The sequence below is a fragment of the Streptomyces sp. NBC_01571 genome (assembly GCF_026339875.1).
Taxonomy (GTDB): Bacteria; Actinomycetota; Actinomycetes; order Streptomycetales; family Streptomycetaceae; genus Streptomyces.
Genome location: NZ_JAPEPZ010000001.1, coordinates 912,050 through 967,862 on the forward strand (window position 1 = coordinate 912,050; position 55,813 = coordinate 967,862).

Here is a 55,813-nt window from a genome sequence, read left to right on the forward strand (position 1 = left end):
CGTCCCGGCCACCGGGCGCGCCGCCCGATGTCGTGGAGGGGCGCGGGTACCAGCAGCGAGCGAACCACCAGCGTGTCGAGCAGGACGCCGAAGGCGATGGTGAAGGAGAACGGGACTCGTCATCCGGCCGGACCGCTCGAACCCGGCGGCCGCCGGCCCGGTCTCAGCGGCCGGGTGGCCGCACGGTGGAGAGTTCTTCGTTCAGCTCGGTGAGGAAGCGGAGCACCACGGACAGCTCGTCCCCGCCGCAACGGTCGCGCACCCGTGCGGTGACCTCGGCGAGCGGCCGGACATGGACGCCCGCCGCCGTCCTGGCCTCGGCGACGTCGTGGAGGTGGACCACCCCGCGGCCGGGGCCCCCTGGCTCGTCGGATGCGGCCCGCGCGTCCGAGTCGGTCGAGACGGGCCGTGACCGCGCCCGAGGTGAGTCCGAGACGGTCGCGCAGACCGCCGGCGGTAAGGGTTGCGGCGCGTCGAGGATCGCGGCCAGGCGCCTGCACGTCGGTCGCGTGCAGACCGTGTTCGCCGGCGAAGGCGTGGACCAGACGGTTGATCTCCCCGTTCACGCGGCGCGGCCGCACCGCGAAGGCCTGAAGATCCGTCGCCCCGTCGCGCTCCCGCCCCGGACCGCCCCCTCGGGGACAGGGTCACCCGCTCGGTCGTCACCGCCGTCTCGTCCGGCCACGCGATCAGCCTAGAGAAGTCCGCCGTCCGCCCCCTCGGGGATCCCCGGTCGCCGGAAAGACCCCTTCCACGCATCCGACGTCACCGCCCGCGTGGAAGGCATGACAAGGGGAGTACGGAATGGGGGCGACGCGGCGAACGACGGAGGGACCCATGAGCGAGGACGACGCCGGCCTGAGATGTCTGGTGACCGGTGCCACGGGCTACATCGGTGGACGGCTGGTACCCGAGCTGCTGGCGGAGGGACACCGGGTGCGCTGTCTCGCCCGCTCCCCCGCCAAGCTGCGCGACTACCCGTGGGCCGGCGAGGCGGACGTCGTACGGGGCGATGTCCTGGACGCCGACTCGGTGGCCGAGGCGATGCGTGACACGGATGTCGCCTACTACCTCGTCCACGCCCTCGGCGCGGGCCACGACTTCGAGGCGACCGACCGCGAGGCGGCACGGATCTTCGGTGAACAGGCCCGCGCGGCCGGCGTCCGGCGGATCGTCTACCTGGGCGGGCTCACACCGCCGGGCGTACCGGAGACGGAACTGTCGCCGCACCTCAGGTCCCGCACCGAGGTCGGCCGCATCCTGCTGCACTCCGGCGTGCCGACCACCGTGCTGCGGGCCGCGGTGATCATCGGCTCCGGCTCGGCGTCCTTCGAGATGCTGCGCTATCTCACGGAGCGGCTGCCGGTGATGGTGACGCCGAGCTGGGTGCACACCCGCATCCAGCCGATGGGGGTACGGGACGTGCTGCGCACCCTCGTCGGCAGCGCCCGGATGCCCGCGGACGTCAACCGGACCTTCGACATCGGCGGTCCCGAGATCCTGACGTATCTGGAGATGATGCGGCGGTACGCGACCATCGCCGGCCTGCCCCGCAGGCTCATCTTCCCCGTGCCGGTGCTCACCCCACGACTGTCCAGTCACTGGGTCGGTCTGGTCACTCCGGTGCCCGCGTCCATCGCGCGCCCGCTCACCGAGTCGCTGCGGCACGAGGTCGTGTGCCACGAGCACGACATCGTCCGGTACGTGCCCGATCCGCCGGGGCGTCCGATCGGCTTCGACGAGGCGGTGTCGCTGGCCCTGCAACGGGTGCGGGACGCGCAGGTCACCACGAGGTGGTCGTCGGCCTCGGTGCCCGGCGCGCCCAGCGATCCGCTCCCCACCGACCCCGACTGGGCGGGCGGCAGCCTCTACACCGACTGTCGTGAGCTGGTCGTGGACGCGCCGCGCGAGGCGTTGTGGCGGGTGGTCGAGGGCATCGGCGGCGACAACGGCTGGTACTCCTTCCCGCTCGCCTGGGCCGTCCGCGGCTGGCTGGACCGCCTGGTGGGCGGTGTCGGTCTGCGGCGCGGGCGGCGCGACGCGACCCGGCTGCGGGCGGGCGACTCGCTCGACTTCTGGCGGGTCGAGGAGATCGAGCCCGGTCACCTGCTGCGGCTGCGCGCGGAGATGCGGCTGCCGGGGCTCGCCTGGCTGGAGATGTACGCCGAGACGGGCGACAACGGCGGGTCCCGCTACCGGCAGCGGGCCATGTTCCATCCGCACGGGCTGCTGGGGCACGCCTACTGGTGGAGCGTGTCGCCGTTCCACGCCGCCGTGTTCGGCGGCATGGCCCGCAACATCGCGAAGGCCGCCGTCAAGCGGGCGGCCGAGAGCACCCCGACGACGAAACCGGAGTCCGCCTCCACTCCCTGACCGCCGACCCCGCTTCCGCTCCCCGCCCCCTGATCCCTCGTCCGCCCCCCGACCCCCGACCCCCGACCCCCGATCCCGCCGCGTCCGGTTCCCGTCGCTCCGCGCTCCGCGCATCCGTAGGGGCCCCTCGCGCCGAAGCGGGAATCGCCGTAGCCCTCGCGGCGGTGGTCCTCGTGCCCGCACCGCCGGTCCAGCCGAATCCCGGAGCCCCGCCATGAACGTCTCGGTCGTCCTGTTCACCTCGGACCTGCGTCTGCACGATCACCCGGCGCTGCGGGCGGCCCACGACGGTTCGGCCGCGCTGGTCCCCCTCTTCGTGCGCGACGACGCCGTCGCCGCGGCAGGGTTCACGGCGCCCAACCGGATGGCGTTCCTCGCGGACTGCCTGGCCGACCTCGACGCCGGACTGCGCGAGCGGGGCGGACGGCTGGTGGTGCGTTCCGGCGACGTGACCGCCGAGGTGTGCAAGGTGGTCGCCGAGGCGGAGGCCGACGAGGTGCACATGGCCGCGGGCGTCAGTGCCTTCGCGCGCCGCCGCGAGGACCGGCTGCGCACCGCACTCGAGGCCGAGGGGTGCCGGCTGCACGTCCACGACACGGTGATCACCGCACTCGCGCCGGGTGCCGTCACCCCGGCCTCCTCGGACCACTTCGCCGTCTTCACCCCGTACTTCCGGCACTGGTCGCGGCAGTCGCTGCGCGGCGCGGTCTCCGCGCCGCGGGCGATCCGGGTGCCGGACGGTGTCGTCTCGGAGCCGGTGCCCTCCCGCACCGGCCTGTCCGGGGTGTCCGAGGGACTGGCGCGGGGCGGCGAGACGGAGGCCCGGAGGAGACTCGTCTCCTGGCTGCGGAGCGGGATCGCGTCGTACGAGGACCGGCACGACGACCTGGCCGGCGACGCCACCTCCCGGTTCTCGCCGTACCTGCACTTCGGCTCGCTCTCCCCGGTCGAGCTGGTGCACCGGGCCCGTGGCGCGGGCGGGGCGGGCGCCGAGGCCTTCGTACGGCAGCTCGCCTGGCGGGACTTCCACCACCAGGTGCTCGCCGCGCGGCCGGACGCGGCCGTGGCCGACTACCGGACCCGCCACGACCGCTGGCGCCCGGAGACCGAGGCGCGGGAGGACATCGTCGCGTGGAAGGACGGGCGCACCGGCTATCCGGTGATCGACGCGGCGATGCGCCAACTGCGCCACGAGGGCTGGATGCACAACCGGGGACGCCTGCTGACGGCGAGCTTCCTCACCAAGACGCTGTACGTGGACTGGCGGGTCGGGGCCCGGCACTTCCTGGACCTGCTGGTGGACGGCGATGTCGCCAACAACCAGCTCAACTGGCAGTGGATGGCAGGGACGGGCACGGACACCCGGCCCAACCGGGTCCTCAACCCGGTGCTCCAGGCCAGGCGTTACGACCCGGACGGGGTGTACGTCCGGCGGTGGGTGCCCGAACTGGAGGGGATCGCGGGCGCCGCCGTGCACGAGCCGTGGAGGCTGCGGGGCCTGGACCGCGCCGCCTACGATTACCCTGACCCCCTGGTCGAACTTCCGGACGCGCTGGCCCGCTTCAGGAACGCCCGGGGCCGTGGCTGAAGGAAGTCACCAGGGATTTTACTGTTCGTAGAGATTTTTTCGTCGAACGCGTGCGTACTGGTGGGCGTCAGAATCACTCGTCACCGGATCCACTCGCACCGGATTCACATGCGGCACGACGGGGCTCCGGCTCCGCGCTGCCGCCCCGCCAGGAGGCTCGATGCGCATTGCACGGAACGCAGGAACGCTCTTCGTGGCAGGTGCGTTGACCATGACACTCGCCGCGCTCGCGTACCCTGCCGTGATCGGTGTGCAGACCACGTCCAGCGCCCCGAACCGCGTGATCGCCAACACTCCGACGGGCCCGTTGACCGAGGCCGACCGTGACTTCGTCGTCAAGGTGCGAGCGGCGGGACTCTGGGAGTACCCGGTCGGACAGCTGGCGCTGCAGAAGGGCACCATCCCGGCGGTCAGAACCGCCGGCGACCACCTGATCAAGGGCCACGCCGCGCTGGACGACACCGACCGCAAGGTCGCCGCCACGCTCGGCATCACCATCCCCAACAAGCCGTCCCCGCAGCAGCAGGGTTTCGTCTCGACCCTGAGCGCGGACAGCGGCAAGCAGTTCGACACGGACTTCGCCAACATCCTGCGGCTGACCCACGGAACGATCTTCCTCACCGTCGCGAAGATCAGGTCCACCACCGAGAACTCGTTGGTGCGCCAGCTGGCCGACCAGGCCAACGACACGGTGCTGGACCACATCACGGTGATGGAGAAGACCGGACTGGTCAACTTCGACCAGGTGTTGTTCCAGGAGACCACCCCGCCGAAGCTGCCCGCCGGAAACGTCACGCCGCCCGCACCCGCGCCGGGCGAGCCGACCGTCGTCCTCACCCCGCCCGCGGGAAGTTCCGCGTCCCCCTCACCGACGGTGCGGTGAACCGGGAACGTCGCCCCGGCCCGGGACCTCAGCTTCCCGGGGCCGGGGCGACGTTGTCGTAGAGGCCCATGAGGGACCCGAGGGCGTCCCGCAGTCCCGGCGGGCGGAGCATCCCGCGCAGCGGACGCCCGGCCCAGCCGGGGCCGCCCAGCACGACGGCGGGATGGTTGCGGGCTCCCTTGACACCCCATTGGGTGCCGGCCACGTGCCGGGCGAGTGGGACGTCGGCCGTCGAACGGGTCTGGGCCCACAGCACGACGGCCGTCGGGCCGAGCCGCCGTACCGCCGCGGTCAGCGCCTCGGTGGGCACGGCCGCACCGAACATCCTTGTGGGCAGGCCGAGTTCGGCGAGTCCGGCGTGCAGCGCCTGCAACGGCAGGCTGTGCTCCTCGCCGGGGACGCACGCCAGCACCACGGGCCCCGGGCCGGTGGCCGGAGCGTCGGGCCGGGCCGGCTCGGTGGCCCGGTGGAGCGTCCGGGAGATATGCCAGGACAGCAGGTGCTCCACCTCCACGTAACGGTCACCGGAGGACTCCCACTTGCGTCCCACCGCGTGCAGGGTGGGCACCATCACCTCGTCCCAGGCGACGACCAGGCCGTGCCGTGCCACGAGCGAGGCCAGCTGGTCGTCCATCGCGGGCGCGTCGAGGCGCACGGCGGCGCGCGCGAGGCCCCTGCACTCCTGGCGGACGTCACCGAGCGGCAGCGCGCCGGCCGCCTGTGAACGCCGCCGGCCGGCCTCCGCGGACGGGTCGGGGCCGGAAGGGATCCGCTCGACGCCCTTCCGCGCGGTCCTGGCCGCCTCGGCGGGCGGCACCCCCGCGGAGGTCAGACGGCACATCTCCTCGAGCATCGCCACGTCCTGCGGCGTCCAGCGGCGGTGCCGCCCGTCGGAGCGGACCGCGGGACCCACTCCGTACCGGCGGTCCCAGGAACGCAGGGTGGTGGGCGACACTCCCAGCCGGCGGGCCAGCGCACCCGTGGTGACGCCCGTCTCGGCGGGCCGTGCGGCCACTTCTGACGGCCCTGTCGGTCGGTCCTCGCCCATGCGGCGACTATACGACGCAGAAACGATGCAAGTTGTCCCGGATGTCCCGCGGTTCACACGATGGAGCCTCGCGGCGCGCCGTACGGAAGGCGCCCCGTGACCCCCGTCCGAACCGAGGAGCCGTGGTCATGACCGCAGATCCGATCACCACGGGGCGTGCGCCGGCCGTACACACCCGCCGCACCGAGCCGGTCGCGGCCCCCGGATCCCCGCCGGGTCCCACCGGCGACACGCGCGGCCGTCCCGAGGCCGCCGCGCCCGATCGCGTCTCCGTCCGGCACGAGCTCACCGGACCACCCGCACCGCAGCGTCGGGTGCCGCGTCTCGCGTCGTACGAGGACTCCACCCGGACACAGCTCGCGCGGCGCACCGGCCGGCCGCCGGGGACCGCCGGCGGCCACTGCCGACGCTGCCTGCCCCGACGGCGACGCCGGCTGCCCACGCGGGCCGACGGGTGAGGACCGGCGGAGCCCGCCCGGCACCGGGCCCGGCCGGCCCGCGTCCCGCGCACGCGCCCGGCCACCGCACCCGGGATTCTCCCGCCGTGGGCCAATCCGCGGCCGGACCTGCTCCGGATCAGTCCCGTACCGTTCGCCCTGCTTGGAGGACCACCCTGTGAAGGAAGCCGTGGAAATCGGGAGAGACCCGGCGGCGGGACCCGGTCTGCCGGACCTGATGGCCGACGTCGCCCGGGGCGACCAGGAGGCTTTCGCCGCGGTCTACGACGTCGTGGCGGGGCCGGTGCTCGGCATCGTCCGCAGGGTGCTGCGCGACCTGGCCCAGTCGGAGGAGGTGGCGCAGGAGGTACTGGTCGAGGTGTGGCGGACCGCCGCCCGCTACCGGCCCGAGCGGGGGTCGGTGATGAACTGGGTGCTCACCCTCGCCCACCAGCGGGCCGTCGACCGGGTGCGCTCGGCCGAGGCCTCGGCGGCGCGCGAGCACAAGGCGGCCCTCCTCGACCGGACGCCCGAGTTCGACGAGGTGACCGAGCAGGTCGAGGCGCGGCTGGAACGGGAGCAGGTGCGGCGCTGTCTGCGGACGCTGACGGAACTCCAGCGCCAGTCCGTGACCCTCGCCTACTACCGGGGCCTGACCTACCGGGAGGTGGCGGAGCTGCTGACGCTTCCGCTCGGCACGGTCAAGACCCGGCTGCGCGACGGTCTCATCCGTCTCCGCGACTGCCTGGGGGTCACCGCATGACCACGTCCGACCTGCACACCCTGACGGGCGCGTACGCGCTGTACGCCCTCGACGCGGACGAGCGCGGCCGGTTCGAGCGGCACGCCGCCGACTGCGAGGCCTGCGTCCAGGAGGTTCGTGAGCTGACCGCCACGGCCGCGCGGCTGGGCCTCGCCGAGAGCGCCGTCGCGGCCCCCGAGCTCAAGAACCGGGTCATGCGGCAGATCACCACGGTCCGGCAGGAAGCGCCCCTGCCGACGCCTTCCCCGCCCCCAGCACCAGATCTCCGCCGCGTACGCCGTACCCGCGGCCTGTCGCGCTGGGCCCTGGCCGCCTGTGTGGCCGCCGCGGCGGCGTTCGGCGGCACGGCGGTGTGGCAGCACGAACGGGCGCGGGACGCACAGCATCAGGCGCGGGACGCCGAGCGCCGGACCGCCGACCTGACCGCGGTGCTGGCCGCCCCGGACGCGAAGAGCCGTACCGCGAGACTGGCGGGCGGGGCCGGCGGCACGGTGGTCGTCTCCGCGAGCCGTGACAAGGCCGTCTTCATCTCCTCGGAGATGGCGAAGCCGCCGAGCGGCAAGGTCTACCAGCTGTGGTTCGACGACGCGGGCACCATGCGCTCCGCCGGTCTGATGGACCCGCATCGGACCAGCGAGGCGGTGCTGCTGGACGGGAACGTGGCCAAGGCCTCGGGCATGGGCATCACCGTGGAACCGGCCGGCGGCTCGGCCCGGCCGACCTCGGCGCCTCTCGCGCTGCTGGACCTCCCCGCCTGACCGCGGCCGGCCGGCCGCGCCGTGCCCCCTCGTCGGGACCGGGCCGGCCGGTCCTCTTCCGCGCCAGGCCGGGCGGGAGCGGCCGATCCTCTCCTTCCGGACCGGAGCGGACCGGCCCGTCCCTCTCCCGGGACGAGCCGGTCCTCCCGGCGTCGTCACCGGTCCTCCCCCGGCGGGCGACGCCCGCACGCGGCCCCGTCAGCCGCGCGACTTCGGCGGCAACGGAAAGAAGCCGCTGGTCCTCGCGGAGTACTCGGCGAACCCCGCTCGCCCCGCCAAGTGCTTCTCCAGCAGCGCCTTCCCGCTGCCGTTGATCAGCAGCCAGCTCATCAGCAGCGGTGAGAGCACCGACACCGCGGCCGCCGCGCCCGAGTCGCAGGCGAGCAGGAACAGGCCCCACCACACGCAGAAGTCGCCGAAGTAGTTGGGGTGCCGGGTCCAGCTCCACAGGCCCCGGTCCATGACCCGGCCGCGGTTGGCGGGATCGGCCTTGAACCGGGCCAGTTGGGCGTCGCCCACCGCCTCGAAGAACAGTCCGACCGCCCACAGCGCGGCGCCGGCGAGGGTGAGTCCCGTCAGGCCCGCGGAGACGTACTGCGCGGCCTGGACGGGCAGCGACACCAGCCAGACCAGGGCTCCCTGCAGGAGGTAGATCATGCGCAGGGCGTACAGGTGGCGACGGCCGGGCGCCTTGGCGAGCATCGCCTCGTATCTCGGATCCTCGCCGTGGCCACGGCCCCGCCGGGCGATGTGCAGGGCCAGCCGCAGCCCCCACACCGAGGTCAGTACGGTCACCAGGATCCGTCGCCCCTCGTCGCCCTCGCCGGCGGAGGCCAGGAAGGACACCACGGCCACGGCGGTGAACCCGATCCCCCAGGCGACGTCCACGATCCGGTGGACGCCCTTGCGTACGGCGACAGCGAAGGTGACGAGCATGACGGCGAACGCCGCGGCCGCCGCGAGACCGAGGTTCTGGGCGAAGCCTGCCCAGGGGAAGCCGCTCATCGCTCGTCCGCCCCCGCGTACCAGTCCCCCGGCACGGCGGGCATGCCGCTGCTGCCTCCGGGAGCGGGCCGCACGCTCAGGATCTGGTCGACGCCCATGCGCCGTTCCTGGAAGGCGAGCGCCCCGCCGACCAGGTACAGCCGCCACACCCTGGCCGTCTCCGCCCCCACGAGCCGGACGAAGTCGTCCCAGCGCTCCTCCAGCGTGCGGTGCCAGGCCGCGACCGTACGGACGTAGTGCTCCCGCAGCGACTCCACGGACCGCACCTCCAGCCCCGCGGCCTCCAGCAGGCCGACGGTGTCACCCAGCGGTCTCATGTGCATGTCCGGTGCGATGTACGCCTCGATGAACGCGCCGCCGCCCGGTGCCACCGAGCCCCGCGACATCTGCTGGACGAGGACGCGCCCCCGTGGGCGGACGAAGCGGTGGAGGGCGGCGGCGAACGCCGGGTACTCGGTGTCCCCCACGTGTTCGCCCATCTCGATCGCGGTGACGGCCTCGTACGCGCCGCCGGCGATGTCCCGGTAGTCCTGGCAGACCACGTCGACCTGGTGTTCGAGGCCGCGCTCGCGCACCTGATCCCGTACGTACGCGGCCTGTTCCCGGGCCAGGGTGACCGCGGTGACCTGGGCCTTGTACCGCTCCGCCGCGTACAGCGTGAGGGAGCCCCAGCCGCAGCCGATGTCCAGCAGCCGGGCACCCGGGACGAGGCCGAGCTTGCGGCAGATCAGCTCCAGCTTGGCACGCTGGGCGTCGGCGGGACCGAAGTCCGGTTCCTCGCCGGTCCAGTAGCCGCACGAGTAGGCCATGGTCTCGTCGAGGAGCAGGCGGTAGAACGCGTTCGACAGGTCGTAGTGGTGGCTGATGGCGGCGCGGTCCCTGGATCTGCTGTGCAGGCCGCCGCGGAGTCGTGCCTGCGAGGCGGGGGTCGGGGGCCGCGGACCCACGGCCCCGAGGCGCAACGCGGTGGCGGCGGCGCGGGCCCGGTCGGCGGGGGTGAGCCGGGGTGCGTGCAGACTGCGCTCCCGAACCGCACTCCACATGGCGCTCAGGCCCGCCGCCAAGTCGCCCTCGACATCGATCTCCCCGGTGACGTAGGCCTGGGCCAGGCCCAGTTCGCCGGGCTGCCAGAGCAGCCGTCGCAGGGCGCGGCGCGTGCGGACGACGACCACGGGGGCGTCCCGGGGGCCGGTCTCGCTGCCGTCCCACGCGCGCAACCGCAGCGGCAGGGGGCCGCCGAGGGCGTCCTCGGCCAGTGCGGCGAGCCGGTGGGCGGCACCGGGGCGGGCGGTGGTCACGGTGATCACGGGGTGGGGTCCTCCTTCGTGAACAGGTACTGCTGGACGTCGAGGTACCCGGCGCGGAATCCCGCTTCGGAGTAGGCCAGGTAGAAGGTCCACATCCGGCGGAAGGTCGCGTCGAAACCGAGCCCTTCGACCTCGTCGGCGCGCTCGGTGAAGCGCTCGCGCCACAGCCGCAGGGTCTCCGCGTAGTGCGCGCCGAAGGGGTCCCTGCGGGTGGTCCGCAACCGGGTGTGCTCACGGGTCACCTGTTCCACGGCCTCCACCGAGGGCAGCAGGCCGCCGGGGAAGACGTACTTCTGGATCCAGGTGAAGGTGTCGCGGCTCGCCAGCATCCGGTCGTGCGGCATGGTGATCGCCTGCAGCGCGGCGCGACCGCCGGGGGCGAGCCGCGCGTCGAGCGTCGCGAAGTAGACCGGCCAGAACTCCGCCCCCACCGCCTCCACCATCTCGACGCTCACCACGGCGTCGTACGTGCCCTCGGCCTCCCGGTAGTCGCACAGCCGGACGGAGACCCGGTCGGCCACCCCCGCCTCGCGCACCCGCCGGCGGGCCAGGTCCCGCTGCTCGCGGGAGAGGGTGAGCGAGGTGACTCGGGCACCGCGGGCAGCGGCGCGTATCGCCAACTCGCCCCATCCGGTACCGATTTCGAGCAGCCGGGTGCCGGGCCCGACCTCGGCGAGGTCCAGCAGCCGGTCGATCTTGCGGTGTTGGGCGGCGGCCAGCAGGGGCCACGAGGCGGGAAAGCCGCGGAAGAGGGCCGCCGAGTAGCTGAGGGTCTCGTCGAGGAAGAGGGCGAACAGGTCGTTGGAGAGGTCGTAGTGCCGGCTGATGTTGTCGCGGGCGCCGGTGAGTGTGTTGCGCTGCGCTTCCGGGCGGCGGGGCGCCCACAGGCCGCGCAGCCGCTGGAGCGGTTCCGGGATCAGCCGCGCCGCGTTGTCGGCGAGCACGGTGAGCGCGGCGACCAGGTCCGGCGCGTCCCATTCGCCCGCCATGTAGGACTCGCCGAAGCCGACCAGTCCGTGGGTGCCGATACGGCGGTGGAAGGCCTCCGGGTCGTGGATCTCGATCACCGGGCCGCCGGTACCGAGACGGCTTCCGTCGGCGAACCGTGCCTGCAGGGGCAGCCGTCGCAGTGCCCTGCTCAGCACGGCGCGGGTGACGGCGGTCCGGGTGCGCGAGGCCTCCGGCGGCGTCACCACGTCCGGCCAGCGGGCGGGATCCCCGTCCCGGCGCTGCGCGGTGGCGGAGCGGGGCTCGGCTGTCCTCATGTGTCACTCTCCTGGCTTCGGTGGTGTGAACGGGGCTGGACGGGCAGTCCCCGCAGGTAGAGGCGGATGCCGTGGACGCGGATGGCCACCGAGACGGCGGCGGTGGACCACGGGTGGCGCAGCGCGGCACGCAGCAGCGTCGCGACGGTCGCCGCACGGCGGGTCCCGCGCACGGTCGCGGTGAAGGGCCGGGTGCCCGCGCGCTCCAGGCGCACCATGAGGTCGAGACGGTCGTCCGGGAGGGGAAGCCGCATGCGGTACTCGCCGTCCACGGGGAAGAAGGGCGAGACGTAGAACCGCTTCTCCGTGCGGTAGAGCCGCCTCCCGAACCGGTGGGTCTCCCGCTCGGGCCGTCGGTCCTCCCGCTCGGGCGACTCCGCCCGGCGGCTCGCCGGCTCCGACGACCGGGCGGGCTCCGAAGGCTCGTCGGCCGCGACGGCGCGGTGGTCGTCCCGCTGCTCCCGCGTCGTCCCGGCGCCGTCCGGGAGCAGCAGATAGCAGTGCCGTTCGCCGTACGTGTTGTGCACCTCCGCGACCACGCAGCGCGGTGCGCCGCCGGGGTCGTGGCACCAGTAGAGGGTGAGCGGGTTGAAGACGTGACCGAGGACCCGCGCGTGGGTGAGCATCGTGACCGGGCCGCCGCGCAGATCGATGCCGTGCCCGGCGAGGAAGCGGTCGAGCCCGGCGCGGATGGTCGGCTGGTCCCCGTCGAAGTGGTCACGGGGGTCGAAGCCGGCCAACGGGCGCAGCGGAAGGGGCAGTCGGGGCGGGTGGTCGGGGTCCGTCAGCCACATGTACGTGCGGTGGCGCAGCACGTACCGGGTCGGCGCGGTCCGTACGTGCGAGACCGTGCAGGGGTAGAGCGCGGGGGTACCGGTCACCACGTCACCCCGAGGGCCGCGGCGGCCGCCGCGCCGGAGCGGCAGCCGTCCTCGTGGAATCCCCAGCCGTGGTAGGCGCCGGCGTACGCGGTCACGGGGCTGTTCAGTTCCGGGAGCCGGGTCTGCGCGGCGACGGACTCCCGCGTGTAGACGGGGTGTTCGTACACCATGCGGGCCAGGACACGGTCCGGGTCGACGCGGTCCTCGCCGCCGAGGGTGACCACGTAGTGATCGGGTGCGTCGAGGCGCTGGAGCCGGTTCATGTCGTAGCTGACGCGGACCCGGTCCGCGCCGGCGTCGCACGACGGCATCAGGTAGTTCCAGGAGGCCCTCGCCGCCCGGGCGCGCGGCAACAGCGCGGTGTCGGTGTGCAGGAGGGTGGTGTTGCGGGAGTAGCGGAAAGCGCCGAGCACCTCTCGCTCCCGCTCGGTGGGGTCGGCCAGCAGCCTCAGGGCCTGGTCGGGATGGACCGCGATCACCACCGAGTCGTACGACGCGGTGGTGCCGTCCGCCGTGGTGACGTCCACGGCGTCTGGATGCCGTCGCACGGCGCGGACGGGGGCGGAGGTGTGCACGGCGTCGAGGCGTTTGGCGACACGGTCGACGTAGGAGCGGGAGCCGCCGCTCACCGTGCGCCAGACCGGGGAGTCGCTCACCGAGAGCATGCCGTGGTGCTCCAGGAAGCGGAACAGGTGGGCGGCCGGGTAGCGGCCGGCCGTGACGGCGTCGCAGGACCAGACCGCCGATACCAGCGGGGTCGCGAAGTGCTGCACGAAGTACGGCGAGAAGCGTTCCCGGGTCAGGAACTCGCCCAGCGTCAGGCTCTCTTCGCCGTCCGCGGCCAGCAGTCGCCGGGCCGCGCGGTGGAAGGCCGGCACTTCGGTGAGCATCCGGAGGTAGGAGCCGCGCAGGGCGCTTCGCGGGCGGGCGAACAGGCCTGCCGGACCGCGCGCGCCCGCGTACTCGAGGCCGCAGCCCTCGCAGCGCACCGACATGCTCATCTCCGACTCCTGGGTGGCGACGCCGAGTTCGTCGAACAGCCTCAGGAGGTTCGGGTAGGTACGGCGGTTGTGCACGATGAAGCCGGAGTCGACGCGGTGCAGTCTGCCGTCGGAGGCGGCGAGGTCATGGGTGTGCGCGTGGCCGCCGAGCCGGTCGTCCGCCTCGTACAGGGCCACCGGTCGTGCGCGGCCCAGCACGTGGGCGGCGGTGAGTCCCGCCACGCCCCCGCCGATGACGGCCGTCCGCCGCGCCGGCCCGTGCCGTCCGCGCTGTCCGGGCTGTCCGCGCTGTCCGGGCTGTCCGCGCTGTCCGCGCTGTCCGCGGTCGGCGATCTCCTGCTGGTCCGCACGCGAGGCGTCCTCTGACGCTTGCCGCACCATGTCTCCTCCCACCCGGCTCGCCGGTTTCGGCTTCAGAGCTCTCGGCCCTATTCCGAAGCTGCGGCCGTGATGGATTGGCCGGAAGGCGCCCTTCCTCCGATCGGGTGAGAGGCCGGTGCCGACACGGGCGATATGCCTGGTCGGTGAGAAGGGGGCGAGCACGGAACGGCCGTACGGAGCGCGCCCGTGCGGCTACCGTGGGCCATGGCCGTGCGGACTCGTCGTCGGGACTCTCCCGGCGCGGCACGGAGATCTTGCGGGGCGGCGAGGCGGAACCGGCCCGTGGATCAGCGAGGCGGGCCCGGACCGCGGACCGGCGGAGCGGAACCGGACCGCGGCAGCGGCAGCGGCGGAGCGGAACCGGATGGCGGGAGCGGCGGGGCGGGACCGGGACGCGGGAGCCGCGGGACGGAACCGGGACGCGGGGGTCCGGGTTCGGTCCGTCATCCGGCCCCGGGACGCGGCCGCTTGAAGCCGAGCAGCGTGCGGTAGCGCTCGCGCGTCGCGAACTCCCGCAGAGGCCAGATCACCGGCCGTCCCACCTCGGCGCAGAGATGAAGGACCCGGCCCTCGCCCACGACGACCCCGACATGGGCACCCCACGCCTCGTCGCCGTGGTTGAAGAGGGCGAGGTCCTGCGGCCGGGACTCCCGTACCCGTTCGGTGAGTACGGTGTCGGCCCACAGCTCGCTCGAACGCCAGGGGGGCAGACGCGGGCCGAGGTGGCGCAGCACTTCGTAGGCGAAGAACTGACAGTTGGCGCCGTCGGCGAGGCCCGGCCTCTCGGCGACGGACCGCGAGCCGGGAAAGCGCCGGCCCACGTACGGAGTGGACCAGATCAGCTCGGGCAGCCGCGCTGTCAGCTCACTCTCACTCGGTTCCCGCACCCGCGACTCCGTCCGTGTACCGGGCAATTCCCTCGGCCTCGCGTGGTTGCCGAGCCGCTGCGGCCTGTCCCCTCAGCGAAAGCCACCTCTACACATAAAGAAGAAATAAGCGCACAATAGGTGCAAGCGGCGCTTACCGCACACCGCACCAGAAGCGGTCAGGCCTGCCGAGATCGAAGGAGTCGACTCATGGCCAACGTCTCGCACCCCAGAAACGACATCACGAACCACCCGGACGTGTCCGAAATGCGGGACCGGTATGCCCGCGTGACGGGTGGCCGCGACGTGGCGCTCGTCGACGGACCCGTGTTCCTGCTCGGTCTGTACTGCGCCGTGTCCCCGTGGATACTCCACTACACGACGAGTCAGCCCGACCTGATGACCCACAACCTCGTCCTGGGCATCGCGATTGCCGTGCTGGCCCTCGGATTCACCGTGACACCGGAGAGGATGTACGGCCTGAGCTGGGCCCTCTGCGCGATGGGTGTGTGGATGATCATCTCGCCGTGGGTGGTCGGCACCAGCCCGGACACCGGCGTGGTGCTCAACAACATCATCATCGGCGCGCTGGCCGTGGTCCTGGGGGCGGTGTGCGCGTTCACGGCGACGAAGAGCACTTCCCGGGCGTAGGCCCGATCGTCGCTCCGGGGTGCCGACCCGTTCGCGGGAAAGGAAGTGGACGACAGCCACAGGCCGGCCCGCCCGTGCGGGCCGGCCTCGACGCGCCACCGCAACCACCCGCGACCACACCCCGGGTCGAGGTCAGATCGCCGTGCCGAGCGACCACCTCGGGGCGCTTCCCGCGAGACGGCAGGTGAGGAAGTACAGCGGAATCGGTGGTGTGTACGGCGACTCGCCCTCGGGGCGGTGGATCAGACGCGGCCGGTCGGAGCGCGGGCGCCGCAGGGCCCGCGTCCAGGACGGGTCGGCGAGCCTGGCGCCGATCGCGTAGCGCGTGGACGACGGCCAGGTGACACCTATGTGCGATCCGGACGGGACGATCCACCACCACCGCTCGTCGTCGGCGAAGACGCAGCCGACGCGGGGCAGACAGTCCATGATCCGTTCACCGTGTTCCCGGGAGGTGCCCACGGCGTCGTACCCCAGACTCGGGGATAGTTCGGCGGGTATCACGAGGGTGGCGCCGGACTCGCGTGGGTCGAGGGCTGTGCCGTGGTCGCGGGGGTCGCGGGCCGAGGTGTGTTCACACAGGTCGGGAGTGTGCTGTCGTTCCATCAGACGGAGATCCTTCGGCCGAGTGGGGGATGGGCCGGGCGGTTTTCATGGTGGGCGGACGGCTGATCGAGGCAGGGCTGCCGCTCCGCGCCGGCAGGACGGCCCAGACGATGCGGCCGGACCCGTCTGCGGTGTCCCCGACGCCCCAGTCGCTGCTCAGCGCGCCGACCAGCAGGAGCCCGCGGCCGCACTGGTCCTCGGGTCCCGGCTGACGCTGTGCCGGGAGGGTCCAGCCACGATGCTGGTCCTCGACCTCGATGTGGAGCGGGCCCCGGGCGATGTGGAGTCTGCACACGATCCACTCGCTCGCCGTGTGCGTCAGAGCGTTGGTGACGAGTTCGGAGATGAGCAGGACAGCGTTGTCACGCGTCTCACGGTCCGTGCCCCACTCACTCAGGAGGTCGCGCACATGTCTTCGGGCCACACCTACTGAAGCGGGGGCCGCGCGCAGGGCGAACACTCCGGCCCGGTGGGGATATTCGTCCCCCGGCAGTCGGTCCAAAGGCTGGGGGAGGGAGGGCGGGGTCATCGCCGTTCGCCTTTCGTCTGCCTGCACCACAGGCGGTGCCAGTGCCGTCCCGGCGGTCCGGTATCGCCACGAGATGCGTCCATCTCGTCGCGCAAGCCGTCGCGCCACAGCTTCGTCTCCCCCAACTGGGCTGTGCGGCCTGCCTCTTAACCGTTCCAGGGACGATAGGACCACTGTGGCAGCTGCCAACAGCACCTCGCAACCGACAAGTTGAAATTTGCAGAGTGCCAGGTGCATGCTTCCCTGGTCGGCGGATGATCGTGACAGACTGCGACCTCGAAACCCGCTCCGAGGGGGTACGGCGTGTCCACGGATTCCGACTGGGGTGGGGCGCCTTCGGTCCTGCGCATGATCCTCGGCAGACAGCTGGAGGAGCTCCGTACCGCCGCCGGTCTGACGTACGAGCAGGCCGGGGAGGCGATCGGTGTCAGCCACTCCACCATCCGCCGGATGGAAGCGGCCAAGGTGGCCCGGCTGCGGCTCGCGGACGCCGAAAAGCTCCTCCAGATCTACGGTGTGACCGACCAGCAGGAGATCGACACCTTCCTGAAGTCGGTCCGCGAGGCCAACAAGCGTGGCTGGTGGCACACGTACCGCGACGTGCTGCCGGACTGGTTCGCCGCGTATCTGAGCCTGGAGCAGGCCGCGCTCCAGATCCGCGCGTACGAGGCGGAGTTCGTGCACGGACTCCTGCAGACGGAGGCCTACGCGCGCGCTCTGCTCGGCGCGGGCAATCCGCACGCCCCGGCCGACGCGACCGAGCGGCGGGTCGCGCTGCGCATGCGGCGCCAGGAACTGCTGACCCGGCCGGGGCCGCCACGCGTCTGGGTCGTGATGGACGAGACCGTGCTGCGGTGGCCGGTCGGCGGCCCCGAGGTGATGCGCGCCCAGATCGACCATCTCATCGCGGTGAACACGCTCCCCCATGTCACCCTGCAGATCATGCCGTTCAGGAACGGCCCGCATCCGGCCATGCGCGCCGGTGCGTTCCACCTCTTCCGGTTCAGGGCAAGCGAGTTGCCGGACATCGTGTATTCGAGTGGTCTGGTGGGCGCCGTCTATCTCGACAAGGTGGACGACGTCCTGGTCTACCGCGAGGCACTGGACCGGCTGGGCGCCCAGTCCACGCCCGCCACCAAGACCGAGGCCCTTCTCGGCTCGATTCGCAAGGAGCTATGAGTGCACCACCACAGGAACAAGCCCCCGATGAGGCAGCACCACCGGGGAGACCCCTCCATACGCAATGGCATGCCCTCTCGGGAACTCGGCGCGCAGGGCTGGTCCAAGCCGTGGAGCGACGACGCGGGCGGTGCCTGCGTCGAGGCGAAGAGGCTGGCCGACGGGCGGATCGCGCTGCGTCAGTCCACCGATCCCGACGGGCCCGCGCTGGTCTTCACCCCCCATGAGATGACGAGCTTCCTGGCGGGCGTCAAGGCGGGGGCGGCCGACTTCCTTCTCTGACAACCTTGTCCTCTTGCTATGCCCTGTGTGTCCTGCTCACTCACCGCACTCAACACCCGCTGTGAACCGACGACTTGATGGGAGGGGCGGCGTTGCCCGACAACGGATGGCCGGCCGACCGTATCGACACCGAGAGCGCACACTCCGCGCGCATCTACGACTACATCCTGGGCGGTAAGGACTTCTACCCCGCCGACCAGGAGGCGGGCGACGCCATGGCGCGGGAGTGGCCCGCGCTGCCGATCCACATGAAGGCCAACCGCGACTGGATGAACCGCGCGGTGGCCTATCTCGCCAAGGAGGCGGGGGTACGCCAGTTCCTGGACGTCGGCACCGGCATCCCCACCTCGCCCAACCTCCACGAGATCGCCCAGTCGGTGGCCCCCGACTCCCGGGTCGTCTACGTGGACAACGATCCCATCGTCCTGACCCTCTCGCAGGGCCTACTGTCCAGCACCCCCGAGGGCAGGACGGCGTACGTCGAGGCCGACATGCTGGATCCGGCGACGATCCTGAACGCACCGGAACTGCGTGACACCCTCGACCTCGGCGAACCCGTCGCGCTCACCGTGATCGCGATCGTCCACTTCGTGCTCGACGAGGCCGACGCGGTCGGCATCGTCCGGCGTCTGCTGGAGCCGCTTCCCTCGGGCAGCTATCTGGCGATGTCCATAGGCACCGCCGAGTTCGCCCCGCAGGAGGTGGCCCGCGTCGCCCGCGAGTACGCGGCGCGCAACATGCCGATGCGCCTGCGGACCCACGCGGAGGCGAAGGAGTTCTTCGAGGGCCTCGAACTCGTCGAACCCGGCATCGTCCAGGTCCACAAGTGGCACCCGGACGGCACGGAGACCGAGCCGATCCGCGACGAGGACATCGCCATGTACGGGGCGGTGGCCCGCAAGCCGTAGGACGACGGCACAGGTTCACGGTCCCCGCCCGCCGGTCCCACGTCCGTGGCTCCCGCCGGGCGGGGACCGCGGCGGCGGACCTCACGCGTCGGCGGTGGAGTCCAGCAGGGTCGCGCACTCGGCCGCGAGGGCCACCATCCCGTAGGCCTGTGCCACGCGCAGCGCTTCCCGCAGGAGCCGGGAGGCGTGGGCGGCGGTGCCGGGGCGGCCCGTCCTGCGCAGCGCGCGGGCGCGGGCCAGTCGCAGGCGGGCCAGTTGGGGCTGGGAGGAGCGGACCGGCTCGGCCGCCAGGTGGAAGTCGGCGAGCGCGGTGTCCGGCTCCCCCGCGGCCAGCGCGAGCAGGCCACGGGCTCGAGCGGTCGGGCCGACCAGCACGGAGGGCCAGCCCGCGAGGGCGATCTCGTCTCCGTCGTGGGCGGCCAGGCGGTCGCGCAGTCCCGGCACGACCTCGCGCAGTTCGCTCTCGAATCCGCCCCGCGCGTCGAGTGCGGCGCTCACCTCGGCGAGCAGGACCAGCGTGGGCACCGCCCACCCGGAGGGCGGGAACCGGGTGAAGTCGGCCGTGTCGTGTGCGAAGCCCACGAGCCGGTCCGCCCCTTCTGCGTACTGGCCGGTCTCGCACAGGGCGAGCGCCAGACCGGCCCGCCAGACCGGGAAGTAGCCGTGCCGCTCGACGGTGTCGGCCAGACCGGAGGTGAACAGGTCGGCCATCCGGCCCTGTTCCCGCAGCAGCCAGTAGGCCTGCCCGAGGCGGGTCTGCTGGAGGTTGTCGGCGGGAGCGGCCAGATCGGCGGATAATCGCTCGACGAACGTCAGCGACTCGCCGAAGATCCAGCCCGCCGCCTGGTCGAACCGGCCGTGCCACAGGTCGAGCAGGGCGTCCAGGGTCCGCTGCTGCCAGACGGCGAGGGTGCTGCGGGTGTCGGCGGCGTGCTTGCGGTACTGGTTCGCCGTGGCCAGCGCGCTGTAGACCTTGCCGACGCGTAACTGGTCGATGGCGAGGGCCATCAGCGCCTCACCGCGGAAGTACGCGGAGTCGTGCCCCGCCGCCGCGTCGCGCAGCCGTTCGGACAGCGCCAGGGATTCGGCGGTGGAGACGAAGTCGTACAGGCCCCACCGGCATTCGGTGAGCACCTCGCAGCGCACCTCGTCGTCCTTGCCGTCCACGGCGAGCCGGCGCAGCGTGCCGCGAGCGAGCCGCGCTCCCTGTTCAGGACCCGCCCGGCTCACCGCGGTGTCCTCACTGACGGCCATGGACAGCTTCTTCGCCAGGTGCGCGTTGAGCCGCAGGCGCAGTCCGGCGGCCTCCACTCCCCCGTCCTGCGCCAGCGCGGCCAGGCTCTCCCTGATCCGTTGCAGCACTTCGTGGTCGACCTGTCCGGGGTCCGACCAGCGCCGGGCCATCCTGATCACGGCCTCCGCCTGGGCCGACGGATCGCCCTCGGCGCTCGCGTACGCCGCCCGATAGAGACGCTCCGCCTCCCGCATGTCCCCGGTGGCATGGCTGAGGTCGCCGCGCCTGAGCAGCCGGTCGAACTCGTCCCGCCGCCGCGCCACGACCCAGTCCCCGTGCCGTGGCGGTGACTTCACCAGCTTTCCGGTCCGCTCCCGCGGACCGGCGCCGACAGTCTTGGAGATGCGCTCGAAGGAGGGATCGGGAACCAGGGCGAGCAACGCGCCCTTGGCGTCAAGACGTTCGTCGCAGAGCTGTGCGAGTTCGCGTGTCACGCGGCGCTGGCCCGTCTCGATCCGGCTCAGGAAACTGCGGCTGCAGTGCACCTCTTCGGCCAGCTCGCTCAACGACTTCCCGGCCGCCGTGCGCCGTCGGCGCAGTTCCGCGCCGAACGCGTTCTCTTCGATCGTGATCCCTCCAACGGCTCGCGCCCTGGCTCCTGTTGCCAGAAATCGTTGGCAACAGCCGACCGCTCCGCGTTGGCGCGGAAACCCACCAGTCTGTGTGTGAGCGAGCTTACAGGGAGCGAGCGCGCGGACACCGGCAGACAGGAGCCTCGGTCATGGGTGGGGACGGTCCCAAGGTGGTGGCGGCGGTCGACTTCGGCACCCATGGCACCGGCTTCGCCTGGGCGGTGAGGACTCCGCCGAACGACGATCCGCGTACCAGGAGGGTGCAGTTCTTCACACGGTTCCCGGGCCGCCAGCTGGACTACCCGAAGAACCTGACCGCGATCCTGCTGGCCACCGGGGGCGAGACGGTCGCCTGGGGCCACCGGGCCCACGGTCTGTGGGCCGACGCCCTCGCCAAGGGGGAGTCCGACGGGCTCGGCTACGCCTACGCCTTCAAGACGGCGTGGAAGAGCGGCGGCACGATGTCGGACATGCCGACGGTGGGCGGCTTCGTCGACCTCGACGACCGGGACCGGGTACGGGAACTGACCACCGCCTACCTCAAGGAGATCCGCGAGCTGGCGTTGGCGGAGATCAGGGGGATGACGTACACGGAACGGGAGGTCCGTTGGTGCATCACGGTCCCCGCGATCTGGGACGACGAGGGCAAGGCGGTGATGCGGCGGGCGGCGGTCGACGCCGGGTTCCCCGACGATCCGGAGCGCCTGCTGCTGGCGATCGAACCCGAGGCCGCCGCGCTGTACTGCTACTTGAGGATGACGGACGCGGAGGCGGCTCCGTCCGAACCTGCCCGGCTGCCCCTGCATCGCGACGGGTTCCGGTTCGTGGTGATCGACTGCGGCGGCGGCACCGTCGACATCACGGCCTACGAGTCGGACAGCGGAGCCGGACCGTCGATCGCGCTGCGCGAGATCGGTCTCGCCACCGGTGGGCACCTCGGCTCCGAGTATGTCAACCAGGCGTTCCGGGACACGGCACTCGGCGAGCGGTTCGGGCCGGCGGTCCTGAAGCGCATCGAACGCGACCACCCGGGTGAGTTGTTGCGGATGTCCCGGCAGTGGGAGCACGCCAAGCGCACGGTGGAGGTCGAGCGGGACGCCTCCTCGGTCGCGCACGTGCTGGATCCGGTGCGCATCGAGGTTCCGGCCGTCGTGTGGACCCTCCTCGACGAGCCGGTGCGGGCGCGGCTGACCCGGGACGCCGGCGGGCTGCCCCGGCAGATCGTCCTCCCGCCCGACGAGGTGGAGGGACTGCTCGACGAGACGGTGGATGGCATCCTGGACAAGGTCGCGGAGCAGCTGGCCACCATCGCGCGGACCGGCGGCACGGGCCCCGAGCCCGAGACCCTGCTCCTGGTGGGCGGATTCGCCCGGTCCGAGTGGCTGCGCGAACGGATGCGCGCCCGCTTCGGCGGCCGGCACCGCATTCTGGTCCCGCCCGATCCGGCCCTCGCGGTCCTGGAGGGCGCCGTCCACTTCGCCTACCGGCCCGACGTGTTCGTCTCCCGGCAGGCCAAGTACACCTACGGGTTCGAGACGGCCAAGCCCTTCGAGGAGGGTGTGGACTCAACGATGCGCATGTACCGCGACGACGAGGGCGATGTGCTGTGCGTCGGCCGCTTCGGCATCGCCGTGCGCCGTACGGACGGCGTGCGGGTGAAGGACGCGTATCCCTTCCGCATCGTGCCGGTCCGCGAGGAGCAGCTCGAGTTGGACGTACACCTGTACCGCACGGCCGAGCCCGATCCCCGGTACGTCGACGAGGACGGGTGCGAGGAGATCGGCCGGCTGACCGTCGATCTGAGCAGCACCGTAGGCAGACCGCTGCGGGAGCGTGCCGTGATGCTGCTGTTCTACTTCGGCGCCAGTGAACTCCGGGTCGAGGTGTTCGACCCGGCCACCGAGGAGACCAGCCGGGTCTCCGTCGACTTCGACCGGATGTAGCCATGCCCGGACACCCCGAGGGAGGAACCGTGTTCTTCAACCGCCACAAGGCCGAAGCCCCGCAGGACGGCCGGGACGGGTCCGGCGACCGTCCCGCCGTCGGTGAGCCGCGCCGCGTGGAGGAGGAGACGGCCTTCCTGATCCCGCAGTCCGACTGGAAGCAACTGGCCGTCAGGCTGGACGGCCTGGAGGCGCTGGAGGCCCGGGTCCGGAAGCTGGAGGCGGATGCGGTCGCGGAGCGGGCCGCGCTGCGTTCGCAGACACGGTCCGAGATGGGCGAGTGGGCCGAGCGGGTGGAGCGCCGGATGCGGGGCTTCGACACCCGGCTGCGGGACACACTCGTCGGCTTCGGCCGGCTCAGCGACCGGCTGACGGAACTGACCATGCGTCATGAGGAGGTGGACGAACGGGCTCTGGCGCTGGAGAGCACCGTCGCCGACAGCCGTCGTCTCCTCGACGAGCTGGGCGAGGTGCTGGACCTGGTGCGCGTCGCCCAGGTGGAGGAGCGCACCGACCTCACCCGGGAGGACTTCCTCATCCACTACGAACTCGCGGGACGGCTCAAGGCGTTGTACACGCAGCGCATGCCCGATCTGATCCAGCCCCGGCTGGCGGCGGAGCGGCCCCGTGACGTCGTACGCCGCCAGGCCGAGTTGATCCGCCGGTTGTGCCTGGCGCTCTTCGGCCCGGAGGAACACGACGGGGTCGGCGATCCGGATCTCGACGAGCTGGCCCGCATCACCACCGACAACGGGCGGGTCGGGCTCGACCATCAGCACCAGAGGCTGTTGGAACGGGTCGGCGCGGAGGCCGCGAACCTGTCCCGGGCCATGAACGAGAGCGGCTATGCCAGCCGCTTCGACTTCACGGTCGAGCCAGGCACCGTGGCGGACCCTCGGGAGCACGCCCTCTGGCTCTCCTGCGAGGCGGGCCGCCCGGTCGCCTTCGTGGTGTGTCCGGGCTACCGGGCGGCGGACCGGCGGCTGCTGGAGCCGTTCGTCTTCACCGAGTCCGGCGGGGAGGGCTGAGGACAGTGCGGGAACTGCTGGGCCGACGGAAAAACGCCCAGAGACCCGTGAGTTGGGGGTCCGGCGGCCACTACCCCGCGGGGATCGGCACACCGGTGACGTCCTGTGCGACCTGGGTTCGGAGGCGGCACAGGAAGGTTTCGGTCCGGGGCGCGCGGGGGGCGCTCCGGCCCGGAAGTCCGTACGCGCGCGGGTGGGCCGGCCCGTCGGCTACGCGCCGGCCCTCGGCCGGGACCCGCTCGCGCGGCGGCGGGTGACGAACGGCCTCCGGGCGCCTGCGGCCGTGGACAGAATCCACGGCGAGCCGCGCCCCAGGGCGGCAGAGACCACCGGGCCCGAGGGGGGACGGGGGAAGGAGGGGGAGCGGAGTGCCCGATGTACGTCCGACGGGGGAAGGTCGGACCCGCGGTGACGGGCCGCGGCCATCGGCTCCGCTCCCCCTCCGGCGTGCGTGGGCCCGGCCCGATATTCGCTCGCCGGAGCCGCCGGGCTCGCCCACACTGTCGCCGTGACGCGAACGGTGAGTGCGTGGGTGAGTGCGGGTGACGAGGTGCTCGGGGTCGTCGGGCCGTTCCCGGTGGACATCCCCTGGTGGTCCGAGGCGGCACCGGTCGTCGACCGGTTGGAGAAGCTGCTCGGCGTGCCCGTGCTGGTGCTGCGTCTGCTGGACGTGGACGGCGGTGAAGGTGGTCGGGACGGTCATGTGACGTATCACGTCGAGGCGTTGGGGCCCCCGGTGCCCGGCACCCTGGAACAACGGGCCGTCGCCCCGGACCTGTTGGTCGGTGACGAGGTCTTCCGGTCGCCGTGGGCGCGGGCGGACGGACTGCGCGAGCTGCTCGGCTGGGCCGAGGAGACGCTGGCCTCGGCGGGGCGGCCGGTGACCGGTCCGGTGGAGCAGCGTCGGACGTGGAACCTGGCCGGTCTCTTCCGGCTGCCCACCGCGCGGGGGCCGGTCTGGCTCAAGGCGACACCGCGCTTCGCCGCCGACGAGGCGGCCGCCATCGCCGCGTTCGCGCGGGTCGACACCGGTCTGGTCCCGGTGCTGATCGGTTCCGGCGAGCGGCGCGTCCTGATGGAACACGTCCCCGGTGTGGACTGCTGGCAGCCCTCCGCGGAGACGGTCGGCGCGGCCATGGAGCGCATCGTGGCCGCGCAGGCGGCGCTCGCGGAACAGGGGCCCACGTGTCCCGGGGACGGCTCTTCACCGTCGAACCGCGCGGAGGGCTCGGCCCTGCCCGGTTCGAGGGGCGGGCCGTCCCCCGCAGGCGCCGGGGACGATCCGGCGTCTCCGTCCGGCGTCCCGGACCGGCGCATACCGGGGCTGGTCAGCGCGGTCCACGCCCTGCTCGACGGACCGGCCGTCGGGGAGCTGACCACACAGGAGCTGCTCGCGGCACGGGAGTTGACACGGCGCTGGGAGCTGCTCACCGAGTGCGGTCTGCCTGACACACTGGTGCACGGTGACTTCCACCCGGGCAACTGGCGCAGCGACGGCGGTCCGCCGGTCGTCGTGGACTTCGCCGACGCGCACTGGGGTCATCCCGTCCTGGACGGTCTGCGCGTCCACGACTTCCTCCCCGGGTCCGGCCGCGCGGTGGCCGCCCGCGCCTGGACCGACGCCTGGAAGGCCCGGGTGCCCGCGAGTGATCCGGCGCGCGCCCTCGCCCTCGCCGAACCGCTCGCCCTGCTCACGTACGCCGTCCGGTACCAGGAGTTCCTCGACGGCATCGAACCGTCCGAACGGGCCTACCACGAGGGGGATCCGGCCGGCGCGATCCGCGCGGCGCTGCGGTCCGCACGGAACCCGAGCCCGTACCTGGCGTCTTCCACGACGGGCTCCGTCTCCAGTTCACGCTCACCCAGCCGGGCAAGCTGAGGCCCTGAATGATTCCCGGGCTACCGACGCTCACGGCCGGCCCCGTACTCCGGGAGCGGCGTCCTGCAGATCGGGGGGCTCGCGGGCGTCACGGCATCCTCGGCGCGCCACCCGGCCGGACGCGGCCGAGGTGACCGCCTCACCAGGTGTGGGCGACATCGACCACCAGACGGCCGGGGAGCTGGGACACCCGGAACGGCAACCGGGCCCGCACACCGAGGCCCACTTGCGTGACCCCTTCGAAGCTGGCCCCGAACTTCGCGTCGCGGAAGGTGCGGTAGCCGGTCAGGTCGACGCCCGGAAGCGCTTGGCCGCCCCGGCCCGGGTAGGTCGCCTCGTGGGTCTCCTGGTCGTAGGCGGGAGCGGACAGCCTGATCTCGATGATCGCCCCGCCGGAGATCGGAATGCGCATGCCGGACGGGTCCTGGTAGAAGGCGTCGACGTACCGCACGGTGTACCCGATCGGCCCGGTGCCCGCCGTGGGTACGTCGAAGACCATGCGGTCGTAGCAGTCGTGATCGCCGGTCCTGATGTCGGTCAGCGATCCGACATCGGTGTCCGCGGCGGTCTTCGCGAGGCTGCCCCAGCCGGTCGGGCACACGACAGCCGTCGTGGCCGCGCCCGCCGTCGCGGGCGCGGCCACTCCCACGCCCACACCGGCCACCGTCAGGACGGCCAGCATCGCCGCATATCGTCCTGTGCGCATCGTTCCCCCTCGTGCTCCGGCTCTTGGTTTCCTGCCATGTACGACATGCCGGTCACGGGATTGGTTGTACGGGCCGCCCCGAAAGGGGTGATCCAGCGGCGCGCCGTCCGGGCCTGGCGGCAACTTCCGCGGCAGGCCTACTCGTAGCAGTTGCCGCTGCACAGCGTGGAGACGGTACCGCTCTCACCGGAAACCGCCGCACCGGCCGGGATCCTGTGCGAGTCCCACGGCACCGGCGCGGCCATGGCCGGCGTCCCAAGAGCGGCGAACGCCGCGATGGCCATGAGAGCGGTGACAAGGGCACGCTTGGGCATACGCATTCGGAACTCCTCGAACGATCTCGGCGGGTCGGCCTCCCGCGTCCGGCTGGACGCGAGACGAGTCTCACCGTGCCGACTCCGCCCTGCGCGGCTCTTCCACGAGGTTCGAAACGTTCCGAGGCTCCCGCGCCACGGCCGCGGACCGTCCCACCGTTCGGCTCTCCACGACACACCCCGCAGCAGTCACGGCCGTTGCTGCCCGGCCATCGCCCAACTCCAGTTACCTCGGGCCCCTGCCGAGAATGAGGCAGGGGCCCGAGGTGCAGAGGGCTGCGGAAGGCCGGGACCTGTCCTCGATGAGCGGCGTGCCGGCCGATATCAGCTACCGTCTGCTGCCGGCCCGACCGTCCCGCCTCACTTCAGGTGTCGGGTGAAGAACTGGGCCGCGGCGTCCCCCGCGAACTGCGGAACGCCGGTGTGCCCGCCCATGTTGGCGTGCAGGGACTTCTCCTTGGAGCCGAAGGCGTCGAAGAGGTCCAGGGCCGCCTGCCGGTCGTTCCCTTCGTCGTCCCACTGCAGCAGGACGTGCAGAGGAACGGTGACCTTCCGGGCCTCCTCGAACATGACGCGAGGCACGAGACTCCCGGCGAACAGAACGGCGGCCGAGATGCGCGGCTCGACCACCGCCAGCCGGATGCCGATGGAGATCACTCCCCCCGAGTACCCGACCGGGCCGCCGATCTCGGACAGCGCAAGGAGGGCGTCGAGCGCGGCCTGCCATTCCGGGACCGCCTTGTCGACCAGTGGGAGGACGAGGGCGTCGACGATCTCGTCGCTGACCCGATCGCCGGCCTCCATCGCCCGGCGCAGGTCGGCGCGGGCCTGCTCGACGGCGGGCCAACGGGGCCGGTCGCCGCTTCCGGGGAGCTCGATGGTGGCCGTGGCGAAACCATCCGCCGCGGAGTGCCGGGCCCGGGCCACCAGTCGGGGGTACATCCTGCGCAGCCCGAGGGGAGGGTGGCCGAGCAGGATCAGCGGCGCCGGTACGGATACGGACGCCGATGCGGGCGTCCACAGGATGCCGGGGATCTCGCCCAGGGTGAATTCGCGTTCGACGACGCCGTCGTCGAGGCGCTGTTCGGAAGTGACATGCATGGTCGTGCCTTTCGGGAGTGCACTGGAACGGCGCTCCCGGGCGACCTGCCTATCGCCCGACCGTGACCCCGGAGGGGAGCACCCATGTCGATTTTGCGTTCACGGGTACCACCTCCTCGATCTCTCGCACGGCCTCCGGAAACGTAGCAGTGGTCGCCCTCGTCCGCCCAACGGTTTTCGTCGGTTCTCGTGGACAAGGCAGGCGGTGTCGGCTTCGTGACCGTGGTGCCTCGACACCTGGGCGGCCGGCCTTTCGCCGGCCAGACCCGTGCGGCGGCGTCCGGCGTCCGGCGGCCCGGCCGTCTCGGCGGTCCCGTCGGGCCGGAGAACCCCGCCGGTCGCCCTCCCAGGGCGGCCGAAACCCGCTCGCCTGGCGGGTCTCAGAAGAGTGGCCAGTTGCGCAGGGCGGCGTCGGCCATCTCCTGGAGTTCTTCGCGGCCGACACCGGTCGCGGCCTGTACGGCGATGCCGTAGGCGAAGGTGGTGAGGTAGCGGGCCAGCAGCCCCGGATCGGTCTGCGGAGGCAGGTCGCCGTCGTCGACGGCGCGCTGGAACCGCTCCCGGACGCGGGAGTAGCCGTTGTTCCGCCAGGCGACGAGCAGGTCACGGACTTCCTGTCCGGAGTCGCTGGTGGTCAGGGCGCCCTGGACGCCCAGGCACCCATGGGGATGGGCCGGGCGGGTGGTGGTTCGAACGGTGCCGGCCAGGATCGCGGTGGCGACGCCGAGGGCGGTCGGCTCCTCCATGGCTCGCGCCAGGTATGCGCTCGGGCCCTCGGTGTAGCGCTCCAGAGCCTTGCGGAACAGCTTCTCCTTGTTGCCGAAGGCCGCGTACATGCTGGTGGTGGAGATGCCCATCGCGTTCGTCAGGCCGGCCGTGCTGGCCCCCTCGTAACCGTGCTTCCAGAAGACCAGCATGGCGCGCTCGAGAGCGTCGTCGGCGTCGAATCCTCGCGGTCGGCCGATGGGGCCGCTCTGTTTCGTCTCCACCCCCACAGCCTACCTCTTCTGCATCGATCGCTACGGAAGTGCTAACGTCGACTTCCGTAGCGATCGCTGCACAACTCGAAGGGGCTACTCCCGTGGGACTGCTTGAGGGAAAGACCGCTCTCGTCACCGGGGGCAGCGCCGGAATCGGCCTGGCCACTGCCGTCCGGCTGGCGGCCGAGGGCGCACACGTGTTCATCACCGGCCGACGCAGGGCAGAACTCGACGCGGCTGTCGAAGTGATCGGTCCAGCGGCCACCGCGGTCACCGGTGACATCGCGGACCTGGCCGACCTGGACCGGCTCTACGAGGCGATCCGCAGCCGGGGACGGGGCCTGGACGTCCTGTTCGCGAACGCCTCCGTCGCCTCGCTCGTGCCGCTGGAACAGGTCACCGAGGAGCACTTCGACACCCTCTTCGGCATCAACGTCCGCGGCATGCTGTTCACCGTCCAGAAAGCGCTGCCCCTGCTCAACGACGGCGCTTCGATCATCCTGAACGGCTCCACCAACGTGGACGTCGGCGATGAGGCGCTCGGCGTGTACGCGGCGACCAAGGCCGCCACCCGATCGTTCTCCCGGACCTGGGCCAACGAGCTCAAGACACGGGGCATCCGGGTCAACACCATCACGCCCGGCCCGACCGACACCCCCGCGCTGTCGGGACTCACCGCCGCCCCTGAGCAGTTCAAGGAGCAACTGGCGACGCGTGTGCCGTTGGGCCGGCTCGGGCGCCCGGAGGAGATCGCCGCCGCCGTGGCCTTCCTCGCTTCCGAGCAGAGCAGCTTCATCACCGGTTCGAGCCTGTACGTCGACGGCGGCCTGAACCAGATCTGAGAGGCGTAACCACCCATGACGACAATGGGGATCATCGGCGCGGGCGAGGTCGGCGGCCAGATCGCACGCGCGGCACCGGCAAACGGCTACGAGGTCGTCATCGCCAACTCACGGGGACCCGAGACCCTGGAGGACTTTGTCGCCGAACTCGGCCCGTCAGCGCGTGCCGCACCCGCCGCGGACGCCGCGGAAGCCGGCGACTTCGCGGTCGTGGCCGTACCTCTGAAACTGGTCGACGACCTGCCGGTCGAAGCACTCGCGGAGCATCGAGTGATCACCCAGAAGCCGTTGAACTCGTGACGCGGCTGTACGACCAGTTCGTTTTCGACACCGTGGACAACAGTCCGCTGAGCGAATCCTGGCGCACCGCTCCCGGTCAACCCGCCTGGACCGAGCTTGCGCATCGGACCCGCGACGAGCTGACGGTCAACCTGACGAGAGCCCGGCGCATCGGTCAGAGGTGACTTCGATCGGCGGAAGTCCTCCTCGGCGACGCCCGGCACGGCGAGGCCGTGGAGAGCGTCGCGTCCCCTCCGTATCCGGTCGCGGCCCCGATCCGGAGCCGCTCCACAGAAGGGTCGTCTTCATGTCCGACAGTGATCTGCGCGCGTTCTACCTGCGCTACCTCGAGGCGCTCAACGCCCACAAGTTCGACGGAATGGACGAGTTCATCGACGACCGGACCACCCTGAACGGTGAGCCGGCCACCCGGGACGACCTCGTCGCCGTTCAGAAACATGACGTGGACGCGGTTCCGGACCTCCACTGGGAACTCCAGGAACTGCTCTTCGACGGCGACCGTCTGGCCGCGCGTCTGGTCAACACCGGTACTCCGGTGAAGGAATGGCTCGGCGTGGCTCCCACCGGCGCTTCGTTCGAGATCACCGAGTACGCCATCTATCAGGTCCGCGACGGACGGTTCGTGCACATGACCGCCCTGCACGACGCCGGTGAACTTCTCCGGCAGCTCACCGGTTGACCTCCCGGATCAGTGCCGTCAATCCGAAGAACGGTCCGGACATCACCAACGGCCCACTCGGGCCCCATGACTCGTGAGGACACGCATGACCATCACCCTGATCACCGGTGCCAACAAGGGCATCGGCTTCGAGACGGCCAGACGGCTTCTGGCGTTGGGCCACGTCGTCTACATCGGCGCTCGTGACGTCGAGCGAGGCGAGAAGGCCGCCGCGGCGCTCGGCGCGCGATTCGTGCAACTCGACGTGACCGACGACGCGTCGGTGAACCGCGCGCTGGCGACGATCGACTCGGCCGAGGGCAGGCTCGACGTCCTGGTGAACAACGCGGGCATCCTGGGGGACGGAGTCACCGACGGTCCCACGGCGCTCCGGGCCTTCGACACCAACGCGGTGGGAGTCGTGCGGGTCACGGAGGCGGCGCTCCCCCTGTTGCGCAAGTCCTCGAACCCGACCGTGGTCACCGTTTCCAGCAGCGCCGGTTCCTTCTGGGCGGTGACCAATCCGGACCGGCCGGAGTTCAACCTGCCGTTGGCGCTCTACTCCGCGTCCAAGTCCGCGGCCACCATGCTCACGGTCCAGTACGCCAAGTCCCAGCCGGGCATCAAGTTCAACGCGGTCGAGCCGGGCACCACCGCGACCGACCTGACCGCGGCGTTCGGAATCGGAAGGACGCCGGAGGAGAGTGCCGCGGTCGTCGTGCGGCTCGCGACGCTCGACGCGGACGGTCCGACCGGAACGTTCCAGGACGAGAACGGGGACGTGCCCTGGTAGCCGTGGGGGAACCGGTCGGGGGGCAGCACGCCTGGGCCGCACCCCGACCGCTCGCACAGCCGCTGTAGCACCCTATCAACGCTATGTAAAAATATCATAACAGTGATAAATTGGACAGATGCAAGAAAGGGCCGTACGTACCCGGCAGCGGGTTCTGCGCGCCGCCGCGGAGCTCCTGAGCTCTCAGGGACGTGCGGGCATTTCGACGCGCGCCGTGAGCGCGGCGGCCGGCGTGCAGCCGCCGACCCTGTACCGGCTGTTCGGAGACAAGGACGGACTGCTCGACGCACTCGCGGCGTACGGATTCCAGCAGTATCTGCGCGAGAAGCAGGCCCTCGAAGAGACCGACGACCCCGTGGCCGATCTGCGCCGGTCCTGGGACCTGCACGTCGAGTTCGGTCTCTCCCAGCCGGGTTTCTACGTACTGATGTACGGCGAGGGCCGTTATCGCGGCGGCATACCGGGCGGACTCGAGACCATCGCGATCCTCCGCCGGATTCTTGCCCGGGTGGCCGCGGCCGGCCGGCTCCGCATGAGTGTGGAGCGGGCCACGCAGCTCGTCCATGCGATGGGCCTGGGTGTCGTGCTGTCACTCATCGCGACACCCCCCTCCGAGCGGGACCAGTACCTGCCGGCGACGGCCCGTGAACACGCACTGCGAATGATCACGACCGCGAGCACCGTCGAGGAGCAGAGCGTGGACCTGGCGAGCCGAGCCGCGACCCTGCGTGAGGCGTTGTCCCGGGCCGACACCACCACGATGACACCGTCCGAGCGCGCACTCCTGGCGGATTGGCTCGACCGCCTCGCCGACGGGAGTCCCGCCGCCCGATCGACACCCTGAAGGAGGGACGGCGCCGATGGCCAGAGCTGGGGACACGATGCCTGACGCCGGGCAAGGAGCCGGGCACATGGTCGGCACGGCCATGGCGGCGGTGGACGCACACGGAGTGGTGGTCGCGTGGGGCCGGGAGGCCGAGCGGCTCAGCGGCCTTTCGGCCGCTGACGCGATCGGACGATGGGTCGGGCGGCTTCTGGTGAACCCGGGGGTGATCCTGAGGGCGCCCGCCTTCACGGATCGGAGCCGCCGGGGCGACGGTTGGTCAGGGATCGCCGGGCTCCGCCGCCGCGACGGCAACCCGCTGGATGTGTACCTGCGGGTCTGCCCCCTCACGGAGCGGGACGGAGAAGTGCGATGGCTGGTCACCGCTACCGAGATGACGGCTGTTCCCTCGTGGCCGATGAACGGGGCCGGGGTGCATGCGCTTCTCACCGGGGCGCCGATCGGCATCGCCGTGCGCGACACCGACCTGCGCTGCACCTGGGTCAACGACGCGCTGGCACTCCAGGACGGCATCCCCCGCGAGAAAAGGCTCGGGCGCCGGCTGACGGAGGTGCTGCCGGGATCCGAGGCCGAGTCGGTCGAGACGGTGATGCGGCTGGTCCTGCGGAGCGGGGAGCCGCAGGTCGATCACGAATACCGCGCGTGGATGCCGACGAAACCACAGCAGGAACACTCGTTCTCGACCTCGTTCTTCCGTCTCGACGACGCCGACGGGCGCACCCTGGGGGTGTGCGCCATGAGCGTCGATGTGACGGACCGGCAGCGGGCCCGCGAGCGCCTGGCCGTGCTCAGCGAGGCCAGCACCCGGGTCGGCACCACGTTGGAGGTGATGAGGACCGGGCAGGAACTCGCCGACCTGGCCGTGGCCCGTATCGCGGACTACGCCAGCGTGGACCTGGCGGAGTCCGTCGCGCTGGGCGAGGACTCCCTGGCCCGGCTCGGTTCGACGAACGGTCACGTGCCCGCCTTCCGCCGAGCGGGGGTGGCATCGATTCACGAGGTCGTCCCGGAGTCGCTCTGGTCGCGCGGCGAGACCGTGTCCGTACCGGCCCCTTCCCCCTTCACGGAGGTCCTGGCCTCGGGCGAATCACATCTCGAACCGGAGCTGAACGCCTCCCGGGGCACCTGGCTCGACCGGGACCGGAGACGGTCGGACAATATTCGCAGGTACGCGATGCACTCGCTGATCATCGTGCCGATCCACGCGCGCGGTGCGGTGCTGGGCGTGGCGGTCTTCGTCCGCATGGGCGACTCCTTGCCCTTCGAGGCGGACGACCTGCGGTTGGCCGAGGAACTCGTCGCTCGTGCCGCCTTGTCCCTGGACAACGCCCGCCGCTATCTGCGCGAGCGTGCCGCGGCCCTCGCCCTCCAGCGCAACCTGCTGCCAGGACGGCTCGTCGGCGGGGTGGCCGTGGAAGTGGCATCCCGCTACGTGCCCGCCGACACACAGCATGGCGTGGGCGGCGACTGGTTCGACGTCATCCCGCTGTCCGGCGCCCGGGTGGCCCTGGTCGTGGGCGACGTGGTCGGCCACGGCATCAACGCCGCGGCGACCATGGGCCGGCTCCGGGCCGCGGTGCACACGCTCGCCAACATGGACCTGTGCCCGGACGAGTTGCTGGCACACCTCGACGACACCATCTCGCGCCTCGACGTGGAGGACGGCCGCAGCCCGGGACGCGACAGCGCGGAAGCCGGCGCGACCTGCCTGTACGCCGTTTACGACCCGGCCACCCGGCACTGCACGATGGCCCGGGCGGGCCACCCGCCGCCCGTGGTGATCTCGCCGGAGGGCCGGGTCTCGATCCCCGACCTTCCGGCCGGTCTGCCGCTCGGTGTGGGGCCGGCCTCCTTCGAGGCAGTGGACCTGGAACTGCCCGAGGGCTGTGTGATCGCCTTCTACACCGACGGACTCGTAGAGACCCGGGACCAGGACATCGACGCCGGGATACGTCGGCTGGGCAACGCCCTGGCACGACCGGACCGCCCTCTGGACGAGCTCTGCACGGCCGCGTTCGACACCCTGCCGGCCAGAGCGCTGGAGGACGACGCCACTCTGCTCCTGGCGCGGACGCGTTCGCTCATGCCGTCGCAGATCGCCACCTGGGACCTGCCGAACGATCCGATCGTCGTCGCGCACGCCCGCACCCTGGCCACGGCCCAGTTGACCGGATGGGGACTGGAGGGCCTGGCCGCCACCACCGAACTCATCGTCAGTGAGCTGGTCACGAACGCCGTACGACACGGTGCCGGCTCCATCACCCTTCGCCTCATCCGCCACGAGATGCTGGTCTGCGAGGTGACCGACACCAGTGACTCCGTCCCACGTCTGCGCCATGCCCGTCCGACGGACGAGGGCGGGCGCGGCCTCTTCCTCGTCGCACAACTGTCCAGTCGACGAGGCACCCGCCACTCCTCCGTCGGCAAGACCGTCTGGGCCGAGCAGGAAATCAACATCCCCGGGCCTTTGCGGACGCCGAGGACGTAGCCGCAGGTGTCCGCGTCGAGCAGCACCCCGTCCCCGCCCTCGGTCCGCGGGAGCGGGGGCTGGGGCGGGGGCCGGCGCGTCATGCGTAGGTGCGCAGTTCGGGCCACGTCTCGCCCCAGGGGCGGCGGGGACCGGAACAGACGTAGACGTGCCCGCCCCATTCGATGTTGTGCACCCCGTCGGGGTTGGAGAGCGTGGCGGCCACGCGGACGTGCCGGAAGTACCGGCTCAGATGGGCGGCGTACTCGGGGGCGTGCTCGGGGCCGGGGACGACGGCCACCACGGTCGTGGCGTGCGGGTTGCCGGGGCCCCACCACCAGTCGGTGTTGTGGGCGCTCACGGCGGTGGGCAGCCCGGTACCGCGGCCGAGTTCGTCGATGGCGCCGGCTTCACCGTAGTCCGCGGCGAAGATCACCGCGTTCGCGCGCTGCCCGGGCGGGAGCCCGGTCCACACCTGCCGTACGGTGCCGACCAGTTGGGGCCAGCCCAGGGATTCCCCCGAATTCGTGCTGACGTCGTACGTCCAGGCCGCGTCGGCGGGCGGCAGCACCGGCAGCACGATCACGGCGAGCAGCGCGGTCGAGGCGGCGGTTCCGATCAGCAGGCCGCGCGGCCGGTCCGGCCGGGAGTGCAGCCACCCGTCGAGTCCCACCGCCCCGGCCGCCAGCAGGCAGACGTACAGGCCGCCCAGGTAGTACACCTGCGCTCCGGTCGTCACGGCGAACAGCACGAACAGCACGGCGTACACGGTCACCAGGCACCGCCACAGCGGCCGTCCGGACCGCCACAGGAACCGCAAGCCCGCCAGCCACAGCACCGTCATCGCCAGACAGGACATGCCGAGCTGCCCCACGACCCAGGTGGGGATGTTCCCCGGGCCTCCGTTCTCCCCGTTCAGTGCCCGTGTCATCGCGAACATGACCCAGCCGTGCCGCGCCTGCCACCACAGGTCGGGCAGCACGAGCAGCACGGCTGTCGCGGTGCCCACGAGCAGTCGGCGGTCGGCCGCGGTCCGGCGGGCCGGGCCGAGCACCACGGCAGCCAGCAGGACGGTCCCAAAGATCGCCGCGAGGTGGTTGAACTCCGCGCCGATGCCGACCAGTACTCCCGCGACGAGCCACCACCGCGTGTCGCCGGTGCGGCCGATCCGTACGACCACGAGCGCGATCGCCGCCCACGCCAGCACTTCGTACGACGTGGTGTTGGCGATGTGCGCGCCGCCCAGCAGCACGGGCATGGTGCCGGTCGCCACCGCCGCGAGCAACTGGGCCCGCCGCGCGCCACCGAACTCCCGCGCGGTCATCCCGCCCACGACCACCGTGCCCGCGGCGGCCAGCGCGGGCCACAGCCGCAGGCCCACCTCCGAGACCCCGAACAGCGACAGCGACACGCGTGCCAGCAGCGGCGCCAGCGCCGGCTGGTCGACGTAGCTCGCCTGGAGGTGCCGGGCGCAGTCGAGGAAGTACAGCTCGTCGATGTGAAAGCCGTAGCGCGGGGACAGCCCCACCAGCACGGCCAGGACCACCCCCGCGACGGCGAACACCCGCCGGTCCAGCGGTGCGATCCGCCCGCCGGCCTCCCGGGCCTCGTCCGCCCGCCGCCCCACATCCGCCGTGTCCGCCGCGTCCGGCGCGTTCGCCATTCCCGCCACCCCGCTTCCCAGCCCCTCGGTCGCGTCTTCCCCGCGGCCGGGGCGGCCCCGCGCACAGGCTCCCGGGCCGCTCGTACCTTACGCAGCCGGTCCGTTCGCGGCGAGGGGACACCTACGGGCTCTGCCGCTCCGTCGGTGCCGCACGACTGCGAACCGGGACGGCGGCCTCATGGACGGGGGCGGCGGTCAGCGGGGCGTCGTCGGGTGCCGCTGCGACGAAGACGGCCGAACCGGTCCTGGCGTCGAGGCGGTTCTGCCGGGTGCGGGCTCCGCGCCGGAACGAGCCGGCCGACCGGAACGGCGGGCAGGCGAAGGGACAGGAAGAGGGCGACCCGGGCGGCCACCAGCGCGGGCGACGGACACAGCACAAATGGTTGCGTTACGTTAGCAGATAAGCACTCAACGTGACTTTCCGCTGAAACGGGGCCCTTGTGAACGAGCTGATCAAGTACCTGCAGGACAACATGCTCATCGACTTCCGGGGCGAGATCACCCTGGACACCGTGTGCGGTTTCCTCCGCGGGGACGACGGGAGGGAAGCCCAGGACCTCCTCAGAAAGGTGGACGAACAGGAAGGAGTCCACGAAATGCTGGTCACCCTGGCCGACAACCTGAAGGAGCACCTCGAGGGAGGTGTCAACGCGGGAGTGCTCAGGGAGCAGCTGGCGCACTACTCGGAGACGTAACCCCGGTGTCACTCCTGGTCTCACCGGGCAGGACGTCCGGCGAGACCAGGGGGACGCCCGGCCGGTTCACGCCCAGGGCCCGTCCGCCGCGCACGGATGGCGGGGGGGGCACCCGGCTCCGCTCCGGCCCGACGGCCCCGAGTGGCGCCGGCCGGGGAAGGGGCCGGCCGATCGAGGGTCCGGCGCCCGGTGCGGCCGAAGGCCTCTTCCTGGCGCGCGCTCAGACACTCCCCCTTCCACCCCGCTCCCCCGCCCCGCCCACGCCGCCGGCCTGGAGCTGGTGGCGCAGGGCCGCCCACCCCGCGGACGGACTGCCCGCGCAGAGCGACCAGTACGGGTGATGCAGCAGCCGGGCGTGGAGCCGGACCAGGTCGCGCCGCAGCCGCGCACCCTGCCCAGGAGACGCGCCGGCCAGCGCCCGGTAGGTACGGACATAGGCCAGGTGGAGGTCGATCAGGTCGGGAGGGAACGAGTCACGCGTCATGTTTACCATTAGAGCACTTGTTCGATTTTCGGCGCACGTGACACCCCTGTGACCCAGCCCCGCACCACGCCCGGCCTGTGGCGCGGGGACGCAGGCATGCTCCAAGCCCACGTGCCGAAAAAACTCCTGTCTTCCGGCTCGCACACCTCTGCGATCATCCCTGAATGGCGCACCGTCTCGAATCGCTGGTCATCCGGCGCATCCGCCGCCTTCCGTCCCCCAGGGGCTCCGCCGGGGAAGGAGCCACCGCCGCACGGCAGTACCCGGCGCCACCTCGGCGACAGCGGGCGGCCGACCGAACGGTGGTGCGGCCGGCCGTGGTCCCGTCAGCCGGCCGGGGGACGGCCACGGGACGGCGGCGGGCAGGCACCGGTGCTCAGGTGGTGGCCGGCTCCACGTCCGGCGCCGGTCCGGTCAGGTACTCCTCCGAGATCTCCTTCGGCCCGAAGGGCCAGACCTTCTCCAGCCGTGCCCAGACCACGAAGGCGACGCAGCCGAGGACGAGCCAGGCCAGGGACCATTCGATGGGGTGGCGGCCCGGGGAGTTCTTGTCCGCGTAGCCGTAGATGGTGAGCCAGCCGATCAGCGCGATGAGACTCGGGAGCGGGTAGAGCCACATCCTGTACGGGCGCCGCAGCGCCGGTTGGCGTCGGCGCAGCACCGAGAGGGCGACGATCTGGGCCAGCGCCTGGACGATCACCATGACCGTGGTGAGGAGCTGGATCAGGGTCGCCAGGTCGGTGTGGCGGCCGATGAGGAAGCCGATGGCGGTGATGACGCCCATGGTGGCCAGGCCCAGCGTCGGGAAGCGGTGCCTGGGGTGCAGTTTCGCGTACGGGCGGAAGAAGACGCGCTCGCGGGCGGCGTCGTACGGGACGCGTGAGCCGCCCAGCAGTCCGGTGAAGACCGAGGCGAAGGCGGTGATGAGGATGAGGACGGTGACCGTGTCGGCGGCGCCCTTGCCCCAGGTCTCCTCCAGGACGGCCGAGGCCACGGAGGTGGAGGCGATGTCGCCGGGATCGGTCATCCGGTGCCAGTCGACGACACCGAGTGTGCCGATCTGGAGCAGGAGGTAGATCGCCATGATGCCGAGGATGGAGAAGATGATCGAACGGGGCAGGGTGCGGCCCGGGTCCTTGATCTCGGCGCCCATGTACGCGGTGGTGTTGTAGCCGAGGTAGTCGTAGATGCCGATGGTCAGACCCGCGGCGAAACCGACCCAGAAGTGACTGCTGGTCAGCTCGAAGGCGTGCGCCGGATAGGTGAAGGCCAGATGAGCGCTGAAGTCGGTGGCCGCGGCGACGATCACCAGGAGCACCGAAGCGATCATGACGGCCCACATGACGGCCGTGATGCGCGCGATGTGCTCGACACCGCGCCACAGGAGCACGACGACCAGGACGATCACACCGAGGCCGATCAGGTCGCCGGTGGTCCTACCCATGTCGGGTGCCAGATATCCCAGGTACTGGACGAAACCGACCACGCCGGTGGACATGATCAGCGGGATGAAGAGCATGGCCGTCCAGACGAACAGGAACGGCATCAGACGTCCGGAGCGGTACTGGAAGGCCTGGCGGAGATACACGTAACTGCCGCCGGAACCGGGCATGGAAGCGCCGAGTTCGGCCCAGATCAGGCCGTCCGCGAGGGCCAGTACCGCACCCGCGACGAAGCCCATGATCGCCTGTGGGCCGCCGAACGCGGCGACCATCAGCGGGATCGTCACGAACGGACCGATCCCGCACATCTGGCTCATGTTGATGGCGGTGGCCTGGAACAGGCCGACGCGGCGGACGAAACCGCCGGTGGGTGGCGGACTGCCGGACATGGGGCCTCCTGTGATCGGGACGAGGGGAGAGAGGGACGGCGTACGGGAACGGCCCGGATGGCGGCCGACGGATCAGGGGCGGCGGGTGACCGGCCGGCGCTGGGCTCCCCTCGTGGCTCGCCCGGCGAGGCTGACTGGGCGATAAAGTTAAGGAGCCTTACTAGATGCGTCAAGGGGATGTCATGAATGCGTGAGAATGGAGCGATGCCCGCCCGCGACGCCAACGAGCAGCCCGAACAGCCCTGGAACCGCCGCCGGCTGCGCAGCACCAACGAGCGGCTGCTCCTCGACCGGTTGCGCGCGGACGGTCCCGCGTCACGAGCCCAACTCGCCCGCGAGACAGGGCTGTCGAAGCCGACGGTCTCCAGCGCGCTCGCCGCGCTGGAGGACGCCGGGCTCGTCCACGAGGTCGGCACGCACGCTCCGGAACGCGGCCGGGTGGCGGTCCTTTACGCTCCGGACCCCGCGGCCGGCCACGCGCTCGGCATCGACATCGGCCGCGGCTGGCTGCGGGTGGCGGTCGCGGATCTGGACGGTGCGGTGGTCGCCCGCGCCGATGTACGCAACCGGGCGCGCAGTTCGGGGGCGATGGCCGACCTGGTGGTCGCCACCGCCCGCCAGGTCGTCGCCAACTCCGGCCTCGGCACCGACGAGGTGGCCCACGCGGTGGTGGGCACACCGGGCGTGTACGACGAGCAGCAGCGCCGGGTGCGGTACGCGATGCATCTTCCGGGCTGGGGCCGGGCGGGTCTGTTCGACCGGATGCGCGAGATGCTGGGCATCCCGCTGGAGGTGCACAACGACGCCAATCTCGCGGCGCTCGGTGAGTACACGTACGGCGTCGGCGCGGGCAGCCGGCTCTTCGCGTACATCATGATCGGCACCGGCCTCGGCATGGGTGTGGTCAGCGAGGGGCGGCTGTTCACCGGGGCGCACGGCGGGGCCGGGGAGATCGGCTTCCTGCCGTGGCCGGGGCAGCAGAAGCCGGAGACGCTGGAGGACGCGGTGTCGGGCGTGGCCGTCGTCGAGGCGGCGCGGCACTTCGGCATGACCGGACAACTCACCGCGAAGGCCGTCTTCGACGCGGCGCGCGAGGGCCACCCCGCCGCCGTGCGGGCCGTCCGGCTGGAGGGCGAGCGGATCGCGCACACGGTCGCGGCAGCGGCGGCGGTGCTCGATCCCGATCTCGTGGTGCTGGGCGGTGGGGTGGGCCACAGCATCGACCTGCTGCTGCGGCCCGTGCGCGAGACCCTGCGCACGCTCACACCGCTGCGCCCGAAGATCGTGCCCAGTCGGCTGGGCGAGGACGCGGTGCTGCTCGGCGCGGTGGCCACCGCGCTGGGGACCGCCCGGGACGTGGTGTTCGACCGGCGGTCGGCCTCCTGAGAGCGTGCCCGCGGCCACCGGTGATTGACACCCACCGACTCCGCGACCTAGCTTGTGGACCCAGTTAGTAAAGTTTCCTAACTTGCAGTGCCGTAGCGCGGATGATCCCCAACCCCCAAAGGAGACCACCGTGTTGGACCGCTCTGCCGCACGTCGGCGCCTGGCCGGCGCCGCCGTCGCCCTGAGCCTTCTCGGCTCCCTCTCGACGAGCGCGTGGGCCGGTCCCCGGGACGCCGGACCGGCCGCCACCGCGCCCGCCCGTGCCACGCCGGTGCCGTCCGTGGCGGGCAGCGCCACCGCGCTCTCCGGCTACGCGATCCAGTCGACGGCCGAGGTCAGGGACTCGGCGGCCGACGTCTCCAGCCCTGGCTATGCGGCCGCCGGCTGGTATCCGGCGGGCTCTCGGTCCACGGTCCTCGCGGCCCTGCTCGCGGACGGCGTGTACGCGGATCCGTTCTACTCGACCAACCAACAGCGGATCCCCGAGGCCGACTTCACCGTGCCCTGGTGGTACCGCTCGGACTTCACGGTCGGTGACACCGCCGAGCGCAGTTATCTGGACTTCAGCGGGGTGGTCTCGGCCGCCGACGTCTACGTGAACGGCAAGCGCGTCGCGGCCGCCACGGAGGTGGCGGGCGCCTACACCCACCACGAACTCGACATCACCTCGCTGGTACGGGCGGGCACGAACACGGTCGCGTTCCGCGTCCGGCCCAACCAGCCCGACCAGAACCTCACGATGGGCTGGATCGACTGGATCCAGCCACCGCCCGACGAGAACATGGGCATCGTGTGCGACGTCCTCGTACGTCGCGGGGGCCCGGTCGCGCTCCGCGACGCGCACGTCGTGAGCAGGCTCGCCGTCCCCTCGCTCGCCTCCGCGGACCTGACCGTGAAGGCGCGGGTGCGCAACGACTCGGACACCGCGGTCACCACGACTGTCTCCGGCGCCATCGGCTCCACGGCGACCTTCAGCAGAGCCGTCCCGCTGCGTGCGCACGAGACGAAATCCGTGACGTTCACCCCCGCGGACATCCCCGGGCTGCACCTGGACGCACCGAAGGTGTGGTGGCCCGCGGGCATGGGCGGACAGCCGCTGTACGGCCTCGAGTTGACCGCAACCGTCGCCGGTACCGTCTCCGACACCGCGCACGAGGACTTCGGCATCCGCGACGTGAAGGCCCCGCTCGACGCCGACGGCGCACGGCGGTACAGCGTCAACGGACGCGAGCTGCTGATCAAGGGCGGCGGCTGGTCCCCCGACGAGTTCCTGCGCTGGGACCGGACGTACGTGGCGGACCGGCTGAGGTACGCCCTCGACCTGGGCCTCAACACCATCCGCCTCGAAGGACACCTCGAACCGGACGAGTTCTTCGACCTCGCCGACCGGTACGGCATCCTCACGCTGCCCGGCTGGGAGTGCTGCGACAAGTGGGAGGGGAACGTCAACGGCAGTGAGTCCGGCGACCCGTGGACCGCCGCCGACCACCCGGTCGCCAAGGCCTCGATGGCCGCGGAGGCCGCCCGGCTGCGCGACCACCCGAGCGTCGTCTCGTTCCTCATCGGCAGCGACTTCGCACCGGACGCCACGATCGAGAAGGACTACCTCGACGCCTTGAGGGCCGCCGACTGGGCGACCCCCGTGGTCGCGGCCGCCTCCGACAACTCCTCGCCCGTCAGCGGCCGTTCGGGCATGAAGATGACCGGCCCCTACGACTGGGTCCCGCCGGACTACTGGTACGCCAAGCGCGAGGGCGGCGCCACCGGCTTCAACTCCGAGACCAGCGCGGGCCCCGACATCCCCACCCTCGACACTCTGCGCCGCATGATGTCCCCCGCCGAGCTCGACACCCTCTGGAAGAACCCCGGGGCCCCGCAGTACCACCGCTCGCCGTCGGCGACCTTCGGCACCCTCAAGATCTACGACGCCGCCCTGGCCGGCCGCTACGGCCCGCCGACGGGCCTCGCGGACTACGTGCGCAAGGCGCAGCTCGCCCAGTACGAGAACGTGCGTGCCCAGTTCGAGGCCTACGGACGCAACGCCGCCGACTCCTCGAAGCCCTCGACCGGAGTCGTCTACTGGATGTTCAACAGCGGATGGACCTCGCTGCACTGGCAGTTGCTGGACCGCTACCTCGACCAGGGCGGTGCCTACTTCGGCGCGAAGAAGGCGAACGAACCGCTGCACGTCCAGTACTCCTACGACGACCGCTCGGTCGTCGTCGTGAACAACCGGCACACGGCCGCCTCCGGACTCACCGCACGGGTCACGCTCTTCAACACCGACGGCACCCGGAAGTACGACCGGACGGCGACCGGAGTGAAGGTGGACGGGGACGGCGCGCACAGCACCGCGCTCACCGTGCCGGCCTCGGTCGGCGGACTGTCGACGACGTATCTCGCACGGCTGGACCTCACCGACTCCCGGGGCAGGACGGTCAGCCGCAACGTGTACTGGCTCTCGACCCGGGCCGACACCCTCGACTGGGCCGGCACGGACTGGTACCACACGCCGACGACGAGCTACGCCGACCTCAAGGGGCTCGGCTCCATGGCGCGGGTGCCGGTCTCGGCGACGGCTTCGACCACCGCCGGACCCGGCGGCACCTCCACGACGAGGGTCACGGTCCGCGGCCCCGGGACCGGGAAGACGCCGTCGCTGCTCACCGACGCGCATCTGGTGGACTCGAAGGGCCGGCCGGTGCTGCCGGTCCAGTGGTCCGACAACGAGGTCAGCCTGTGGCCCGGCGAGTCGGCGACACTGACCGCGACCTACCGGACCGCGGACCTGCACGGCTCCGCCCCCAGGATCCGGATCTCGGGGTGGAACACACCGGAGACGACCGTTCCGGCGGCTTAGTGATCGTCTCCGGAAACCCTTCGGGGGCTGACGTGAGGTCGGTCCGTGCGCGGGGGCGGATCGCAGGTTCGGTCCGGTGAGGTGGCGGCACCGGACCGGACCGCCGCACGCCCCCAGCGCCGTCACCCCTCCGCGGGCGGGACGCCGACCAGTTTCGTCAGGAAGCGGTCCACCTGTTCCTCCAGCGGAGGCCAGGGCATCCCGGGCTGGTTGACGCGCAGCGAGACCGCGCCGTGGACGGCCGTGCGCAGATCGAGGGAGACGGTCTCCGCGTCGCCGCGCGGCGCCAGCCCGGCGTCCATGCAGCGGCGGATCGCCGCGGTCGTGCGCTCGGCCATCTCCTCCTTGAAGGACATGTCGGTGCGCCGGTTGAGCGTGCTCTCGTGCAGCACCTTGTACAGCCCCGGGTGCTCACGGGACCACGCGCCGAGCAGCGCCGTGCGGGCGCGCAACGCGGCCACCGGGTCGGCGGCGTCCGACTCCGCGTCGTCCACCGCGCTCAGCAGGCCCGCATGACAGTGCTCCAGCGCGGCCAGCACCAGCGCGTCGCGGTCGGCGAAGTGGATATAGACGGAGGTCGCGGCGATGCCCACCTCGCGGGCGACCGCGCGCAGCGACAGCGCCTGGTCGTCGCCGAGTTCGTCCAGCAGTCGCAGCCCCGCGTCGACGATCTCGGCGCGCAGCCGCTCGCCCTGGCCGCGCGGGTTGCGGCCACGCCGCGCGGGGCGGGCGGTCTCTCGGGCCGGCGTGGTGGCGTCCATGATCCGGCATTGTAAGGGGCGGGCTGTAGAGCTACAGTCGTAGCCCTACAGCCGTTCACTCAAGGGGAGTCACATGACGCTGCCGACCCGGACCACGGTCGAGGAACTGGACCCGGTGTTCGCCGCAATGGCTTCGGCCACCTTCCGACTCGCCGGGGCGGGAGCGGAGCTGACACCACGTGAGCGGGCCCTGCTCAGCGTCGTCGCCGACGTCTGCGAACAGGTCCTCGGGATGCCGTACGAATTGCACGTGCGGGCCGCCCTGGACAACGGTCTCGACGCCGACGACCTGCGCGAGCTGCTCCGCTTCATCTCGTACGACAGCGGCTACCCCGCGGCACTGGCCGCTCTGGAGCGGCTGGCCGAGATCGAGCGCGACCACGGCCTGCCCGGCCCGACCGGCCAGAGCCACCAGGTGAACGCGGACGGCACCGGCAGCCCCCTCCCCGCGGCGATGCGCGCCGAGGTGCGCGCCCTCGATCCGGGCTTCGCCGACTACATGGACCTGCAGTCGCGGATGCGTGCCGGCATGTCCCGGATCAGCGTCCGCGAGCGGGCGTTCGCCACGATGACGGTGGACGTCCTCTACCAGACCCTCCGGGAGAGCTTCCGCGCCCACGTCGGCCGCGCGCTGGGCGCGGGGGCGACGCCCGACGACATCCGCGCCGCCGTCCGTGCCACCGCGCCGTTCGGGATGACCCGGACCTGGCGCGCCCTGAACGTCCTCGACGCGCTGCTGACCGAGCGGAAGGAACGGGAGGGGAAGCAGACGGCCGAGGCCGCCTGACCGATCTCCGGCTGCACCCCGCCCACGACGCGGGCCGCGGGGCCGAGCCGGCGGGGTGCGGGCCGCGGGCGCGGTCCGGGGCGACGTGGGCGGGCCGGCGGGGCCACCGCAGCGCGGCAGACCGTGCAACCGTCGGCGACGGGTCGCGCATGCGACTGGAGCACCCGCCGGGCAGGCATGTCCCGCCAACCGGCCGCCCGACCTGGCGGACACACCCTGGAACCGGCGAAGGGGCGGGACCGTACCCGGGCCCGCCCCTTCGCTCACCCGGCTCGTGGTCAGCTGACGTTGAGCGCCGTGTCGTCGAGGACGAACGACGTCTGCAGCATGGAGCCCTCGGTGCCGGTGAACTTGACCGTGATCGTCTGCCCCGCGTAGGCGGACAGGTTGAAACTGCGCAGCGTGTACCCGGACGCGGCGTTCAGGTTCGAGTACGTGGCGAGCGTCGACAGGACCGTGCCACCACTGTTCAGTACCTGGGCCTTGAGGGTGTCGTACGCGGTGGTGGTGGTCGTCTCGGCCGTGTCCACGTGGAGATAGAAGTTCAGCGTGGCCGCGCAGCCGGACGGAACGGTGACCGTCTGGGCGAGCGTGTCGGTGCGGGCCGTGCCGTACCCGTCCATCCAGGCCTTGTACGAGCCGGTGCGGGCGGCCTCGCTGCTGCTGTTGGTGATCACACCGCTGGTGGCGGTCCAGGAGCTGCTGCCGGACTCGAAGCCCGGGTTGGCGAGCAGTTGGGCGGCGGTGCAGGTGCCACCGCCTCCGCCACCACCGCCGCCGCCGGCGCCCGCGAGCCACTCGGTGGCGTTCAGGGCGAGGGCGGCGTTCGTGGCACCGGTGTCGTTCCATCCGTCGTACAGCGTGTTGCCGGACTGGCCGGTGCCGTCGTCGATCGGCGAACTGTCGCCCCAGAAGGCGACCTTGCCGCTGCCGAAGGTGCTGGTGGCGAAGAACGCGCCGGTGTTGCCGGAGTAACCGCTGCGGTAGACCAGTCCCTTGACGGCGGAGTTGTCGGACGGCTTGAGGGTGGCCGTGGTGCCGTCGGCGATCAGGCTCTTCGTGACGGTGCCGAACGAACCGTGCAGGACCGGGTTGGTGCTGTCGCTGATGGCCGCCGGGTATCCGGAGCTGACGTCGAGCGTGTCGATCGAGAAGCCGAACGGGTCCGTGGAGTCGACGCTGTTGTTGGTCATCAGGTCGTTGAAGATCTCGACCGCGTCGTAGCCGTCGTTGTTCCGGTCGGCGCCGGTGTGGTCGGAGACCATGAAGAGCCCGCCGCCGTTCTTCACGAACGTCATGATCGCGGTCTTCTCGGCGGTGGTGAAGAGCGTGTTGGGCTCCGGAAGCACCAGTTCGTCGAAGTTCGACAGGTCGTTCGCGGCCGAACCGCCGTAGGTGAGGCTGGAGCCCGAGGGCAGGGTCCTGAGGCTGTAGTCGCCGGTCTTCTGCAGGGCGACGCCCCAGGAGGAGAGGGCCCCGGTCCAGTCGGTCTCGGACGACGGAGACGAGTCCTGGCCCAACGGGTCGGGCTGACTGGTGGAGATGACCCAGTCGGCGTTGCCCGCCGTCTCGGCATGACCGTTGTCGAACAGGACGCGGTGCTGGGTGGCCGCGGCGGCCGGCGCGGACGCCTGGACGGCCGCACCCGTGACGACGAGTCCGAACACGGCCAGCGCCGAGGCGAGTCTGTGGCGGGACTTTCTGAATCCAAGCATCCGGCGAACCTCCATGGGGGTGGGGAGAGGCGGAGCGGGCGCCCAAGTCTCCGCGCGTAGAACGGTGATCAGCCGTCTTCCGCGCGACAGATTATTGAACGGTACATGGCAATGTCGCGACTGGACAGGAGTCCGCCGGACCCGATCGAGGACGCCCGGCAAGCCGAACGGACTGTCTCCGCCCCCAGCGGGAACACCCCTAGATGCACGGGTCCAGAATTGAAGGGGCGGACATGGAGATCTCAGGCATCATCAGTGCCATCGTCATCGGCATCATCATCGGCATACTGGGTCGGCTCGTCGTCCCGGGACGCCAGCACATCGGCATCCTGTGGACGATCGTCGTCGGCATCGTCGCCGCGTTCATCGGCGCCGGGATCGCCTCCGCGTTCGGCGTGGCCGACACCAAGGGCCCGGACTGGATCGAGTGGTTCATACAGATCGCCGTCGCGGCGGTGGGCGTCGCGGCGCTCGACCGGGTGAAGGTCCGCCGCTGACGCGCCGGGCGGCCACCCGCCCGCGCGCTGCCCCGGTTCCGTGGGCCGATCAATTCCCTTGCGGCGCCCGGAGCGTGGCACATAGGTTCTGCGGACTTCACCCCGCGCCGCAGACGCCACGGAGAGACCTTGTCCCTGCTCATCACGCCGCTGTCCGACCCCGAGCCCGCACCGTCGAGTCGGCGTCTGGCCTGGCTGGCCGCCGACTCGACGGGCGTGCCCGTGGGCTCCGCGTTTCTGCGGATTTTCACCAAGGAGGGGCAGGAGCACCTCGCCGAGCTGGAGGTGGCGGTCCACCCGGCCGAACGGCGTCGGGGGGTGGGCGACCGCCTCCTGGACGCGGCCGTCTCGGCGGCGCGAGCCGAGGGGCGGCGCTCGCTCGTCGCACAGGCCGCGCACGGCTCACCCGGCGACCTGTTCCTGGCGGCCCGCGGCTTCCGCCGGGTGCTGGCACTGACGTACGCACGGCTGCCGCTCGCCGGCATGGACCTCGTACGGATCGACGGAATCGCCGAACGGCCGCATCCGGGGTACGCGTTGACGCGCTGGGACGGCACGGTGCCGCCCCACCTGGCACGGACCTATGCCGACTCGCGTCGGGCCATGGACGACATGCCGATGGAGGAGACGGACTACGGAACCGTCGTCTGGGACGTGGCGAGGGTCGTCGCGGCTGCCGAAGCCGTCGCGAAACGCGGGGAGTTGCTCCACACGGTCGCCGCGGTGGACCGTGCGGACGGTTCGATCGTCGGCTTCAGCGAGCTCGTCGTGCCCGGCGACGGCCGGGGTGACGCCCAGCACTACGGCACCGGGGTGGTGCCCGAGCACCGGGGCCACGGGCTGGGACTCTGGATGAAGGCCGAGTCGATCCGCACCGCCCGCCGACGGCACCCGGGGCTCGAGGGCCTGCTCACCGACACCGCCGACAGCAACGCGCCGATGCGCGGCATCAACGACGCGCTCGGCTATCGGCCGACGCACCGGGCGGTGGAGTACCAGCTCGACCTGTGACGGCGGGCGCGACCGGGTACGTCCAGGTACAGCCGCGTACGGACGGGTGGGAAGTGCGGCCCCTCACCCGGCCGCCCCGAGCGCCGCGAGCCCGTCGTAGGTCGACGGGTACGCGGGGGTCCAGCCGAGTTCACGTTCCGCCTTCGCCGAGGACACCCGCATCGTCGTCGCCATCACGACGTGCGCGTACGCCATGGGGCTCGTAGTCCACAGCGGTACCGTCACCGGCTTCGGCAGCCCGAACCGCTCGGCCACGGCTCGGACATGGGCGCCGAAGCCCATCGGGGCGCTGTCGGCGATGTTGTACGCCTGTCCTGGGCGTCCGCGCTCGACGGCGGCGACCACGGCGGCCGCCGCGTCGACGAGACCGGTCCACGGCAGCACCCGATCGTGGTCCGCGGCGACGGGGGGCTGCCGCCTGCGCAGCATGGGCAGGAGCGCGTCGGTGCCGCCGGGGCCGTAGAAGAGGCCGAAGCGCAGCGCGATGCCGTCCAGTCCCGCCGCCTCGAAGGTGAGTCGTTCCTTGGTGCGCATGGCCGCGATGTGCCGTTCGAGCCGTGGCGTGGTGCCCCGCGGTCCGAAGGGGTCGTCCTCGGTCAGGAGATGGTCGCCGTGGTCCCCGTAGCCGTATCCGAAGACCATCGACTCGGCGACGAACCGGTGGGCGCCGGTGGCCCGGGCGGCCTCGATCAGGTGGGCGGTGCCCTCGGTGCGCAGCGCGTCGGTCGCGTACATGTCCCGGTGGCGCAGGGGTGCCTTGCGCAGGGCCGTGGCGGCGTGCACGACGGTGTCGAAGTGCCGGCCGTCCACGGCACGCAGCAGCCCGTCGCGGTCCATCAGATCCGCCCGGACACCGCCCGCCGCACTCCGGGCCAGGGCGGTGACCTGGTGTCCCGCCCCGGTCAGGGCCTGGGTGACGTGCCGGCCGAGGACGCCGCTCGCGCCCGCCAGGAGGATGCTCTGTCGTGTCGTCATACCCGTGCGACGAAACGAAGGCGCCGGGGTGTGACATCGCCTCCCGGCGCGGACGGAGACGCGTCCGGGCGGACCTCGATACGTGCGGGCCACCGCGACACTTCCGGGCGGACCGCGATACGTGCGTGCCACCGCGACGCGTGCGGGCGGACCGCGATACGTGCGTGCCACCGCGATACGTGCGGGCCACCGCGACGCGTGCGGGCGCACCGGCGTACGAGAAGTCCCGGCGAGCCCGGCGGCGCTACCCGTAGACGTACGGCGTCGTCGTGGTCAGTGGCTGGAAGCCCAGGCGGGCGAGGACGGGGCGGCTCTGGGTGGAGGCGTCGACCTGGACGTAGCGGTAGCCGCGGTCGGCGGCCACCCGGGCACGGTGGGCGACGAGGGCGCGGTAGATGCCCCGGCCGCGCCAGGACTCGACGGTGCCGCCGCCCCACAGTCCGGCGAACCGGGCACCGGGCACCATTTCCATGCGGGCCGCGCTGACCGGCTCGTCGCCGGCGAGGGCGACGACCGCCACCACGTTGTCCTCGTCACCGGTGAGTTGGGCCAGCAGTTGGTGGCGCATACGGGTGCTGTCGGTGCCGAAGGCCTGTTCGTGGACGTCCGCGACGAGGTCCACGCCGGCGCGGTCGGTGACGGGCAGGAGCCGTACGCCCTCGGGCGGCTGGGCGTCGAGCGCCAGATCGCCCAGCTCGGCGATCATCAGCGTCTCCTCGGGCTGCGCGACGAACCCCGCGTCACGCAGGCGCTGTCCGAGGTTCTCCGGCTTGTCGTGGCCGTACAGCTTCCACTCGAACTCCCGGCCGAGCTTGCCGAAGTACCGCACCTGGTCGGCGATGGCCGCGTCGGCGCCCGGGCCGTCCAGATCCGACCAGATCACCCCGTTCCAGCCGTGCTCCGCACCGACCTGGCGCACCACCTTGTCGACGCGCTCGACCCGGGCCCCCGGGCCGTCGGGCCGCGCGTCCTCCCGCATGTCCCGGTCGAACAGGGCCAGTACCGCAACGTGATCCATGGGCTCACTCCAGCACCCTGCGGCGCATACGGCAATGGCATTCCTCCGAGGGCGTCGGTCGCCCACCCCCACCTCGGGGCATCACCCCAGGTCAAAGCTGGTGCGGCGACGGTCGGTTGGGAGACCCGCGGTCGGTCGGATCCACGGCTGCACGACCGGAGGCCGATCGGACAGGTCCGCGCGGTGCCCGGAGCCGGCGCCCACATCGGCGTGCCCATGGCCCCCGGGCGCGCACGGTCACGGCGGCGTTGCCGGCCGCGGTACCGGACGGCGCGCAGGCCAGAAGCTTCGAGCCGGCCGCCGGAGCGGCGAGGCCGGAGACGGTCCGGCAGGCGCCCGCCGGGCCCCGCGGGCGAACCGGCGGCGCCATCGTGTGGCGTACGACCCCCGAGGACACCGAGGGCGCCGGTCGCACTCCGGCGCACGCACGATACCTTCGCACTGACACGGTCCCGTCCGGCGCAGCCCGGCCGGGATGGGATCTCAAGCATCGGGATGGTCATGCGCGAGGACGCGATCGTCGAGGTGGCGGCCGGAGTTCATCTGGTTCACGGCAGCAACACCAACTGGGTGATCCTGAGCGAGGGGGACGCCGTCACCCTGATCGACACGGGGTACCCCGGCGACCGTCCGGACGTCCTCGCCTCCCTGGACGCGCTCGGCCACTCCCCCAAGGCGATCGGTGCCGTCCTCATCACGCACGCGCACAACGACCACCTCGGATCGGCCGAGTACCTGAGCAGTGCCTTCGGGGTCCCGGTCCATCTGCACGAGGAGGAACTCCCGCACGCGCGGCGCGAGTTCATCCAGCAGGTCAGCGTGGGGTCGGTGATGCTCCAGGCCTGGCGCCCCGGCGTACTGCCGTGGGCCGTGCACGCCATCAGGTCCGGGGGCACGGCGGACGTCCGGATGACCCGGCCCGAGTCGTTCCCCGCTGAGGGGCCGCTGGACCTGCCCGGCCGTCCGGTACCGGTGCACACGCCCGGGCACACCGCCGGGCACTGCGTCTACCACCTGCCGGACGCCGGTGTCGTGATCTCCGGCGACGCGCTGGTCAGCGGTCATCCCACCTCGCGGACACGCGGCCCGCAGCTGCTGCCGAACATGTTCCACGCCGAGCGTGCGATGGCCATCGCGTCACTCGCCCGCATCGAGACCCTCGCGGCGGACGTCCTGCTGCCCGGCCACGGTCCGGTCCATCACGGCTCCGTGGGCGACGCCGCGCGGCGCGCGCTGGAGCTCGCCAACTGACGCCGGCGGTGCCACCGCCCCCGGCTGCACGGCGGTGAGATGGGCCCGCAGCGCGTCCCGGTCACGGGCCAGGCAGTCGATACGGCTCTGGATGCGGTCGACCTCCCCGCGCAGGAGCGCGGCGGTCTCCGGCGTGAGGCACTCGGGGTGGAGGTGGATCTCGCCGGGGTCGGTCAGGAACGGCAGAAGGGCGCGGATGATCTCGGTGGTGAGCCCGGAGTCGAGGAGCAGGCGGATCTGCCGGACGCACGGGACGGCCGCCTCGCCGTACGCGCGATAGCCGTTGGCGGTTCGCTCCGGGCGCAGCAGCCCCTGCTCCTCGTAGTAGCGCAGCATCCGGGTGGGGACGCCGGTACAGCGCGACAGCTCACCGGTCCGCACGATTTCCGCCCCTGACTTCCGCTCCCTGGCTTCCGCCCCCTGACCGGCGTACCCGCCGTCGACCGGCTCCCTCGCCCTGGCCCGCCCGGCACGCCGGGCCCGGCCGACGGCCCCGCCCCGGGCCGACGCACAGGCCCTCGCGCCCTTGCCTTCACACTGATGTGAGGGTTTCAGCATGGTCGCATGTCCCTCGCACCGCCCGCCAAGGGCACCGCCACGGCTGCCCCGAAACTGCCCCTCCGCGCGCTGCTCGCCCTGTCCACGGCCGCCTTCACCGCCGTCGTGACGGAGCTGCTGCCCGCGGGTCTGCTGCCGCGGATGGCTCGGGACCTGGGCGTCCAGGACAGCCGCGTCGGCTTCCTGGTGTCCGGCCACGCACTTGGGTGCGGGCGCGGCCGCCCTGCCCTGGACCTCGCTCCCGCTGATCGTCGCCGCGCTCGGGGTCGTGGCGGCGGGAGACCGACGGTCGTTCCCGCCGCGCCGCGCCGACACCGGGCGCTGTCCCGCCCCGTCGGCCCGGCGCCTGCCGTCACCCGAGTTCGAGCGTGGTGATGCCGTAGACCCGCTCCCGGGCGAACGGCCTGACCGGTCCGGTGTACATGCGAGCCGTCTCGAAGGAGGGGCTGAGGCCGAACTCCTCGGCCAGGGCCATGCCCGCGGTGTTCGTCCGCGGGACGTCGACGGTGATCCCCCGCCCGGGGGTCTCCGCGGCCACCGCGCGTAGCAGGGCCCGGGCGTCCTGCGCGGTGTCGGCGAACAGCGGGCCGACGCGCGGACCGTCGAGGGCGGGACGGACGACCGCGTAGCCGGTGAGCCGTCCGTCCGCGACACGGACGAACGTGCGATGGCCGGGTCCGGCCAGCCACCGTGCGAGGAACCGGGGACGGTCGGCCGGGCAGCAGGCGCTGTCGTAGGCCGCGATGTCCGCGAGGTCGGCCGCCCCGGCGGGCCGCACTCCCGCCGGCACGGGCGCCGCGGGTACGGTTCCGGTGAATCGGACGGTGCGGTGGGCGAGCTCGAACCCGGACCGCCGGTAGTTGTCCTGCTGCGCGACCACACCGTCGAGTCCGACGGTCCGGCCGCCCGCGTGCGCCAGGGCCGTCTTCCACGTGGTGAGACCGTAGCCGCGGCCGCGCAGATCCGGTCGTACGAGATAGAAACCCAGGAAGGCGTAGTCGGCGTCGTAGGTGACGACCGAGACGGCCGAGACCGGTTCCGCCCCGACCCTGCCGATGAAGAAGCCCTCGGGATCCTGGGCGAAGAAGCTCGGAGCGTCGGACAGCCCCGGATTCCATCCCTCGTCCGCGGCCCACCCGGCGACCACCGACCAGTCATCGAGCGATGCCTGCGTGACGACGAGGTCCTCGGAACCCGGGAAGGTCATCTGTGCGCTCCATTCGCTCAGTGGTGTCGGGTGCCGGCTGCGGAACGTCGGGTGCCGGGGTGCTCGGGGACGCTCCGGGTCGGCCACACCCGCACCGACATCCTTCCGGATCTCCGCGGGGATTTCAGCGGCCGCCGTCCGGCACACGCCCGGTCGGCCGGAGCGGCCCGGCTCACCGGCGCCGGAACGGACCGAAACCGGACCGGACGGCAATCGGATCGCACATGTCGGGACCGGACCGAACGGCAATCGGATCGCACACGTCCGGACCGGACCGGACGGCAGTCGGGACCGGACGGGCACGGAGAGGGGACCGGACACGACCGGACACGTACGAGGCCCCACCGGTCCTGAGCCCGGTGGAGCCTTTCGTCGCCGCGGGAGCGCCGGGTCAGCGGAGCGCGGCGGGCCTGAACCGCCGGTAGAGCACCGCCCCGCCCAGCAGCAGTGCCGCGCTAGCGGCGATCGCGGGCACCGTCTGGTCCGCGCCGGTGTGCGCGAGGGACGCCATGGGCTGTTCAGCTGCCTGGTACGGCGCCTTCTCGGGCACGATCGCCCTCGTCGGGGGCTTCGGCGCCGGGACGGGCACCACGGGCTGGACGGGCACACCGCCCGAGGTGTTCGTGGAGGTGTTGCCCACCGAGGCGTTGCCGAGGCCCACCACGTTCACGGAGTTGCCGCTGACGTTCACCGGGAGGTGGACCGGCAGCTGCAGGCCGTTACCGGAGAGCAGACCGGGAGAATCCTTTCCGCTTCCCTGTGCGAGCGCCCCGCCCGCCGCCGTGCCCGAGGCCCTGTCGGTGTGCGCGCCGACGTTGCCGGAGCGTGTGCCGCCCGCACCGGGGCCGCGGTCACCGGCACGACTGCCACCGCCCACTCCACGGACGGCGCCGCCGTCGCTCACGTTGGCACAGCTGTTGCCCGCCGCGGGGTTGAGGAGGCCGGCCACGTTCACGGTGTTCCCGCACGCGTTCACCGGGACGTGCACCGGGAGCTGGATGGTGTCGCCGGAGATCAGTCCGGGTGAACCCGCCGTACCGCCCTGCGCCGCGGAGTCGGCGTACGCCGGCATCGTCACGGCCAGCGCGCCCGATGCGGCGGCCGCGGCGATCAATCCATTCCGGGTAACCCGTTTCATAGGTTCCCTCACCTTCCAGACATGGTCGCGGGCACTCACCCGCACCGCGTAAAACGCGAGAGCACCATCCGAGTTATGGCTTATCGGGCTTTCACTCCATCGAGCGTCACGTTTATCGAACTACTCCGGGCGCGCTCCGACCGGGCGTCGCCACCTGAGCGTCGGGGTCCCGGATCACCGGGACTCCTTCTGGATGCCCGGAGGGTGCGGCAGGCGGGACGGTGCGGACCAGTCGCCCGGAGGCGCGCTCCCGGACCCCCGCCTATCGTGATTCCTGTCGCGACCGGGAGGGCATCCCGATCCGGCTTCCCGCCGTCCCTGGAGGCCCGCATGCTGTCCGTGCACCAACGCTGGACGTGCGTCGGAGCCGGCGCGGCGACACTGGCCCTGCTGACGGCGGGACTCCCCTCGTCGGCCGTGGCCGCCGACGCCCCCGATCTGTCCCGCTTCTACCACCAGAGGATCACGTGGGGCGTCTGCGCGGGTGACGGGATGCCCGCCGACCTCCAGTGCGGGAAGGTGACCGTTCCGCTGGACTACGCGCACCCGCAGAACGGGACCCTGGACATCGCGCTGGCGCGGTACCGCGCGACGGGCGCCTCGAGGGGGTCCGTGCTGCTGAACTTCGGCGGTCCCGGTGGCGCGGGGGTCCCCGAGCTCGCCGCGGACGACGGCAAGGACTTCATGGACCTCACCAACGGCTACGACGTGGTGACCTTCGACCCCCGGGGCGTCGGCCGGTCCTCGCCCGTCAGCTGCGGCGAGGGCGCCGACCAGACATCCGGCGCTGCGGGACCCGCCGCCGACGGCAGCGATCCGCAGGCCGTCCTCAAGGAGCTGCGGAAGGTCGCCACCGCGTGCGCCGCGCACTCCGGCCCGGTGCTGGCCCACATGGGTACGGTGAACGCCGCCCGGGACCTCGACGTGATGCGGCAGGCGCTCGGCGACAAGAAGCTCAACTACCTCGGTTTCTCGTACGGAACCCGCCTGGGCGCGGTGTACGCGGCCCAGTTCCCGAAGAAGACGGGCCGGATGGTGCTCGACGGCGTGGACACGCTCACCGAGTCGATGGCCGAGCAGGGGCTGGTGGGGGCCGAGGGACAGCAGACCGCCCTGGACGACTTCCTCACCTGGTGCACCGAGGACGTGTCCTGCCCGTTCGGGGAGGATCCGCGCGAGGCCCGGGAGCAGGTCGTCCGGCTCGTCGCCTCGCTGGACCGGGATCCGGTGCCGACCGGCCTCGGGCCGATGTTCACGGGTCAGGAGCTCGCGGGTGCCGTCGGCCAGGCGCTGTACAGCCGGCGGATGTGGCCGACGCTGGAGCAGGCTCTCGCCTCGCTCGTCCAGGACGGCGACACCCAGGGGCTCATGCAGTTGTCGGGCGGCGGCGCCTCCTTGCCCAGGCCGCGTGCGGTGGGTACCCCGCACGCCGGGCTCGTCGACCCCGCGGACATCCCCGTCGACAACCTCCCCGCCGCCTTCATGGCGATCAACTGCGCGGACGACCCGGACCGGCCCAGCGCCGAGCGGGCCGCCAAGGACGT

Annotated in this window: 52 protein-coding genes and 3 pseudogenes (2 of these 55 cut by a window edge); 29 read left to right on the forward strand and 26 right to left on the reverse strand. The window is 71.9% G+C overall.

Annotation, left to right across the window (positions count from 1 at the left end):
• Positions 1–104 (reverse strand): annotated as a pseudogene (locus tag OHB41_RS04200) (MMPL family transporter); its annotated part reaches 91 nt to the left of the window's first position; the annotation flags it as partial.
• Positions 105–163: 59 nt separating this feature from the next.
• Positions 164–632 (reverse strand): annotated as a pseudogene (locus tag OHB41_RS04205) (MarR family transcriptional regulator); the annotation flags it as partial.
• Between the two features lie 205 nt (positions 633–837).
• Between OHB41_RS04205 and OHB41_RS04210 the strand changes: the two are divergent.
• The 3 genes from OHB41_RS04210 (at position 838) to OHB41_RS04220 (ending at position 4,844) form a co-directional block, all read left to right on the forward strand.
• Positions 838–2,373 carry an SDR family oxidoreductase gene (locus OHB41_RS04210; RefSeq protein WP_266696592.1) on the forward strand — a complete coding sequence of 512 codons (1,536 nt, stop codon included), beginning with the start codon at positions 838–840 and terminating at the stop codon, positions 2,371–2,373.
• A 214-nt stretch (positions 2,374–2,587) separates the two neighbouring features.
• Positions 2,588–3,961: a cryptochrome/photolyase family protein gene (locus OHB41_RS04215; protein WP_266696593.1), complete on the forward strand. Its 1,374-nt coding sequence runs from the start codon at positions 2,588–2,590 to the stop codon at positions 3,959–3,961.
• Between the two features lie 160 nt (positions 3,962–4,121).
• On the forward strand, positions 4,122–4,844 hold the full coding sequence (locus tag OHB41_RS04220; protein ID WP_266696594.1) for a DUF4142 domain-containing protein: 723 nt from the start codon (positions 4,122–4,124) through the stop codon (positions 4,842–4,844).
• Positions 4,845–4,872: 28 nt separating this feature from the next.
• Here the strand turns inward: OHB41_RS04220 and OHB41_RS04225 are convergent, their stop codons facing one another.
• Positions 4,873–5,892: a MerR family transcriptional regulator gene (locus tag OHB41_RS04225; RefSeq protein WP_266696595.1), complete on the reverse strand. Its 1,020-nt coding sequence runs from the start codon at positions 5,890–5,892 to the stop codon at positions 4,873–4,875.
• A 128-nt stretch (positions 5,893–6,020) separates the two neighbouring features.
• Here OHB41_RS04225 and OHB41_RS04230 point away from each other — a divergent pair, with 128 nt between their 5' ends.
• The 3 genes from OHB41_RS04230 to OHB41_RS04240 all read left to right on the forward strand — a co-directional run bounded on the left by OHB41_RS04230 (position 6,021) and on the right by OHB41_RS04240 (position 7,850).
• A complete protein-coding gene (locus OHB41_RS04230; RefSeq protein ID WP_266696596.1) occupies positions 6,021–6,350 on the forward strand; it encodes a hypothetical protein in 330 nt (109 codons plus the stop codon).
• Between the two features lie 157 nt (positions 6,351–6,507).
• A complete protein-coding gene (locus OHB41_RS04235; protein ID WP_266696597.1) occupies positions 6,508–7,092 on the forward strand; it encodes a sigma-70 family RNA polymerase sigma factor in 585 nt (194 codons plus the stop codon).
• Positions 7,089–7,850 carry an anti-sigma factor gene (locus tag OHB41_RS04240; protein WP_266696598.1) on the forward strand — a complete coding sequence of 254 codons (762 nt, stop codon included), beginning with the start codon at positions 7,089–7,091 and terminating at the stop codon, positions 7,848–7,850. Before OHB41_RS04235 ends, OHB41_RS04240 begins: the two co-directional genes overlap by 4 nt.
• A gap of 198 nt (positions 7,851–8,048) precedes the next feature.
• On the opposite strand, the gene OHB41_RS04245 is transcribed toward OHB41_RS04240, so the two are convergent.
• The 6 genes from OHB41_RS04245 to OHB41_RS04270 all read right to left on the reverse strand — a co-directional run bounded on the left by OHB41_RS04245 (position 8,049) and on the right by OHB41_RS04270 (position 14,577).
• Positions 8,049–8,855, reverse strand: a complete 807-nt coding sequence (locus tag OHB41_RS04245) for a DUF1295 domain-containing protein (protein ID WP_266696599.1) — start codon at positions 8,853–8,855, stop codon at positions 8,049–8,051.
• On the reverse strand, positions 8,852–10,159 hold the full coding sequence (locus tag OHB41_RS04250) for a class I SAM-dependent methyltransferase (RefSeq protein WP_526025030.1): 1,308 nt from the start codon (positions 10,157–10,159) through the stop codon (positions 8,852–8,854). The genes OHB41_RS04245 and OHB41_RS04250 overlap by 4 nt, the downstream gene beginning before the upstream one ends.
• A complete protein-coding gene (locus tag OHB41_RS04255; protein WP_266696601.1) occupies positions 10,159–11,427 on the reverse strand; it encodes an SAM-dependent methyltransferase in 1,269 nt (422 codons plus the stop codon). Before OHB41_RS04255 ends, OHB41_RS04250 begins: the two co-directional genes overlap by 1 nt.
• Entirely contained in the window at positions 11,424–12,308 is an 885-nt protein-coding gene (locus tag OHB41_RS04260; protein WP_266696602.1) for a DUF1365 domain-containing protein, read from the reverse strand. Before OHB41_RS04260 ends, OHB41_RS04255 begins: the two co-directional genes overlap by 4 nt.
• Positions 12,305–13,690: an FAD-dependent oxidoreductase gene (locus OHB41_RS04265; protein ID WP_266696603.1), complete on the reverse strand. Its 1,386-nt coding sequence runs from the start codon at positions 13,688–13,690 to the stop codon at positions 12,305–12,307. Before OHB41_RS04265 ends, OHB41_RS04260 begins: the two co-directional genes overlap by 4 nt.
• A gap of 443 nt (positions 13,691–14,133) precedes the next feature.
• Positions 14,134–14,577, reverse strand: a complete 444-nt coding sequence (locus OHB41_RS04270) for a hydrolase (protein ID WP_266696604.1) — start codon at positions 14,575–14,577, stop codon at positions 14,134–14,136.
• A 189-nt stretch (positions 14,578–14,766) separates the two neighbouring features.
• Here OHB41_RS04270 and OHB41_RS04275 point away from each other — a divergent pair, with 189 nt between their 5' ends.
• Positions 14,767–15,207: an SPW repeat protein gene (locus tag OHB41_RS04275; protein ID WP_266696605.1), complete on the forward strand. Its 441-nt coding sequence runs from the start codon at positions 14,767–14,769 to the stop codon at positions 15,205–15,207.
• A 132-nt stretch (positions 15,208–15,339) separates the two neighbouring features.
• Here OHB41_RS04275 and OHB41_RS04280 read toward each other — a convergent pair whose 3' ends face one another.
• On the reverse strand, positions 15,340–15,813 hold the full coding sequence (locus tag OHB41_RS04280) for a hypothetical protein (protein WP_266696606.1): 474 nt from the start codon (positions 15,811–15,813) through the stop codon (positions 15,340–15,342).
• The gene (locus OHB41_RS04285; RefSeq protein ID WP_266696607.1) at positions 15,782–16,342 is read right to left on the reverse strand and encodes an ATP-binding protein; all 561 of its coding nucleotides are present in this window, start codon (positions 16,340–16,342) and stop codon (positions 15,782–15,784) included. Before OHB41_RS04285 ends, OHB41_RS04280 begins: the two co-directional genes overlap by 32 nt.
• A gap of 303 nt (positions 16,343–16,645) precedes the next feature.
• Between OHB41_RS04285 and OHB41_RS04290 the strand changes: the two genes are divergently transcribed.
• The 3 genes from OHB41_RS04290 (at position 16,646) to OHB41_RS04300 (ending at position 18,711) form a co-directional block, all read left to right on the forward strand.
• Complete coding sequence (locus OHB41_RS04290; protein ID WP_266696608.1) at positions 16,646–17,521, forward strand: Sco1979 family transcriptional regulator; 876 nt, start codon at positions 16,646–16,648, stop codon at positions 17,519–17,521.
• A gap of 27 nt (positions 17,522–17,548) precedes the next feature.
• Positions 17,549–17,803: a DUF397 domain-containing protein gene (locus OHB41_RS04295; protein WP_266696609.1), complete on the forward strand. Its 255-nt coding sequence runs from the start codon at positions 17,549–17,551 to the stop codon at positions 17,801–17,803.
• 92 nt (positions 17,804–17,895) lie between these two features.
• Positions 17,896–18,711, forward strand: a complete 816-nt coding sequence (locus tag OHB41_RS04300; protein ID WP_266696610.1) for an SAM-dependent methyltransferase — start codon at positions 17,896–17,898, stop codon at positions 18,709–18,711.
• A gap of 81 nt (positions 18,712–18,792) precedes the next feature.
• Here the strand turns inward: OHB41_RS04300 and OHB41_RS04305 are convergent, their stop codons facing one another.
• A complete protein-coding gene (locus OHB41_RS04305) occupies positions 18,793–20,715 on the reverse strand; it encodes a helix-turn-helix domain-containing protein (protein WP_323138449.1) in 1,923 nt (640 codons plus the stop codon).
• A gap of 11 nt (positions 20,716–20,726) precedes the next feature.
• Here OHB41_RS04305 and OHB41_RS04310 point away from each other — a divergent pair, with 11 nt between their 5' ends.
• The 3 genes from OHB41_RS04310 to OHB41_RS04320 all read left to right on the forward strand — a co-directional run bounded on the left by OHB41_RS04310 (position 20,727) and on the right by OHB41_RS04320 (position 25,427).
• Complete coding sequence (locus OHB41_RS04310) at positions 20,727–22,520, forward strand: Hsp70 family protein (RefSeq protein WP_266696611.1); 1,794 nt, start codon at positions 20,727–20,729, stop codon at positions 22,518–22,520.
• A gap of 29 nt (positions 22,521–22,549) precedes the next feature.
• Positions 22,550–23,548 carry a hypothetical protein gene (locus OHB41_RS04315; protein ID WP_266696612.1) on the forward strand — a complete coding sequence of 333 codons (999 nt, stop codon included), beginning with the start codon at positions 22,550–22,552 and terminating at the stop codon, positions 23,546–23,548.
• A 508-nt stretch (positions 23,549–24,056) separates the two neighbouring features.
• Positions 24,057–25,427 (forward strand): aminoglycoside phosphotransferase family protein, encoded by a 1,371-nt coding sequence (locus tag OHB41_RS04320; protein ID WP_266696613.1) that lies wholly within the window; start codon positions 24,057–24,059, stop codon positions 25,425–25,427.
• A 139-nt stretch (positions 25,428–25,566) separates the two neighbouring features.
• Here OHB41_RS04320 and OHB41_RS04325 read toward each other — a convergent pair whose 3' ends face one another.
• The 4 genes from OHB41_RS04325 to OHB41_RS04340 all read right to left on the reverse strand — a co-directional run bounded on the left by OHB41_RS04325 (position 25,567) and on the right by OHB41_RS04340 (position 28,537).
• On the reverse strand, positions 25,567–26,133 hold the full coding sequence (locus OHB41_RS04325) for an AMIN-like domain-containing (lipo)protein (RefSeq protein ID WP_266696614.1): 567 nt from the start codon (positions 26,131–26,133) through the stop codon (positions 25,567–25,569).
• Between the two features lie 137 nt (positions 26,134–26,270).
• On the reverse strand, positions 26,271–26,453 hold the full coding sequence (locus OHB41_RS04330) for a hypothetical protein (protein ID WP_266696615.1): 183 nt from the start codon (positions 26,451–26,453) through the stop codon (positions 26,271–26,273).
• Between the two features lie 354 nt (positions 26,454–26,807).
• A complete protein-coding gene (locus OHB41_RS04335; RefSeq protein ID WP_266696616.1) occupies positions 26,808–27,548 on the reverse strand; it encodes a dienelactone hydrolase family protein in 741 nt (246 codons plus the stop codon).
• A gap of 380 nt (positions 27,549–27,928) precedes the next feature.
• Complete coding sequence (locus OHB41_RS04340; RefSeq protein ID WP_266696617.1) at positions 27,929–28,537, reverse strand: TetR/AcrR family transcriptional regulator; 609 nt, start codon at positions 28,535–28,537, stop codon at positions 27,929–27,931.
• Between the two features lie 92 nt (positions 28,538–28,629).
• Here OHB41_RS04340 and OHB41_RS04345 point away from each other — a divergent pair, with 92 nt between their 5' ends.
• The 7 genes from OHB41_RS04345 to OHB41_RS04375 all read left to right on the forward strand — a co-directional run bounded on the left by OHB41_RS04345 (position 28,630) and on the right by OHB41_RS04375 (position 34,453).
• Positions 28,630–29,370: an SDR family NAD(P)-dependent oxidoreductase gene (locus OHB41_RS04345; protein WP_266696618.1), complete on the forward strand. Its 741-nt coding sequence runs from the start codon at positions 28,630–28,632 to the stop codon at positions 29,368–29,370.
• 15 nt (positions 29,371–29,385) lie between these two features.
• Positions 29,386–29,670, forward strand: a complete 285-nt coding sequence (locus OHB41_RS04350; protein ID WP_266696619.1) for an NAD(P)-binding domain-containing protein — start codon at positions 29,386–29,388, stop codon at positions 29,668–29,670.
• Positions 29,667–29,834, forward strand: a complete 168-nt coding sequence (locus OHB41_RS04355) for a hypothetical protein (RefSeq protein WP_266696620.1) — start codon at positions 29,667–29,669, stop codon at positions 29,832–29,834. Before OHB41_RS04350 ends, OHB41_RS04355 begins: the two co-directional genes overlap by 4 nt.
• Positions 29,835–29,956: 122 nt before the next feature.
• Positions 29,957–30,349 (forward strand): ester cyclase, encoded by a 393-nt coding sequence (locus tag OHB41_RS04360; protein ID WP_266696621.1) that lies wholly within the window; start codon positions 29,957–29,959, stop codon positions 30,347–30,349.
• An 85-nt stretch (positions 30,350–30,434) separates the two neighbouring features.
• Positions 30,435–31,121: an SDR family NAD(P)-dependent oxidoreductase gene (locus OHB41_RS04365; protein WP_266696622.1), complete on the forward strand. Its 687-nt coding sequence runs from the start codon at positions 30,435–30,437 to the stop codon at positions 31,119–31,121.
• 118 nt (positions 31,122–31,239) lie between these two features.
• A complete protein-coding gene (locus tag OHB41_RS04370) occupies positions 31,240–31,965 on the forward strand; it encodes a TetR/AcrR family transcriptional regulator (RefSeq protein WP_266696623.1) in 726 nt (241 codons plus the stop codon).
• Between the two features lie 67 nt (positions 31,966–32,032).
• Positions 32,033–34,453 carry a SpoIIE family protein phosphatase gene (locus OHB41_RS04375; protein WP_266696624.1) on the forward strand — a complete coding sequence of 807 codons (2,421 nt, stop codon included), beginning with the start codon at positions 32,033–32,035 and terminating at the stop codon, positions 34,451–34,453.
• Positions 34,454–34,532: 79 nt separating this feature from the next.
• Here OHB41_RS04375 and OHB41_RS04380 read toward each other — a convergent pair whose 3' ends face one another.
• Positions 34,533–36,095 carry an ArnT family glycosyltransferase gene (locus tag OHB41_RS04380; protein WP_266696625.1) on the reverse strand — a complete coding sequence of 521 codons (1,563 nt, stop codon included), beginning with the start codon at positions 36,093–36,095 and terminating at the stop codon, positions 34,533–34,535.
• 440 nt (positions 36,096–36,535) lie between these two features.
• Between OHB41_RS04380 and OHB41_RS04385 the strand changes: the two genes are divergently transcribed.
• The gene (locus OHB41_RS04385) at positions 36,536–36,790 is read left to right on the forward strand and encodes a hypothetical protein (RefSeq protein ID WP_266696626.1); all 255 of its coding nucleotides are present in this window, start codon (positions 36,536–36,538) and stop codon (positions 36,788–36,790) included.
• 220 nt (positions 36,791–37,010) lie between these two features.
• Here the strand turns inward: OHB41_RS04385 and OHB41_RS04390 are convergent, their stop codons facing one another.
• Together OHB41_RS04390 and OHB41_RS04395 are read right to left on the reverse strand one after the other, a co-directional pair.
• Entirely contained in the window at positions 37,011–37,274 is a 264-nt protein-coding gene (locus OHB41_RS04390; RefSeq protein ID WP_266696627.1) for a DUF8825 domain-containing protein, read from the reverse strand.
• A 376-nt stretch (positions 37,275–37,650) separates the two neighbouring features.
• A complete protein-coding gene (locus OHB41_RS04395) occupies positions 37,651–39,105 on the reverse strand; it encodes an APC family permease (protein WP_266696628.1) in 1,455 nt (484 codons plus the stop codon).
• 204 nt (positions 39,106–39,309) lie between these two features.
• Between OHB41_RS04395 and OHB41_RS04400 the strand changes: the two genes are divergently transcribed.
• A complete protein-coding gene (locus OHB41_RS04400) occupies positions 39,310–40,491 on the forward strand; it encodes an ROK family transcriptional regulator (protein ID WP_451289312.1) in 1,182 nt (393 codons plus the stop codon).
• Positions 40,492–40,621: 130 nt separating this feature from the next.
• Complete coding sequence (locus OHB41_RS04405; protein ID WP_266696630.1) at positions 40,622–43,351, forward strand: glycoside hydrolase family 2 protein; 2,730 nt, start codon at positions 40,622–40,624, stop codon at positions 43,349–43,351.
• A gap of 122 nt (positions 43,352–43,473) precedes the next feature.
• On the opposite strand, the gene OHB41_RS04410 is transcribed toward OHB41_RS04405, so the two are convergent.
• Positions 43,474–44,112, reverse strand: a complete 639-nt coding sequence (locus OHB41_RS04410) for a TetR/AcrR family transcriptional regulator (RefSeq protein ID WP_266696631.1) — start codon at positions 44,110–44,112, stop codon at positions 43,474–43,476.
• Between the two features lie 73 nt (positions 44,113–44,185).
• Here OHB41_RS04410 and OHB41_RS04415 point away from each other — a divergent pair, with 73 nt between their 5' ends.
• The gene (locus OHB41_RS04415; protein ID WP_266696632.1) at positions 44,186–44,899 is read left to right on the forward strand and encodes a carboxymuconolactone decarboxylase family protein; all 714 of its coding nucleotides are present in this window, start codon (positions 44,186–44,188) and stop codon (positions 44,897–44,899) included.
• A gap of 278 nt (positions 44,900–45,177) precedes the next feature.
• Here OHB41_RS04415 and OHB41_RS04420 read toward each other — a convergent pair whose 3' ends face one another.
• Positions 45,178–46,614 carry a hydrolase gene (locus tag OHB41_RS04420; RefSeq protein ID WP_266696633.1) on the reverse strand — a complete coding sequence of 479 codons (1,437 nt, stop codon included), beginning with the start codon at positions 46,612–46,614 and terminating at the stop codon, positions 45,178–45,180.
• A gap of 233 nt (positions 46,615–46,847) precedes the next feature.
• Here OHB41_RS04420 and OHB41_RS04425 point away from each other — a divergent pair, with 233 nt between their 5' ends.
• Together OHB41_RS04425 and OHB41_RS04430 are read left to right on the forward strand one after the other, a co-directional pair.
• Positions 46,848–47,111, forward strand: coding sequence for a GlsB/YeaQ/YmgE family stress response membrane protein (locus OHB41_RS04425; protein ID WP_266696634.1), 264 nt, complete (start codon positions 46,848–46,850; stop codon positions 47,109–47,111).
• Positions 47,112–47,240: 129 nt separating this feature from the next.
• Entirely contained in the window at positions 47,241–48,122 is an 882-nt protein-coding gene (locus tag OHB41_RS04430; RefSeq protein WP_266696635.1) for a GNAT family N-acetyltransferase, read from the forward strand.
• A 63-nt stretch (positions 48,123–48,185) separates the two neighbouring features.
• On the opposite strand, the gene OHB41_RS04435 is transcribed toward OHB41_RS04430, so the two are convergent.
• Both OHB41_RS04435 and OHB41_RS04440 read right to left on the reverse strand, forming a co-directional pair.
• Positions 48,186–49,097 carry an NAD-dependent epimerase/dehydratase family protein gene (locus OHB41_RS04435; protein ID WP_266696636.1) on the reverse strand — a complete coding sequence of 304 codons (912 nt, stop codon included), beginning with the start codon at positions 49,095–49,097 and terminating at the stop codon, positions 48,186–48,188.
• Between the two features lie 244 nt (positions 49,098–49,341).
• Complete coding sequence (locus OHB41_RS04440; protein ID WP_266696637.1) at positions 49,342–50,115, reverse strand: GNAT family N-acetyltransferase; 774 nt, start codon at positions 50,113–50,115, stop codon at positions 49,342–49,344.
• Positions 50,116–50,616: 501 nt separating this feature from the next.
• On the opposite strand from OHB41_RS04440, the gene OHB41_RS04445 reads away from it, so the two are divergent.
• Complete coding sequence (locus tag OHB41_RS04445) at positions 50,617–51,366, forward strand: MBL fold metallo-hydrolase (protein WP_266696638.1); 750 nt, start codon at positions 50,617–50,619, stop codon at positions 51,364–51,366.
• Positions 51,367–51,372: 6 nt separating this feature from the next.
• Here OHB41_RS04445 and OHB41_RS04450 read toward each other — a convergent pair.
• Positions 51,373–51,747: pseudogene (locus OHB41_RS04450) on the reverse strand (MerR family transcriptional regulator); the annotation flags it as partial.
• A gap of 183 nt (positions 51,748–51,930) precedes the next feature.
• Here OHB41_RS04450 and OHB41_RS04455 point away from each other — a divergent pair.
• On the forward strand, positions 51,931–52,299 hold the full coding sequence (locus tag OHB41_RS04455; RefSeq protein WP_266696639.1) for a hypothetical protein: 369 nt from the start codon (positions 51,931–51,933) through the stop codon (positions 52,297–52,299).
• Here OHB41_RS04455 and OHB41_RS04460 read toward each other — a convergent pair.
• Both OHB41_RS04460 and OHB41_RS04465 read right to left on the reverse strand, forming a co-directional pair.
• Positions 52,277–53,131, reverse strand: coding sequence for a GNAT family N-acetyltransferase (locus tag OHB41_RS04460; protein WP_266696640.1), 855 nt, complete (start codon positions 53,129–53,131; stop codon positions 52,277–52,279). The two genes, OHB41_RS04455 and OHB41_RS04460, sit on opposite strands and share 23 nt — an antisense overlap.
• Positions 53,132–53,522: 391 nt before the next feature.
• Positions 53,523–54,269, reverse strand: coding sequence for a chaplin (locus tag OHB41_RS04465; protein ID WP_323138351.1), 747 nt, complete (start codon positions 54,267–54,269; stop codon positions 53,523–53,525).
• A gap of 330 nt (positions 54,270–54,599) precedes the next feature.
• Between OHB41_RS04465 and OHB41_RS04475 the strand changes: the two genes are divergently transcribed.
• On the forward strand, positions 54,600–55,813 hold the 5' portion of the coding sequence (locus OHB41_RS04475; RefSeq protein ID WP_266696641.1) for an alpha/beta hydrolase. It continues 370 nt past the right edge of the window; 1,214 of the gene's 1,584 nt are visible here — the first part of the coding sequence; it begins with the start codon at positions 54,600–54,602; its stop codon lies beyond the right edge, outside the window.

Excerpts from the sequence above, each read along its gene's own strand:
- OHB41_RS04210 (WP_266696592.1), top strand. The coding sequence starts at position 838 with ATGAGCGAGGACGACGCCGGCCTGAGATGTCTGGTGACCGGTGCCACG.
- OHB41_RS04215 (WP_266696593.1), top strand. The coding sequence starts at position 2,588 with ATGAACGTCTCGGTCGTCCTGTTCACCTCGGACCTGCGTCTGCACGAT.
- OHB41_RS04220 (WP_266696594.1), top strand. The coding sequence starts at position 4,122 with ATGCGCATTGCACGGAACGCAGGAACGCTCTTCGTGGCAGGTGCGTTG.
- OHB41_RS04225 (WP_266696595.1), bottom strand. The coding sequence starts at position 5,892 with ATGGGCGAGGACCGACCGACAGGGCCGTCAGAAGTGGCCGCACGGCCC.
- OHB41_RS04230 (WP_266696596.1), top strand. The coding sequence starts at position 6,021 with ATGACCGCAGATCCGATCACCACGGGGCGTGCGCCGGCCGTACACACC.
- OHB41_RS04240 (WP_266696598.1), top strand. The coding sequence starts at position 7,089 with ATGACCACGTCCGACCTGCACACCCTGACGGGCGCGTACGCGCTGTAC.
- OHB41_RS04245 (WP_266696599.1), bottom strand. The coding sequence starts at position 8,855 with ATGAGCGGCTTCCCCTGGGCAGGCTTCGCCCAGAACCTCGGTCTCGCG.
- OHB41_RS04255 (WP_266696601.1), bottom strand. The coding sequence starts at position 11,427 with ATGAGGACAGCCGAGCCCCGCTCCGCCACCGCGCAGCGCCGGGACGGG.
- OHB41_RS04265 (WP_266696603.1), bottom strand. The coding sequence starts at position 13,690 with ATGGTGCGGCAAGCGTCAGAGGACGCCTCGCGTGCGGACCAGCAGGAG.
- OHB41_RS04275 (WP_266696605.1), top strand. The coding sequence starts at position 14,767 with ATGGCCAACGTCTCGCACCCCAGAAACGACATCACGAACCACCCGGAC.
- OHB41_RS04280 (WP_266696606.1), bottom strand. The coding sequence starts at position 15,813 with ATGGAACGACAGCACACTCCCGACCTGTGTGAACACACCTCGGCCCGC.
- OHB41_RS04285 (WP_266696607.1), bottom strand. The coding sequence starts at position 16,342 with ATGACCCCGCCCTCCCTCCCCCAGCCTTTGGACCGACTGCCGGGGGAC.
- OHB41_RS04295 (WP_266696609.1), top strand. The coding sequence starts at position 17,549 with ATGAGGCAGCACCACCGGGGAGACCCCTCCATACGCAATGGCATGCCC.
- OHB41_RS04310 (WP_266696611.1), top strand. The coding sequence starts at position 20,727 with ATGGGTGGGGACGGTCCCAAGGTGGTGGCGGCGGTCGACTTCGGCACC.
- OHB41_RS04325 (WP_266696614.1), bottom strand. The coding sequence starts at position 26,133 with ATGCGCACAGGACGATATGCGGCGATGCTGGCCGTCCTGACGGTGGCC.
- OHB41_RS04330 (WP_266696615.1), bottom strand. The coding sequence starts at position 26,453 with ATGCGTATGCCCAAGCGTGCCCTTGTCACCGCTCTCATGGCCATCGCG.
- OHB41_RS04335 (WP_266696616.1), bottom strand. The coding sequence starts at position 27,548 with ATGCATGTCACTTCCGAACAGCGCCTCGACGACGGCGTCGTCGAACGC.
- OHB41_RS04350 (WP_266696619.1), top strand. The coding sequence starts at position 29,386 with ATGACGACAATGGGGATCATCGGCGCGGGCGAGGTCGGCGGCCAGATC.
- OHB41_RS04360 (WP_266696621.1), top strand. The coding sequence starts at position 29,957 with ATGTCCGACAGTGATCTGCGCGCGTTCTACCTGCGCTACCTCGAGGCG.
- OHB41_RS04365 (WP_266696622.1), top strand. The coding sequence starts at position 30,435 with ATGACCATCACCCTGATCACCGGTGCCAACAAGGGCATCGGCTTCGAG.
- OHB41_RS04370 (WP_266696623.1), top strand. The coding sequence starts at position 31,240 with ATGCAAGAAAGGGCCGTACGTACCCGGCAGCGGGTTCTGCGCGCCGCC.
- OHB41_RS04375 (WP_266696624.1), top strand. The coding sequence starts at position 32,033 with ATGGTCGGCACGGCCATGGCGGCGGTGGACGCACACGGAGTGGTGGTC.
- OHB41_RS04380 (WP_266696625.1), bottom strand. The coding sequence starts at position 36,095 with ATGGCGAACGCGCCGGACGCGGCGGACACGGCGGATGTGGGGCGGCGG.
- OHB41_RS04390 (WP_266696627.1), bottom strand. The coding sequence starts at position 37,274 with ATGACGCGTGACTCGTTCCCTCCCGACCTGATCGACCTCCACCTGGCC.
- OHB41_RS04395 (WP_266696628.1), bottom strand. The coding sequence starts at position 39,105 with ATGTCCGGCAGTCCGCCACCCACCGGCGGTTTCGTCCGCCGCGTCGGC.
- OHB41_RS04400 (WP_451289312.1), top strand. The coding sequence starts at position 39,310 with ATGCCCGCCCGCGACGCCAACGAGCAGCCCGAACAGCCCTGGAACCGC.
- OHB41_RS04410 (WP_266696631.1), bottom strand. The coding sequence starts at position 44,112 with ATGGACGCCACCACGCCGGCCCGAGAGACCGCCCGCCCCGCGCGGCGT.
- OHB41_RS04415 (WP_266696632.1), top strand. The coding sequence starts at position 44,186 with ATGACGCTGCCGACCCGGACCACGGTCGAGGAACTGGACCCGGTGTTC.
- OHB41_RS04420 (WP_266696633.1), bottom strand. The coding sequence starts at position 46,614 with ATGCTTGGATTCAGAAAGTCCCGCCACAGACTCGCCTCGGCGCTGGCC.
- OHB41_RS04425 (WP_266696634.1), top strand. The coding sequence starts at position 46,848 with ATGGAGATCTCAGGCATCATCAGTGCCATCGTCATCGGCATCATCATC.
- OHB41_RS04435 (WP_266696636.1), bottom strand. The coding sequence starts at position 49,097 with ATGACGACACGACAGAGCATCCTCCTGGCGGGCGCGAGCGGCGTCCTC.
- OHB41_RS04440 (WP_266696637.1), bottom strand. The coding sequence starts at position 50,115 with ATGGATCACGTTGCGGTACTGGCCCTGTTCGACCGGGACATGCGGGAG.
- OHB41_RS04445 (WP_266696638.1), top strand. The coding sequence starts at position 50,617 with ATGCGCGAGGACGCGATCGTCGAGGTGGCGGCCGGAGTTCATCTGGTT.
- OHB41_RS04455 (WP_266696639.1), top strand. The coding sequence starts at position 51,931 with ATGTCCCTCGCACCGCCCGCCAAGGGCACCGCCACGGCTGCCCCGAAA.
- OHB41_RS04460 (WP_266696640.1), bottom strand. The coding sequence starts at position 53,131 with ATGACCTTCCCGGGTTCCGAGGACCTCGTCGTCACGCAGGCATCGCTC.
- OHB41_RS04465 (WP_323138351.1), bottom strand. The coding sequence starts at position 54,269 with ATGAAACGGGTTACCCGGAATGGATTGATCGCCGCGGCCGCCGCATCG.